General features: G+C 63.0%; 54 protein-coding genes (1 of these 54 cut by a window edge). 28 read left to right on the forward strand and 26 right to left on the reverse strand.

The annotated features are described in order from the left end of the window. From Y703_RS21810 to Y703_RS0116620, 6 genes are all read right to left on the reverse strand, one after another. The coding region (locus Y703_RS21810) for an MMPL family transporter (protein WP_035765716.1) at nt 1-1,426 on the reverse strand (1,426 nt) is incomplete at its 3' end. Nucleotides 1,427-1,495: 69 nt separating this feature from the next. Further along, entirely contained in the window at nt 1,496-2,161 is a 666-nt protein-coding gene (locus tag Y703_RS0116600; protein ID WP_155849580.1) for a TetR/AcrR family transcriptional regulator, read from the reverse strand. Between the two features lie 197 nt (nt 2,162-2,358). Continuing rightward, the gene (locus Y703_RS0116605; RefSeq protein ID WP_026553603.1) at nt 2,359-2,754 is read right to left on the reverse strand and encodes a DUF779 domain-containing protein; all 396 of its coding nucleotides are present in this window, start codon (nt 2,752-2,754) and stop codon (nt 2,359-2,361) included. An 8-nt stretch (nt 2,755-2,762) separates the two neighbouring features. Beyond that, nucleotides 2,763-4,286, reverse strand: a complete 1,524-nt coding sequence (locus Y703_RS0116610) for an acetaldehyde dehydrogenase ExaC (RefSeq protein ID WP_026553604.1) — start codon at nt 4,284-4,286, stop codon at nt 2,763-2,765. 108 nt (nt 4,287-4,394) lie between these two features. Beyond that, nucleotides 4,395-5,702: a GAF domain-containing protein gene (locus tag Y703_RS0116615; protein ID WP_026553605.1), complete on the reverse strand. Its 1,308-nt coding sequence runs from the start codon at nt 5,700-5,702 to the stop codon at nt 4,395-4,397. A 151-nt stretch (nt 5,703-5,853) separates the two neighbouring features. Continuing rightward, complete coding sequence (locus Y703_RS0116620) at nt 5,854-7,278, reverse strand: FAD-dependent oxidoreductase (protein ID WP_026553606.1); 1,425 nt, start codon at nt 7,276-7,278, stop codon at nt 5,854-5,856. 165 nt (nt 7,279-7,443) lie between these two features. Here Y703_RS0116620 and rarD point away from each other — a divergent pair, with 165 nt between their 5' ends. After that, on the forward strand, nt 7,444-8,418 hold the full coding sequence (gene rarD, locus Y703_RS0116625; protein ID WP_026553607.1) for an EamA family transporter RarD: 975 nt from the start codon (nt 7,444-7,446) through the stop codon (nt 8,416-8,418). Between the two features lie 52 nt (nt 8,419-8,470). Here rarD and Y703_RS0116630 read toward each other — a convergent pair whose 3' ends face one another. From Y703_RS0116630 to Y703_RS0116645, 4 genes are all read right to left on the reverse strand, one after another. Then, nucleotides 8,471-9,313: a universal stress protein gene (locus tag Y703_RS0116630; protein WP_026553608.1), complete on the reverse strand. Its 843-nt coding sequence runs from the start codon at nt 9,311-9,313 to the stop codon at nt 8,471-8,473. 122 nt (nt 9,314-9,435) lie between these two features. Beyond that, nucleotides 9,436-10,956: an APC family permease gene (locus tag Y703_RS0116635; protein ID WP_155849583.1), complete on the reverse strand. Its 1,521-nt coding sequence runs from the start codon at nt 10,954-10,956 to the stop codon at nt 9,436-9,438. Nucleotides 10,957-10,964: 8 nt separating this feature from the next. Then, nucleotides 10,965-11,924: a universal stress protein gene (locus tag Y703_RS0116640; protein WP_026553610.1), complete on the reverse strand. Its 960-nt coding sequence runs from the start codon at nt 11,922-11,924 to the stop codon at nt 10,965-10,967. A gap of 5 nt (nt 11,925-11,929) precedes the next feature. Next, nucleotides 11,930-13,330 carry a flavin monoamine oxidase family protein gene (locus Y703_RS0116645; RefSeq protein ID WP_026553611.1) on the reverse strand — a complete coding sequence of 467 codons (1,401 nt, stop codon included), beginning with the start codon at nt 13,328-13,330 and terminating at the stop codon, nt 11,930-11,932. A gap of 140 nt (nt 13,331-13,470) precedes the next feature. On the opposite strand from Y703_RS0116645, the gene Y703_RS0116650 reads away from it, so the two are divergent. Next, complete coding sequence (locus Y703_RS0116650) at nt 13,471-14,133, forward strand: TetR/AcrR family transcriptional regulator (protein WP_026553612.1); 663 nt, start codon at nt 13,471-13,473, stop codon at nt 14,131-14,133. A 652-nt stretch (nt 14,134-14,785) separates the two neighbouring features. Here the strand turns inward: Y703_RS0116650 and gabT are convergent. Both gabT and Y703_RS0116660 read right to left on the reverse strand, forming a co-directional pair. Beyond that, nucleotides 14,786-16,162 carry a 4-aminobutyrate--2-oxoglutarate transaminase gene (gene gabT, locus Y703_RS0116655; RefSeq protein WP_026553613.1) on the reverse strand — a complete coding sequence of 459 codons (1,377 nt, stop codon included), beginning with the start codon at nt 16,160-16,162 and terminating at the stop codon, nt 14,786-14,788. A gap of 15 nt (nt 16,163-16,177) precedes the next feature. Further along, nucleotides 16,178-17,617, reverse strand: coding sequence for a gamma-aminobutyraldehyde dehydrogenase (locus Y703_RS0116660; RefSeq protein WP_026553614.1), 1,440 nt, complete (start codon nt 17,615-17,617; stop codon nt 16,178-16,180). A gap of 162 nt (nt 17,618-17,779) precedes the next feature. Here Y703_RS0116660 and Y703_RS0116665 point away from each other — a divergent pair, with 162 nt between their 5' ends. The 4 genes from Y703_RS0116665 to Y703_RS21120 all read left to right on the forward strand — a co-directional run bounded on the left by Y703_RS0116665 (nt 17,780) and on the right by Y703_RS21120 (nt 21,690). After that, nucleotides 17,780-19,189: a PucR family transcriptional regulator gene (locus Y703_RS0116665; protein ID WP_026553615.1), complete on the forward strand. Its 1,410-nt coding sequence runs from the start codon at nt 17,780-17,782 to the stop codon at nt 19,187-19,189. A gap of 169 nt (nt 19,190-19,358) precedes the next feature. Continuing rightward, nucleotides 19,359-20,345, forward strand: coding sequence for a hypothetical protein (locus Y703_RS0116670; RefSeq protein WP_026553616.1), 987 nt, complete (start codon nt 19,359-19,361; stop codon nt 20,343-20,345). 2 nt (nt 20,346-20,347) lie between these two features. Beyond that, complete coding sequence (locus Y703_RS0116675; protein ID WP_253908094.1) at nt 20,348-20,998, forward strand: class F sortase; 651 nt, start codon at nt 20,348-20,350, stop codon at nt 20,996-20,998. 323 nt (nt 20,999-21,321) lie between these two features. Then, nucleotides 21,322-21,690 carry a 4'-phosphopantetheinyl transferase family protein gene (locus tag Y703_RS21120; RefSeq protein ID WP_026553618.1) on the forward strand — a complete coding sequence of 123 codons (369 nt, stop codon included), beginning with the start codon at nt 21,322-21,324 and terminating at the stop codon, nt 21,688-21,690. A gap of 4 nt (nt 21,691-21,694) precedes the next feature. Here Y703_RS21120 and Y703_RS0116685 read toward each other — a convergent pair whose 3' ends face one another. Continuing rightward, nucleotides 21,695-22,054 carry a TraR/DksA family transcriptional regulator gene (locus Y703_RS0116685; RefSeq protein ID WP_026553619.1) on the reverse strand — a complete coding sequence of 120 codons (360 nt, stop codon included), beginning with the start codon at nt 22,052-22,054 and terminating at the stop codon, nt 21,695-21,697. 152 nt (nt 22,055-22,206) lie between these two features. Here Y703_RS0116685 and Y703_RS0116690 point away from each other — a divergent pair, with 152 nt between their 5' ends. Both Y703_RS0116690 and Y703_RS0116695 read left to right on the forward strand, forming a co-directional pair. Continuing rightward, the gene (locus Y703_RS0116690; protein ID WP_026553620.1) at nt 22,207-22,896 is read left to right on the forward strand and encodes a GAF and ANTAR domain-containing protein; all 690 of its coding nucleotides are present in this window, start codon (nt 22,207-22,209) and stop codon (nt 22,894-22,896) included. Nucleotides 22,897-22,905: 9 nt separating this feature from the next. Beyond that, entirely contained in the window at nt 22,906-23,619 is a 714-nt protein-coding gene (locus tag Y703_RS0116695; protein ID WP_026553621.1) for a GAF and ANTAR domain-containing protein, read from the forward strand. 459 nt (nt 23,620-24,078) lie between these two features. Here Y703_RS0116695 and Y703_RS0116700 read toward each other — a convergent pair whose 3' ends face one another. After that, complete coding sequence (locus Y703_RS0116700; RefSeq protein ID WP_081743589.1) at nt 24,079-25,011, reverse strand: alpha/beta hydrolase; 933 nt, start codon at nt 25,009-25,011, stop codon at nt 24,079-24,081. A 53-nt stretch (nt 25,012-25,064) separates the two neighbouring features. Here Y703_RS0116700 and Y703_RS0116705 point away from each other — a divergent pair, with 53 nt between their 5' ends. The 14 genes from Y703_RS0116705 (at nt 25,065) to Y703_RS0116770 (ending at nt 38,142) form a co-directional block, all read left to right on the forward strand. Next, complete coding sequence (locus tag Y703_RS0116705; RefSeq protein WP_026553623.1) at nt 25,065-25,697, forward strand: putative glycolipid-binding domain-containing protein; 633 nt, start codon at nt 25,065-25,067, stop codon at nt 25,695-25,697. Between the two features lie 105 nt (nt 25,698-25,802). Continuing rightward, nucleotides 25,803-26,444, forward strand: a complete 642-nt coding sequence (locus tag Y703_RS0116710; RefSeq protein ID WP_026553624.1) for a trimeric intracellular cation channel family protein — start codon at nt 25,803-25,805, stop codon at nt 26,442-26,444. Between the two features lie 60 nt (nt 26,445-26,504). Then, nucleotides 26,505-26,933 carry a hypothetical protein gene (locus Y703_RS0116715; RefSeq protein WP_026553625.1) on the forward strand — a complete coding sequence of 143 codons (429 nt, stop codon included), beginning with the start codon at nt 26,505-26,507 and terminating at the stop codon, nt 26,931-26,933. Next, entirely contained in the window at nt 26,930-27,400 is a 471-nt protein-coding gene (locus Y703_RS0116720) for an HIT family protein (protein WP_026553626.1), read from the forward strand. The genes Y703_RS0116715 and Y703_RS0116720 overlap by 4 nt, the downstream gene beginning before the upstream one ends. A 262-nt stretch (nt 27,401-27,662) precedes the next feature. After that, nucleotides 27,663-28,706 carry an Ldh family oxidoreductase gene (locus Y703_RS0116725; RefSeq protein WP_026553627.1) on the forward strand — a complete coding sequence of 348 codons (1,044 nt, stop codon included), beginning with the start codon at nt 27,663-27,665 and terminating at the stop codon, nt 28,704-28,706. A 63-nt stretch (nt 28,707-28,769) separates the two neighbouring features. After that, nucleotides 28,770-29,807 (forward strand): sialic acid TRAP transporter substrate-binding protein SiaP, encoded by a 1,038-nt coding sequence (locus Y703_RS0116730; protein ID WP_026553628.1) that lies wholly within the window; start codon nt 28,770-28,772, stop codon nt 29,805-29,807. Next, entirely contained in the window at nt 29,804-30,415 is a 612-nt protein-coding gene (locus Y703_RS0116735) for a TRAP transporter small permease (protein WP_026553629.1), read from the forward strand. Before Y703_RS0116730 ends, Y703_RS0116735 begins: the two co-directional genes overlap by 4 nt. Before the next feature lie 8 nt (nt 30,416-30,423). Next, a complete protein-coding gene (locus Y703_RS0116740; RefSeq protein ID WP_026553630.1) occupies nt 30,424-31,704 on the forward strand; it encodes a TRAP transporter large permease in 1,281 nt (426 codons plus the stop codon). 33 nt (nt 31,705-31,737) lie between these two features. Continuing rightward, nucleotides 31,738-33,042: an enolase C-terminal domain-like protein gene (locus Y703_RS0116745; RefSeq protein WP_026553631.1), complete on the forward strand. Its 1,305-nt coding sequence runs from the start codon at nt 31,738-31,740 to the stop codon at nt 33,040-33,042. Between the two features lie 27 nt (nt 33,043-33,069). Next, nucleotides 33,070-34,569 (forward strand): aldehyde dehydrogenase (NADP(+)), encoded by a 1,500-nt coding sequence (locus Y703_RS0116750; protein WP_026553632.1) that lies wholly within the window; start codon nt 33,070-33,072, stop codon nt 34,567-34,569. After that, nucleotides 34,566-35,759, forward strand: coding sequence for a fumarylacetoacetate hydrolase family protein (locus Y703_RS20555; RefSeq protein ID WP_035765724.1), 1,194 nt, complete (start codon nt 34,566-34,568; stop codon nt 35,757-35,759). Before Y703_RS0116750 ends, Y703_RS20555 begins: the two co-directional genes overlap by 4 nt. After that, on the forward strand, nt 35,756-36,469 hold the full coding sequence (locus Y703_RS0116760; protein WP_026553633.1) for a GntR family transcriptional regulator: 714 nt from the start codon (nt 35,756-35,758) through the stop codon (nt 36,467-36,469). Before Y703_RS20555 ends, Y703_RS0116760 begins: the two co-directional genes overlap by 4 nt. Nucleotides 36,470-36,497: 28 nt before the next feature. Next, nucleotides 36,498-37,253: an SDR family NAD(P)-dependent oxidoreductase gene (locus tag Y703_RS0116765; protein ID WP_026553634.1), complete on the forward strand. Its 756-nt coding sequence runs from the start codon at nt 36,498-36,500 to the stop codon at nt 37,251-37,253. 37 nt (nt 37,254-37,290) lie between these two features. Beyond that, nucleotides 37,291-38,142, forward strand: a complete 852-nt coding sequence (locus Y703_RS0116770; protein WP_026553635.1) for a fumarylacetoacetate hydrolase family protein — start codon at nt 37,291-37,293, stop codon at nt 38,140-38,142. A gap of 106 nt (nt 38,143-38,248) precedes the next feature. On the opposite strand, the gene Y703_RS0116775 is transcribed toward Y703_RS0116770, so the two are convergent. From Y703_RS0116775 to Y703_RS0116790, 4 genes are all read right to left on the reverse strand, one after another. Then, nucleotides 38,249-39,073 (reverse strand): DUF559 domain-containing protein, encoded by an 825-nt coding sequence (locus tag Y703_RS0116775; RefSeq protein WP_026553636.1) that lies wholly within the window; start codon nt 39,071-39,073, stop codon nt 38,249-38,251. A gap of 265 nt (nt 39,074-39,338) precedes the next feature. Further along, nucleotides 39,339-40,358, reverse strand: a complete 1,020-nt coding sequence (locus tag Y703_RS0116780) for a polyprenyl synthetase family protein (RefSeq protein ID WP_253908098.1) — start codon at nt 40,356-40,358, stop codon at nt 39,339-39,341. Between the two features lie 93 nt (nt 40,359-40,451). After that, nucleotides 40,452-41,768, reverse strand: a complete 1,317-nt coding sequence (locus Y703_RS0116785) for a geranylgeranyl reductase family protein (protein ID WP_026553638.1) — start codon at nt 41,766-41,768, stop codon at nt 40,452-40,454. Further along, nucleotides 41,769-42,527 (reverse strand): demethylmenaquinone methyltransferase, encoded by a 759-nt coding sequence (locus tag Y703_RS0116790; protein ID WP_026553639.1) that lies wholly within the window; start codon nt 42,525-42,527, stop codon nt 41,769-41,771. 118 nt (nt 42,528-42,645) lie between these two features. Here Y703_RS0116790 and Y703_RS0116795 point away from each other — a divergent pair, with 118 nt between their 5' ends. From Y703_RS0116795 to Y703_RS0116815, 5 genes are all read left to right on the forward strand, one after another. Next, on the forward strand, nt 42,646-43,986 hold the full coding sequence (locus Y703_RS0116795) for an isochorismate synthase (protein WP_051427699.1): 1,341 nt from the start codon (nt 42,646-42,648) through the stop codon (nt 43,984-43,986). Nucleotides 43,987-44,118: 132 nt separating this feature from the next. Next, on the forward strand, nt 44,119-44,913 hold the full coding sequence (locus Y703_RS0116800; protein WP_026553641.1) for a transporter substrate-binding domain-containing protein: 795 nt from the start codon (nt 44,119-44,121) through the stop codon (nt 44,911-44,913). 68 nt (nt 44,914-44,981) lie between these two features. Next, nucleotides 44,982-45,767 (forward strand): amino acid ABC transporter permease, encoded by a 786-nt coding sequence (locus Y703_RS0116805; protein WP_026553642.1) that lies wholly within the window; start codon nt 44,982-44,984, stop codon nt 45,765-45,767. 5 nt (nt 45,768-45,772) lie between these two features. Then, nucleotides 45,773-46,528: an amino acid ABC transporter ATP-binding protein gene (locus tag Y703_RS0116810; protein WP_026553643.1), complete on the forward strand. Its 756-nt coding sequence runs from the start codon at nt 45,773-45,775 to the stop codon at nt 46,526-46,528. 61 nt (nt 46,529-46,589) lie between these two features. After that, nucleotides 46,590-48,002 carry a D-alanyl-D-alanine carboxypeptidase family protein gene (locus Y703_RS0116815; RefSeq protein ID WP_253908095.1) on the forward strand — a complete coding sequence of 471 codons (1,413 nt, stop codon included), beginning with the start codon at nt 46,590-46,592 and terminating at the stop codon, nt 48,000-48,002. A gap of 5 nt (nt 48,003-48,007) precedes the next feature. Here Y703_RS0116815 and menD read toward each other — a convergent pair whose 3' ends face one another. From menD to Y703_RS0116835, 4 genes are all read right to left on the reverse strand, one after another. Next, nucleotides 48,008-49,669 carry a 2-succinyl-5-enolpyruvyl-6-hydroxy-3-cyclohexene-1-carboxylic-acid synthase gene (menD, locus tag Y703_RS0116820; RefSeq protein ID WP_343212912.1) on the reverse strand — a complete coding sequence of 554 codons (1,662 nt, stop codon included), beginning with the start codon at nt 49,667-49,669 and terminating at the stop codon, nt 48,008-48,010. Between the two features lie 75 nt (nt 49,670-49,744). Next, on the reverse strand, nt 49,745-51,916 hold the full coding sequence (locus Y703_RS0116825; protein WP_026553646.1) for a PhoX family protein: 2,172 nt from the start codon (nt 51,914-51,916) through the stop codon (nt 49,745-49,747). 97 nt (nt 51,917-52,013) lie between these two features. Beyond that, nucleotides 52,014-53,006: an o-succinylbenzoate synthase gene (locus tag Y703_RS0116830; RefSeq protein ID WP_026553647.1), complete on the reverse strand. Its 993-nt coding sequence runs from the start codon at nt 53,004-53,006 to the stop codon at nt 52,014-52,016. Nucleotides 53,007-53,068: 62 nt separating this feature from the next. Next, nucleotides 53,069-53,758 (reverse strand): hypothetical protein, encoded by a 690-nt coding sequence (locus Y703_RS0116835; RefSeq protein ID WP_155849582.1) that lies wholly within the window; start codon nt 53,756-53,758, stop codon nt 53,069-53,071. 93 nt (nt 53,759-53,851) lie between these two features. Here Y703_RS0116835 and Y703_RS0116840 point away from each other — a divergent pair, with 93 nt between their 5' ends. Next, complete coding sequence (locus Y703_RS0116840) at nt 53,852-54,763, forward strand: phosphatase PAP2 family protein (RefSeq protein ID WP_026553649.1); 912 nt, start codon at nt 53,852-53,854, stop codon at nt 54,761-54,763. Here Y703_RS0116840 and Y703_RS0116845 read toward each other — a convergent pair. The 4 genes from Y703_RS0116845 to Y703_RS0116860 all read right to left on the reverse strand — a co-directional run. Then, on the reverse strand, nt 54,760-56,034 hold the full coding sequence (locus Y703_RS0116845) for an MFS transporter (protein ID WP_051427701.1): 1,275 nt from the start codon (nt 56,032-56,034) through the stop codon (nt 54,760-54,762). The genes Y703_RS0116840 and Y703_RS0116845 overlap by 4 nt on opposite strands. 46 nt (nt 56,035-56,080) lie before the next feature. After that, nucleotides 56,081-56,524 carry a hypothetical protein gene (locus tag Y703_RS0116850; protein ID WP_026553651.1) on the reverse strand — a complete coding sequence of 148 codons (444 nt, stop codon included), beginning with the start codon at nt 56,522-56,524 and terminating at the stop codon, nt 56,081-56,083. Continuing rightward, entirely contained in the window at nt 56,521-56,979 is a 459-nt protein-coding gene (locus Y703_RS0116855) for a cupredoxin domain-containing protein (protein ID WP_035765729.1), read from the reverse strand. Before Y703_RS0116855 ends, Y703_RS0116850 begins: the two co-directional genes overlap by 4 nt. A 123-nt stretch (nt 56,980-57,102) precedes the next feature. Then, on the reverse strand, nt 57,103-57,671 hold the 3' portion of the coding sequence (locus tag Y703_RS0116860) for an MBL fold metallo-hydrolase (protein ID WP_051427702.1). Its footprint extends 310 nt past the window's final position; 569 of the gene's 879 nt are visible here — the last part of the coding sequence; the start codon falls outside the window, past its right edge — the gene reads right to left on this strand; its stop codon occupies nt 57,103-57,105.

The raw sequence follows: 57,671 nt of genomic DNA on the forward strand, positions 1-57,671 counted from the left end.
CGAAGCCACCCCAGCCACGACCCCTCGCAGCCTTCTGATCGGACTCTTCCTGCAACTGCTCATGCGAGGCATCCAGATCCGACTCTGACTCGGCCTTGGCCCACCGGCGCCTGGAGATGATCCGGCGTCCGATGAATCCGAGCAGCGCCGGGGTCAGGGTGAGCGCCACGAGCACTGCTACGGCGACTGTGCCAGCGGCGGACATGCCGAGCAGGGTAAGGAAGGGCAGCCCGGGCACGGCAAGCGCAGCCAGCGCGATGATCACTGTGATACCGGCAAAGAGGACTGCGTTGCCCGCGGTTCCGGTGGCTCGTGCGATCGATTCCTGGAGGTCCATGCCGCGGAGCAATTGGGTCCGGTGCCGGTTGACGATGAACAGTGAATAGTCGATTCCGACGGCGAGCCCCAGCATCAGGGCGAGCACAGGCGTAATGGAGCTCATCGAGATGACACCGGTCAGCGCGAAGGTCACGCCCACACCAATCCCTACGCCGACAATGGCCATCAGGAGCGGTAAACCCGCTGCGACAAGGGTTCCGAGCATGACGATCAGAACAATTACTGCCACCACCAGGCCCACGACCTCGGCGATACCGAAGATCTCGGAGATGTCCTGGACGATCTCTTTGCTGTAATACACGTCGACTCCAGCATCGGTCACCACGTCAACAGCATCCTGAACTGCCTCACGGGTTTCAGGCGTCACCGCGTCTACCGCAGTGATGAACTGAACGCTCGCTACTGCCGCGGCGCCGTCGTCGGAAACGAACTGGACTCCCGACGACGCGTCGAGGGTACGTTCCGCAAGATCAATCTCCGCGCGGCCCGCCTCGAGCTGGCTCCGCCCGTCCTCGATCTCTGCACGTGAGGCGTCGAGCTGCGCCTGGCCTTCGTCAAGCTGCGCCTCGATGGGACCCACTTGCTCGGGTGGGAGAAGGTCACGGCTCTGTTCAAACTCGGCCCGGTCCGCGTCGAGCTGGGCCTGGCCTGCGTCGGCCTGCTGTGCACCCGCCTCGAGGTCGGCGGCACCCTGCTCAAGCTCCGTCCGGCCATCGTCAATCCCTGACCGGCCTTCGTCGAGCTGGCGGGAGACATCGAAGGGATTGATGACTGACTCGACGCCATCGACCTGCTCAAGGTCGCCCAGAGCATCCTCAACCGCCGCCTGCTGCTCGGTGGTCATCGATCCGTCGGGATTCTCGAAGACAATTGTCCCCATCCCGCCGATGGCCTCGGGCATGGTCTCCCTCAGCTGGTCGAGGACCCGCTGGGACTCAGTGCCGGGGATGGTGAAGTTGTTGCTGAGCGTGCCCGAGAACGCTGCAGCTGAACCTCCGACGGCCAGCAGGATGGCTAGCCAAGCGGAAACAATCCACCAGCGCTGTCGTGATGCAAACTTGCCTAAGCGGTACAGCAGGTGTGCCATGAATTGTTCCTCGGTTCGATCAGTTGATTGATTTAGTAAGTCAGGAAAGCTGTGGCAGTCGCCGGCGGGCTAGCGGGGGTTGTTGAATCCGTCGCGCAGCATCGACAGGGCGCCAACAATCTGGTCTTCCAGTTCGGCTGCTGAACCGTCCTGCGGGTTCTCGGCGGCCGCAGCCCAGACCTGCATTGCTGCCTTGACGCAGGAGAGTACAGCCCCCACGAGGGCCAGCAGGTAAAGCGGGTTGAGGTTGCCGCCCATGCGTTCGCTGACGGCCTGGCCGATCCGGGCTTCCGCCCGCTCCCAGGCGTGCAACTGGCTGCGCATCAGTTCAGGGCTTCCCTCGGCCATCCGGAAAAGCTCGCCGCAGACGCTGAGGTTGTCAGTCTTGGCGATCGCAGCCAGCGCTGCAATCATTGCGTCCAGGAGTGGCTCGTCGGCGGGCCTGGCCATGAATTCGGCGGCCGCCAACTCAAGCAGCGCATCGGTGGTGGTGGTGAGCGCCTCTTCGGCGCTATGGAAGTAGTTGAAGAAGGTTCGGCGGGACACCCCTGCCTCCGCGGCCACCTGGTCGGCTGTAAAGTTACCCAGCCCGTGGGCGCGCGCCAGGTCCAGGGCCGACGCCGCAATGGCCCGCCGCGTGTCGAGCTTGTTCTGTTCGCGGCGACCGGGCGCTACGACGGTGTCGGTCATCTCAGACGAGGTAGCTGTGCCCGTCACCACTGCGGAATTATTCACATTCTTACACTAAGTGCAAGTTTGCATTCTGTGCAACAAGCTGGGGTGTGTATCTCATCACGTAGGCTCTCGCATGGTTGTCGTTGCTGCAGCAACCGCCTGGCACGGCAGAAACCGGCGGACGCCCCCGATAGTTCGGATGCGTCCGCCGGTTTCTGCAGCGCCCGCCCGTTTCTGCAGCGGACGGCGAGGACATGCTAGAACATCAGTCTGGACCGGATCAGGAATCTCACCCCTTCAGGAGCTTCGACAGAGAACCCGCTCCCCCGCCCGGGCACCACATCGACCGTGAGATGGGTGTGCTTCCAGTAGTCAAACTGCTCACGGGACATCCAGAACTCAATCGGCTTGGCGGGCCCATCGGTTATGCCAGCTATATCCAGCACCCCGAGCAATACGTCAGCTTCTGCGGTGATGAACTCGCCCGCCGGATAGCACATCGGTGATGACCCGTCGCAGCAGCCGCCCGATTGATGGAACATCAGTGGGCCGTGAAGATCCCATAGTTTCCTGAGCAGTTCCACCGCAGGCTCCGTCAGCGCAACCCGCGAGAAGGTTTCGCCGGGGAGCACAATGGTGGCTTCGAGTGTCACAGCATCTCCTAGAAGAAGCCCAGCTTGTTTTCGCTGTAGCTGACAAGCAGGTTCTTCGTCTGCTGGTAGTGGTCGAGCATCATCGTGTGATTCTCGCGGCCGATCCCCGACGACTTGTACCCGCCGAACGCCGCCCCTGCCGGGTAGGCGTGATAGTTGTTTACCCATACCCGGCCCGCCTGGATGTCCCGGCCAGCACGGTAGGCAACGTTGCCGTTGCGGGACCAGACCCCGGCACCCAGTCCGTAGAGGGTGTCGTTGGCGATCTGCAAGGCTTCCGCGTAGTCACTGAAGCGGGTCACCGAGACAACCGGACCAAAGATCTCCTCCTGGAAGACCCGCATGGTGTTGTTGCCCTCGAAGATCGTCGGCTTCACATAGAAGCCCTCCGAGAGGTCCCCGTCCAGGGTGATTCGCTCACCGCCGGTGAGAATCTTTGCCCCCTCCTGCTGCCCGATATCGAAATAGGAAAGGATTTTCTCCAACTGGTCATTGGATGCCTGCGCGCCAACCTGCGTGTCAGTGTCCAGGGGATTTCCCTGCACCATCTTCTCGGTGCGCGCGATGGCGTCTGCCATGAACGAGTCATACATCGACTCCTGGACCAGTGCCCGGGACGGGCAGGTGCAGACCTCGCCCTGGTTAAAAGCAAAGAGGGCAAATCCCTCGAGGGCCTTGTCATAGAAGGCGTCATTCTTGTCGGCGACGTCGCCGAAGAAGATGTTGGGGCTCTTCCCGCCGAGTTCCAGAGTGACCGGGATGAGATTCTGGCTCGCGTACTGACTGATCAACCGGCCAGTGGTTGTTTCACCGGTGAACGCGATCTTACGGATCCGCTTGGATGACGCCAGCGGCTTGCCCGCCTCGACGCCGAACCCATTCACCACGTTGAGCACTCCCGGCGGCAGGATGTCGCTGAGCAACTCCATCAGCACCAGAATCGACGTCGGCGTCTGCTCGGCTGGCTTGAGGACAACTGCGTTGCCAGCGGCGAGCGCTGGGGCTAGCTTCCAGGTGGCCATCAGAATCGGGAAGTTCCAGGGGATGATCTGACCCACCACTCCGAGTGGCTCATGGAAATGGTAGGCAGTGGTGTCATCATCCAGCTGGGATAGCGTACCTTCCTGCGCCCGAACCGCACTGGCAAAGTAGCGGAAGTGATCGGAGGCAAGCGGCAGGTCAGCGGCGAGTACCTCACGGATAGGTTTGCCGTTGTCCCAGGTTTCGGCGACCGCCAGCATCTCGAGGTTCTCATCGATCCGGTCAGCAACCCGGTTGAGGATCGCTGCACGTTCTGCCGCCGGCATTTTACCCCAGCCAGGAGCAGCCTTGTGGGCGGCGTCGAGGGCCAGCTCGATGTCTTCGGCCGTGCCCCGCGCAACCTCACAGAAGGCTTTGCCTGTGACAGGTGAGATATTTTCAAAGTACTGGCCCTTGATCGGGGCAGACCATTCGCCGCCAATCCAGTTTTCGTAGCGCGGCTTGAAGGTGATCTTGGAGCCATCCTGGCCGGGTTGGGCGTAAACAGTCATTGTCTAACTCCTTGGGTTCCGAAAGGGACGTCGTCGTCCTGATTTCGAAGTGTAGGCAGCCACCAGTTGCACGAGGGTTGCACCGCCGCCGGCGCGGATTCCGGCCGGTCAGGGCAGCTCGAGCTCGACCACCAGCCGTTCAACATGAGCGACGACGGCGGCGCGGCGCGGCGACCGTGGCGGAAGCACTCTCAGTGCGGCTGTCCAGGCCTCGGCGTCGTCGGCGGCTTCAGGTAACTGCAGATACTGCAGCACAGCCTCGGTGGCCCCGTCATTGAGCACTGCTTCGCGGAGCAGTGAGCTCACCTGTGCTCGGAGCCGAACAATCGCGGGCGCCTCGGAACGGGGCAGGACTGGGCCGTGATACATGTTCAGCGCCATCCGGTGCGCTCCACGGTCCAGGAAGTCCAGGACCTGGGAGGCATCGACTACCAACTCACGGGGTAGACGGTAGGGCCGCGAGCGTGGCACCAGCGACGGAACCTGATCGGAGAGGACGCGTCGTAGCCGCAGCATTTCGGCCCTGACCGTGATCACCGAAACGTGGTCTGGGTAGGCCATGCTCGCGAGCTGTTCAGCACTGACACCCTCGGGGTGAAGAGCGAGCAGCGTGACGAGTTCGGTGTGTCTGGCACTGAGCTCGACCGAACGGCGCCCCAGCGCGATGATCCCGTGGTCTTGTCCCAGGATCTGGAGGCCTTCCCGGTACCCCGGGGTGGTTTTAGCCGAGGCCAAGTTGCGGGCAGGTTGCTCGACCTGCAGCCGTTGAAGGCTTAGGTGTGCCTCAGCCGCAGCAACAGTTGCCTCAACGAGTGAGAGCGTATGGACAGCCACGGCGTCGTCGGTGCCGGTGATGTCCACCACTCCCAGCACAGCTCCGGAGTCGGGGTCGTGGACAGGAACGGCTGTGCAGCTCCACGGATGAACCTGACGGCTGAAATGCTCCGCACCCGCAATCTGAACGCTCCGCCCGAGGGCCAGCGCGGTGCCGGGAGCGCTGGTGCCGACGGCCCGCTCCGACCAGTCTGACCCGGCAACAAACATCATCCCTTCGGCGCGACGGCGCAACTCCCGGTCTCCGTCGACCCAGAGCAGGCGTCCATTCGCGTCTCCCACCGCCACCAGCAGTCCACTGTCGACACTCGGCTGGACCAAGAGCTTCTGGATGATGGGTAGCACAGCCGCGAGCGGGTGGTCCCGGCGGTACGCGTCAAGCTCGTCCTCCGTGCAGAACAGTGGTGCGTTGACAGCGTCGGGGTTCGGTAAATGCTGGAGGGATCGCAGCCACGATTCTTTCACCAGTGAGCGCACGCCGGATGCCGGGCCGCTGCCAAGCCGTTCGTGCGCACGATGGGCGCACTGCTGCAGGGTTCTCGATGTGAGTCCCCCCAGAATCGGCAGTTGCTGCTGCGTCATCGACACTCCGCTTCATGGTCTCCCCGCCGGTGGGGTGGGATCAGTCTAGTGCCGTGGGCAACTTTCTGTCGCGGGTGTTTGAGGATTTTCTAGCTAAAGCTGTGGCGGGGACGCCGGACAGCCTCTCGGGCCGTCTGGGTGTCGCTGGGCCCTACTCGTCGCGCGAGATGGCAATCATCTCGTCCCGGGGAACCACCTTCACTCGTTCCCTGACCAACTCGGCGTTACTGCCGCCGTCGTTCACAAAATTGGCGCCGAGCTTCAGCTCATGAGCATCAAGCTTGAGCCAACCTTCCCAGGTTGTGAAGCGGACGCCCCGCTCGGCAAGTAGGTCAATGATGGCGCTCTCTGACGGGTCCTGGGCTGGCGGGAGGTTCAGTCGGTCTTCCAAGAGGAACCCGATAGTCTCCAGAGCGTCACCCTTGGTGTGGCCGATCAGGCCCACCGGGCCCCGCTTGATCCAGCCCGTGGCGTAGATACCCGGGACGGGCGCGCCGTCTTGATCGATGACGCGGCCGCCCTCGTTGGGGATTACCCCGCGCTGGCTGTCGAAACCCACCTCGGGCAGCTCGGAGCCGAAGTATCCGATCGCGCGGTAGACCGCCTGGACTGGGTAGTCGATGAATTCACCGGTGCCACGGACGGAACCCTCCCCGGTGAGCTCGGTGCGCTCGAACCTGACGTTTGCTACCTTGCCTGGGGTCTGTGGGGAGTCGGAGATTTCGACTGGTGAATGCAGGAAATGCAGGTGGAGCCGACGGGACGCGCCGGTCGGCTCGTCGTCGACCAGCCAGTTGGTGAGGGTCTTCACCATCGTCTTGGTCTGGTTGTTGCTGGCAATCTGCTGTTCAGAGGCTTCATCGAAATCGAAGTCCTCCGGATAGAGCACAATATCCACATCGCGGGAGTGGGAGAGCTCGCGGAGTTCCAACGGGGTGAACTTCACCTGCGCGGGGCCGCGGCGTCCGAACACGTGAACGTCGGTGACGGGCGAGGCTTTCAGCCCGGCGTACACGTTGTCGGGGATCTCGGTGGAGAGCAGGTCGTCGGCGTGCTTGGAAAGTACACGGGCGACGTCGAGGGCGACATTACCGTTGCCGATCACAGCGATTTCTGTCGCGTCCAGCGGCCAGTCCCGTGGCACATCGGGGTGTCCGTCATACCAGGAGACAAACTCAGCGCCGCCAAAGGATCCGTCGAGATCGATCCCCGGAACGAGCAGGTCTGCGTCCTTGACCGCACCGGTGGAGAAGATGACTGCGTCGTAGGATTTGCGGAAGTCCGACAGGGTGAGGTCACGCCCGTAGTTGACGTTCCCCAGGAAGCGGATGTCACCGCGGTCCAGCACCTTATGCAGCGCGTTGACTATGCCTTTGATCCGCGGGTGATCAGGTGCCACCCCGTAACGGATCAGCCCATAGGGCGCCGGGTGCTGATCGAAGAGGTCGATGCTGACCGCGAAGTCGCCGCCCTGGACCTCCTGGGACTTTGTCAGGATGTCGGCGGCGTACACGCCTGCCGGGCCGGCCCCGATGATCGCGACCCGCAGCGGGCGCCCCGCAGCTGAGGTGGACACTGATTGGCCTTCTTCCCTAGTGGACAAACCGAGACGCACATTAAGCGCATAGTTTCCTATTCTAAATGCCGCGCCGGGGTGCAGTCTAAACCTGTGATGGCCGTCTCGCCGCTTCGGCAGCCGGACGCGCGGAATAAAACGCCTGATATCACTGTTGGAGCCGAGGTGACCCCTACCGAAACTGCGAGCACGCGTCAGCCCCGAAGTGAGAACTCGACGGGCATCCTTTATGGAATCGGAGCGTATGGCCTATGGGGTCTACTCCCGCTCTATTTCATCATTCTCCTGCCAGCCACGGCTATCGAGATCGTCGCGAATCGCGTCCTCTGGTCACTGGTGTTCTGCGCCCTGCTCCTGACCGTCATGAGGTCCTGGCGCACGGTTCGCGCAGCCGCAGCGAACCCACGCATTGTTGCTACGCTGGCTGTCGCCGCAATGTTGATTGCCGTGAACTGGTTTGTCTACACGTATGGCGTCACGAATGGTCACGCAATAGAGGCGGCGCTGGGTTACTTCATTAACCCGATTGTTTCGGTTCTGCTCGGGGTTGTGGTGCTCCATGAGAAGCTGCGCAGGCTTCAGTGGGCGGCCGTCGGAATGGGGGTAGTGGCGGTGGTGGTGCTTGCTATTGGCTACGGCAACGTGCCATGGATCGCTCTGACGCTGGCCTTCTCCTTCGGCTTCTACGGATTCGTCAAGAAGCGGGTCGGATCCAAGGTCGATGCTGTGTCAAGCCTGAGCATCGAAACCGCTGTGCTGACGCCGATCGCCGCAGCAGTCATGATCTGGCTGAGCGTCACTGGTGCTGCGACTGTACTCACCGAAGGCCCCGGGCACTTCTGGATCATGGCAGCAGCCGGTGTTATTACGGCAGTGCCATTGATCTTCTTCGGCGCCGCCGCGCGGCGTTTGCCGCTGACCACCATCGGCCTGCTCCAGTATCTTGCCCCAGTGCTGCAGTTCCTGCTGGCACTCTTCGTGTTCCAGGAGGAAATGCCGCTGGAGCGCTGGGTCGGGTTCGGGTTGGTCTGGGTTGCCCTGGCGATGCTCACCATCGACATGCTGCGCACCGTCCGCAAGAACTCGCGCCCGCGCCGGCCCAGTGGGGCAACACCGGTCGGGGAATCCGCGGCCGTCTAGCCGCAGCCACCTCGGACGCGTCCAGTGCTCTATCCCCGCGCCTTGGGAGTCCTTAGGCGGCCGGGAGGTTCCAGTCCCGGGGTACCACAATCATGGGGATCGGCAGGGCGCGCAGCATCTTGTTGGCGGTTGACCCTAGAAACAGTTGGCTTCGCTTCGCGAGCCGGCTGGAGCCGACGAAAACTATCTCTCCCGGATCCCACTCGATGTCATCAATAGCCTGCTCAATGGTCCGACCGTGAGCCACAGTAATCGTGGTTTCGTGGCCTTCCGGAAGCTGATCCCCTGCCCGAGCCAGCACCGAGTTGGCGTGCTGATGCGCCAGGTTGATAGCTTCACCGGTATCTGAGGTCTCATTGACGTCCAACGCCACCAGAGAGATCAGCCGCAGCGGCATCCCTCTGCGTGCTGCTGAATCGACTGCCACATCCAGGACCGCCTCGGCGCCGGCACGAGTGCCCACGGCACAGGACAACCGGGTCATCCGATCGCGGTGCCGGTACCCGCGTGGTGCCAGCCCCACCGGTACTGGAGAGGAATGCAGGACCGCGTTCGCGACACTGCCAACGGTGAACCGCCTCAGCAAGCCGTTGCTGGCTGCGCCAATGACGATCAGGCCCGCCTCGAGATCTGCTGCGACCTCCAGCAGCCCTTCAGCGAAAGAGTCGGCGAGTTTCACATGCGGCTCAACCTCGACGCCGCCAGGAATCCCCTCGATGGCTTCCTGCAGAGCAGCCATGGCACGGTTGGTGCCGGTACCAACGCTCCCATCCTGGGGCCGGTCAAGCACCGTGACCAGGTCAATGCTGGCGCCCTGGGTTCGCGCCAGCGACGTCGCCAGTGCAAGCGCGTCACGTCCGCGGTCATTGTTCGTAAAGCCAACTACATAACGCATACGGCGTGCCTTCCGGTTCGGATTCTGACCGGCGCCTCGGGATTACCGCCGCAGATCTGCTCTGGCAACCTTATCTCGGTCGGCGGGCAGTTCGGTGCTAGGACGCTGCCCGCCGGGGTACGTCACAGCTCGGTGTGAGCCGGGGCGCTGCCCTTGCGGAGAGTTTCACCGCTGAAGAACGCCGGGTTGACCCGGTACATGATCAACATCAGCACCGCGCCCAGAAGGATCACTCCGGTGCCAAGGATGAACACCAGCCCTACACCCGCTATAGAGGAGCCTGACCCGTATTCCGGGTCCATCGAATCGGTGGCTGTCTTCACAAACATGACAAGCAAGATCACTCCGCCCAGAAGCGGCGCGAGGAACTTCAGCAGAAAACTCCGGGTGCTGCTGAAGGCGACCGTCCTGAAATACCAGACGCAGGCCATGGCAGTGATCCCGTAGTAGAAGCAGATCATCATGCCAAGCGCCGTGATCGTGTCATACAGCGCGTTTTCAGACACTACCCGTGTGACCACGTAGAACCCTGACGCTGCGACGGCGGCAGCGATGGTGGCGTAGCTTGGGGATTTGTAGGTGGGGCTGATTTTGCCGTAGCTCGCTGGCAGAGCGCGGTAGTGACCCATTGACAGCAGGGTTCGGGCCGGCGACACGAAGGTCGACTGCAGGGATGCCGCTGAGCTGCTCAGCACCGTTAGGGACATCAGGATGGCAAACGGTCCCATCACCGGTCCGGCAAGCACAGCGAAGATACTTCCCTGGTTATCAACATTTCCTGCACCGAATTCCCCATCGCCGACGCCCGCGAAGGAGAGGGTGGCCAGCGCCACCGTCACGTAGATCACGACAATGACCAGGACGGTAAGCGTCGCTGCCCGGCCGGGTGTCCGCTCGGGATCCTTGGTTTCCTCGTTCATGGTCAGGGTGACATCCCAGCCCCAGTAGACAAAGATCGAGAGCGACACTCCGGCGGCGAAGGCCGAGAAGGATTCGACAGCAAACGGGTTGAACCAGTCTGGACTAATGGCAGTGGCATCGAAGGCCGTGCCGTTTGCCACGTGCACAAACGCTGCAATGGCAAACCAGCCCAGGACTATCAGCTGGAAGCCCACCAGCACGTACTGCACTGCCTTTGTCGTTTCCATCCCGCGATAGGAAACCCAACAGGCCAGGGCCACGAAGATCAGAGTGGTGACGATGTTCAGCGGCAGGTTCAGGGTCAGGTCGGCCAGTGACTCGTTCCCGGTCAGCTGGGCGAGCATCAGGTAGAAGAAGTCGACAGCAACCGCCGCCAGGTTCGAGAGAACAATGACAGTTGCGGCAATGAGCCCCCACCCGCCCATCCAGCCAACCCACGGGCCGAAAGCCCTGGTGGCCCAAGTGAAGGAGGTACCGGCGTCGGGCATTGAGTTGTTCAGTTCGCGGTAGCCGAGGGCTACCAGCAGCATCGGGATAAACCCGACCAGGAAGATGGCGGGTAGTTGCACTCCCACCTCCGCCACAGTTGGGCCGAGCGCCGCGGTCAGCGTATAGGCAGGAGCGATACAGGACACGCCGATCACCACAGCGCCCAGCAGACCGACCGATCCGGAGCTCAAACCCTTCTGGCTCAGTCCGGTGGGGGAATTCTTTGTCGGCATGGTGCTCACTACTTCACCTCAGTGGGTTGTGCGTCCGTGCCTTCTCCGGCCTCGGAGCGCGTGGCGGTAGACCGCTCCTGATGGCTCGGCTGATCCTCGAAAAATGTGTAGCTGCGCGGCACCACAACCATGGGCACTGTCAAAGCGCGCAGTATTTTGTTGGCGGTGGCTCCCAGGAACAATCGGCTGTGCTGGGCCAGACGGCTTGACCCGACCAGGAGGATCTCTCCCTCATCCCAGGCCAGGGCCCCGATCGCTTCCTCAACTGTGGCACCCTCCACCACTTCGACGCTGACCTGTCCACCCGCGGCGAGTGATGCTGCCGCTTCAGCCAACCGCGTGTTGGCGTGTTCATGGGCTGCCTCGACAGCCGCCGCGTCGGCTCCGCCATCAGTCCCGGTTGCCGGGTCAAGCGCTACCAGGGAGACCAGCCGCAGCGGGAGTCCGCGTCGGGCGGCCGAATCAACTGCTACGGCAATGACCGCGTCAGCACCGGCCCGGGTTCCCACCGCGCAGGTCAGCCGGGTGATCGGGTCAAGGCGCCTGTACCCCTGCGGTGCAAGGGCAACCGGCACGGGTGACGCATGCAGGAGCGTCCCGGCGACACTACCGACGTTGAACCGTTTGCGCAGCCCTCTGGAGCTGGCACCAATAACAATCAGTGAGGCGCCTGAATCGGCTGCTGCATCAATGAGGCCGCCGGCCTGCGAATCGGCACTGATGACGTGCGCCCTGGCCGTGACGTCGTCGGGAATCAGACCGAGTCCCTCGGCGAGCCACTCCTGGAGTTGGGCTGACAGGATGCTCTCGAACCCCCGCTCAGGAGGGTAGACGGCGTTGAAGGGCGAGTGCTCCGGCATCACCATCACCAGGTTCAGAGTGGCGCCCTGGCGGCGGGCGAGAGCAACAGCGAGGCTGACGGCGTCGCGCCCGCGATCATCAGCGGTGTACCCGACGATGTAGTCCACGCGCTTCATGCTCCCTCGGCTGCAGCGTTGCTCAGGGTATCGCTGGTCAGTGTGCTGCTGGTCAGGATGGTTGTGGCGGTGCGTTGCCCCATGCGGATAGCTCCCTCAACATGCTGATACCCCTCCGCTGCGAGATCGGAGCAGGACCAGTAAATCGGACCGACGGGGGTCAGCTGGTCGGGGCCGTAACGGTGGAGACCGCCGAGATCGTAGCTGGTGGCGTAGGCGCCCCTGGTCCATTCCTCGGAGCCCCAGTCCGACTCGTAGTAGACCTCAGGGGTGAGGGCATCAGGCCCGAGGAAGCCGGCGATGGACTCGAGGATTGCCTGCTTGCGTGCGGCCGGGTCCAACCTGAACATCGCGTCGGCCTTTTCGTCTGACACGAAGCCGACGAGGGTGCCGCGGGAGTCTGCATGGTTAGTGTTGTCGTACACCTCCTGAACGATTGAGGAGGCGCTGAATCCGGTGCCCGACAGGCCGTCGGCCCGCCAGAAAGGTGTTGGGTACACGGCATGGACCTTGATGACCAGGCCCAGGGACTGGTGCTGGTGCATTTGGTGCTGGCGACGCGGCAGCGGCGGCTCGTAGGACACCCGCGAGTACAGGTTCGGCGGAACTGCCATCACCGCGTAGCGCGCCCTGACCGTGACAGTGTCCGATACGACTGTGACGCCGTCATCGTCGGACCACCGGATGGTCCGGACCGGGCTGCCCAGGACGACGTCGTCGCCCAGACGATCCGCGAGACGTTCCGACACCAGCTGCATGCCGCCGATCACGCGCTTATCGAGGATGAAATTTTCATCGACAAGGTTCGAAAAGGATCCGGCCGAGGCTGCCATCAGCACCGCCTGCAGAGCGGAGAAGGCATGCGCTGGCTTGGTGAGCATTCCGCCCGCAATGAAGAGCCCAATGTTGTTGCAGGCTTCCTCGTCGCTGGATTGCTGCCTGAGCCAGTGGTGGAATGAGATGGTGTCGAGCGACCGAGCCTCGGGGTGTTCCCACGGCGTTTCGGGGCCAGCCTCAACCGCCAGACGGTCCAGGATTTCGATCAGACGGTTCATTTCCCCCTCGGTCGCCGCTGACACCGGGAACATGTCACCGGTGTAGCGGGTGCGGGTGCCGTCGGCGCCGATGTAGACGGAGTCGCCGGTGCGATACCTGTCGTAGGTGTCCAGCCCAAGCTCGTCAAGCATTCCCTTGAGGGCTGTCTGGTCCGGAGACACCCACTGTCCTCCGATCTCCAGCATGGCGCCGTCAATGGTGTCGGTCCAGGTGCGTCCACCGACACGATCCCGCGCCTCAAGGACTGCGACACTCAGCCCCGCCCGGCTCAACTCCCATGCAGCGGTGAGGCCCGAGGGCCCTGCTCCAACGATTACGACGTCGCGATCCAAATGCTCCACAGTTACCTCTCAGGGACGGTATGGCCCAGGCCACAAAATGAACGTTATTCATTTATTAGAGATACTGTAGCGACACCGATCAGTTTTGGAAAGGGCACAGTAGAATGGACCCGCAGCAAAGAGACGGTAAAGGGGCGGTCATGGGAACTCTGGGGGTGCCGGCGAGCCGTCGTCGGGCGGGGCGTCCGCCGCGCGGGCTCCTGTCCCGGAATCTGATCACCGACGCGGCGCTCGGGTTGATTGCCACCCACGGATACGAGGGCCTGACGATGTCTGCCCTGGCGCAGCGGCTCCGCGTCGCTCCGTCAGCACTCTACAACCATGCGGAATCCAAGCAGGAAGTGCTGCGCTGGGTCGAGGACCAGGTGATGGCGCAGGTGGATTTCAGTGCTTTCGCCTCAGCCTCCTGGGATGAGGCGGTACGCGCCTGGGCATGGTCCTACCGGGGTGTGTTCGCCACCCACGCCCCACTCATTTCCGTGATCGCAGTTCTACCCGTCACCGGGGCTCCGGAAACCCTGGCAATGTACGAGGCAGTGACAACTGGGTTCCTCAACGCCGGATGGCAGGAGGATCGCATCATCCCCGCAATTGTGGCGCTTGAGTCATTTATCTTCGGCTCGGCATTCGACACAGCCGCACCCGAGGACATTTTTGAGTCAGGCAGCCTTGGCCCCAACTACCCACTGTTCACGGCTGCCGTCCGCCGTCGGGGAGGATCGCAGGCCGATTCGGCGGACGCCGCGTTCACCATCGGCCTCGAAGCGCTCATCACCGGGCTGAAGGCGCAGTTGGTAGACTGAGCTTCCGGCTCGTCTCGCACCGCCTCCGTTCCGGGTAGGCGCCGGCGTCGTTCCCCGCCTGCCGCCGCGGTAGTTATCCGCGAAACGCACCGAAACCGACCAACGCAGCAGATATATCTGGTGCGCGTGCTGATTTCTGCTGCGCTGGCCGGGATCGAAGGCGCCTGCTTGCCATGGGCCTGCAATGTCCCCTCCATCATTCCTCGACTTGTGCAGTTGTGGCGGGTGGCAGCAGACAACTGTCCAGCAGTGGCGGGTGCGGTCGCGTCCAACCCACCATAAGTGCGCACCCATCGTCGACGGCGGTCCTCCCCGCGGTGTCAACCCGCCAGAGCTGCGCGCAACTTCCCGACGGCCGAGCGCCCGAGGCGACAACCCACCACAGCTGCGCGAGAGTTCGGTCCTGGCGCGCATGCTGATTTCTGCTGCGCTGGCCGAACCCGACGGCGTCTGGCGGCGTGGACTACCCGCAGACTACCCACGGCCTCCCAAAGCCCAATAAACCTCACCGGACCCGCCACGCAGCCCAGCAGCCCAGCAACGACAACACCCCTCCGTCGAAGCGTTAGATCCGGTGGGTTCGGCGCCAGCCGCCCCACCAGAGCTAACTATTCGGCGAAGGGGTTTGTTGGGTTTTGAAGGGAGCGTGGCGCTACTTCGCGGAGCGGATCGCCGCCTCGAGGACGTCCAGCCCATCGTTGAGGAGGTCGTCGCCAATCACCAGCGGCGGGAGCAGCCGGACCACATTGCCGTACGTGCCACAGGTCAGGATGATGACGCCCTCCTGCAGACACGCCCCAGCGATAGCCTTGGTGGCCTCCGGGTTGGGAGTCTTGGTCCCGGGCACCACGAATTCAAGAGCCAGCATCGCTCCGCGGCCGCGGATTTCGCCAATGATTGACTGCTCCCCCAGATCCTCCTGCAGGGCCCGCAGCCGCGAGGTTGCCAGCTCCTCAATCGCCAGCGCACGTGCAGCAAGGTCCTGCTCCTGCATCGTTTCGATCGCTGCGAGCGCCGCAGCACATGCCACCGGGTTGCCACCAAAGGTACCGCCCAGGCCGCCGGGATGTACGGCGTCGAGCAGGTCTGCCCGACCAGTGATTGCCGAGAGTGGCATGCCGCCAGCGATCCCCTTGGCCATGGTGATGATGTCGGGCACTACACCCTCGTGGTCGACGGCGAACCAGGCACCGGTCCGGCAGAAGCCTGACTGGACCTCGTCAGCGATGAGCACCACCCCGTTGGCTTTGGCCCACGCGGCCAACGCCGGCAGGAATCCGTCGGCGGGCACAATGAAGCCACCCTCCCCCTGGATCGGTTCAATGATGATCGCGGCCAGTGAACTAACGCCAATCTGCTTTTCCATCATGGTGATGGCGCGCTGAGCTGCCTCGGCTCCGGTGATTGAGGGGTTTTCCTCGCGGAACGGGTAGCTCATCGGCAGCCGGTAGATCTCAGAGGCGAACGGGCCGAAGTCGCCAGCCGGACCACCCTTGTAGGGCAACGACTTGGCAGTCAGTGCCATCGTGAGGTTGGTCCTGCCGTGGTAGGCGTGATCGAAGGCAGCGACAGCTGTGCGCCCGGTCGCCAGACGCGCCACCTTGATCGCGTTCTCGACAGCCTCAGCGCCCGAGTTGAACAGCACTGAGCGCTTCTCGAAGTCGCCAGGAGTCAGCTCGGCGAGCTTCTCGGCCACTGCAATATAGCCCTCGTAAGGGGTGACCATGAAGCAGGTGTGGGTGAAGTGCTCAACCTGCTCCTTGACGGCGCCGACAACGGCGGGGTCGGACGCACCCACGCTGGTCACGGCAATGCCTGAGCCGAGATCGATGAACGAGTTGCCGTCGACGTCGTGAATGATGCCGCCGTCGGCGTCGGCCACATACACCGGCACCCCGGAGGCAACCCCCTTGGCCACTACTGCCGCACGGCGGGCGGCAAGCTCGGTGGACTTCGGGCCGGGGAAGTCCGCGATGATCTTGCGCTTTTGCTCGAGCCGGAACTGCGGCTGGGTTACCTGGGTGGTCATAGTGAAACTGCCTTTCTAAACATCCAGCGCGCTCATGACGTGCTTGATCCGGGTGTAGTCCTCAACGCCGTACATCGAGAGATCCTTGCCGTAGCCGGAACTTTTGAATCCTCCATGTGGCATCTCGGCGGTGAGAAGAATGTGGGTATTGATCCAGACGGCCCCGAAGTCGAGGTCGCGGGAGACCCGCATGGCCGTGCCATGATCGGTGGTCCAGATACTTGAGGCCAGCGCGTACTCGACGTCGTTGGCCAGTTCCACCGCCTCAGCCTCGGTGGTGAACTTCTGCACAGTTATGACCGGGCCGAAGGTTTCCTTCTGGACAATGTCATCGCTCTGACGAGCGCCGGTGACAATAGTGGCTTCGTAGAAGTACCCCTTGTCGCCGGAGCGCTTGCCGCCGATCTCCACCGTGCAATGCTCCGGAAGCGCGTCCATCACCGCGTTGACTGAGTTGAAGTGGTTGATGTTGTTCAGCGGACCGAAGTAATTTTGGGAATCATCGGCGTTGCCCGTCGTCAACGTTTCGGTGTGGGCCACCATGGCGGCCACCAGATCGTCGTGGACGGAGTCCTGCACCAGCACTCGGGTGATCGCCGTGCAGTCCTGGCCCGCGTTGAAGAAGGAGAACTCGGCGATTGCTGCGGCGGTCTTCTTGATGTCCGCGTCAGCGAAAACGACAGCTGGCGCCTTACCGCCCAGTTCGAGGTGAGCGCGCTTGAGTGTCTTGGCGGCTCCGGTGGCGACGGCGATGCCGGCGCGCACCGATCCCGTGATCGAAACCAGCCCGGGGACCGGGTGGTCCACCATGGCCGCGCCAGTCTCGCCGGTCCCGAGCACCACGTTCAGCACACCGGGAGGCAGGATCCCCTGGGTGAGCTTCGCCAGCACCAGGGTGGATTCGGGGGTGGTGTCACTAGGCTTGAGGACAACGGTGTTGCCGGCTGCCAGCGCGGGACCGATCTTCCAGATGGCCATCAGCAACGGATAGTTCCACGGCGCGACCTGGGCAACCACGCCGATCGGCTCGCGGCGGATATAGGAGGTGTGCCCTTCGACGTACTCGCCAGCTGACTTGCCTTCCAGCAGTCGGGCGGCGCCGGCAAAGAAGCGAAGCTGGTCGGCACCTACTGCGACTTCCTCGGCCGCGATCAGGTCGCGTACCTGACCGGTATTTCGGTGCTGCGCTTCCACCAGCTCGTCGCTGGCCGCCTCAAGCGCGTCGGCCAGCTTCAGCAGCATGAGCTGGCGCTGACTCGGCGTGACGTGCTTGAACCTGGTGAAAGCCTCGGCGGCCGCCGTCATGGCGACGTCCACATCCGACGTCAGCGAAACGGGCGCCTTCGCCACAACCTCACCGTTGGTCGGATTGACGATGTCCAGCAGTTCGGTGCCAGCCGGCGTCACGAACTCGCCGTTGATAAAATTCTGGAGGGTGGTTACCACGGTATTCATCCCTTTTCTGGTGATGGGTCAACGGATCACTGCGGATCCGTCGCAGCGTAAATCCACTGCCGACCCTACGCCCCCTGACATTCCTCGGCCTAGGGTGATCCGCACAACGGTACGAGCCACCTGTGATGCACCCGCACAGTGTCGCCGTCATATAGTTGAGGGATGGCCATCACGCTCCCCGCTCTCCTTTCGGCCGCTGGCCTCGGCCTCCACCCCGTCGGGTCGACCCACGCCCTGGACACCCCCATCCAATGGGTAGCCGTCACCGAACTCGAGGACCCGCTGCCCTTCCTCAGCGGCGGAGAAGTGGTCCTGACAACTGGGGTGAGGCAAAAGACGACAGCTGCCCAGCGTGCCTTTGTGCGCCGTGTGCACGAATCCGGGGCGCTGGGTATCGGATTCGGCACCGGCCTCGGGCATCAACAGGTCCCGCCAGCCCTGATCGGAGAGGCTGACGCCCTGGGGCTTCCTGTGTTCCATGTCCCCTACGAAACGCCGTTCATTGCGATCGGAAAGATCGTTGCTGATTCACTTTCGGCTGACCACTATTCACGGCTCGAGAGCCTGCTGAAGGGTCACCAGATTCTTGCGTCAGCGCTCCTCGGAGAGGGCGGCCTGCCCCAGTTACTCAAGGAACTTGCAGCCATGCTGGGTACCGGCGTCGTCCTCTCGCAGTACGGGGCGGAGCTGTTCGCTACCGCAGCACGATCGGGCGGTCATTGGCACCGGCTGCCGGTGGCAACTGGTTTGAAGGACCGCTGCACACTGGCCATCGCTGAACCCTATGACCCCAACGCCATCGTGGCGTATGCGCAGAGCCTCATTAGCGTTGAGTTGAGCAACCAGGCGCGACGACGGGCGAGCGAACGCGCTGTTGCCGGGCAACTCTTCCAGGACGTGGTGCGGGGGACGCTCGCTGGTCCGGACGCCGTCGCACGCCTCGGCGGGGCAGGAATCGACACCGGGCTGAGGCAGGTGGTACTGATCGTTGAGGTGGCTTCCGGCCAGCGCCGCGCGCTCCGTACCCTGCCAACACCGGCGGGTTTCGACTCGGGAGTTGAAGCCCTCGTTGACGAGAGGCTGGTGATCGCCGTGCCCGACGGCGACGGGCCAACCCTTGGCCAGCGGATGAGCGGGTACCTGCACGGGGCCGGGTTGACCGCCAAGGTCGGTTTTGGGGGCGCCTATGCACAGGCGAGCGGCTTCCGTTGGAGCTACTTCGAGGCGCGCGAATCGCTTACGCGCGGGCTCCCCGTCAACAGCCCGGACCGGCTCAGTCTGACGTCGCTGCTGATGGCCAGCGAGGATGTGCCCCTCGCGGACCTCGCTGCCGAAGCGCTGGACCCCGTAGCCGCGTTCGACCAGCGGCACCACGCCGAATTGCTGCTCACGCTTGAGCGGTACCTGTCGCTGAACGGTTCGGTGGCTGCAGTGGCCGAGGTCCTGCAGCTCCACCGGAATACCGTCCGGTACCGGCTGCAGCAGATCCAGGACCTCAGCGGTTATGATCCCGGGGTCACAGCTGATCGAGTCCATTTGTATCTGGCCTTGAACGTAAGGGGGCTGCGGTAGCCGGCCTACGGATTCCGGCGGCGGCACCGCAATTTTAGAATAAGCTGGTATTCCATGATTCGGCGTGGTCAAATTACCTCAGCCAGACAGCAACCGCTCCCCGCGACGCGCATCCGGCGGATGCCGCTCAAGGGGGACTTGAGGGCGCTTCTCACGGAAAGACGCTCTCATGACACACCGTAATCGCCTGTTGGCTTTTGGCGCCTGCGCCGCACTCGTTGCCGGCTCCACCTTCCTCGCAGCCCCGGCAGTGGCAGCTCCCAACTCTGCAGCATGCATTTCGGCGCAGACGGCACTCGGGTTCTCGCTGGACTCCGCGTCAGTTGATATCGGCCTCGCCTACGACCTGAAGGCAGCTATTGCCGCCGTCGAAGCCGCCGGTGTTGCGCTGGAAGAGGCATACCTGAATGCCGACGTGGCAGAGACCGAGGTGTACGCCGCATACGAGTCAGCATTCGAGGCCTTCGAGGCGGCAATTGTCGCCGTTGACCTAACCCAGGCTGCCCTTGACGCGGCGCAGACCGCCAAGATTTTCGCTGATGATCGGGTGGAGGCCGCTGAGCTGGCTCTCGCCGCGGTGGGGGCTGACGACGCCGCAGGCCGTCTTGCCGCCGAAGCCGAACTGACAGCAGCCCGAGCCGTGCAGACGGAGGCGACCAGTGAGTTGGCGACGAGGCAGGTGGAGCGGGACGCCGCACCTGCCTCACTCGTGGCCGCTGAAGCTGTCCTGATGGAGGCGCAAACCGCACTGGATAACGCGCTCTATACCGACGACCTAATCGCCGCCGAAGATGCCTACTATGCCGCAGTCGATGTAATCGAGGGGATCCTGTCCGATCTGGACGGTCCGGGCACCAGTCCTGAAGAGGTACAGGCGCTGGTGAACGCGGCCCTCGCAGCCTGCGCCGCGACTGGGAATGGGACAGGCCAGGGCATCGAGGTTCCCGTCATCGCGATAACTCCCGGCCCCCCGTCCAACCCAGGCGTCGTCGCGGCCGGAACCAGTACCGGAACCGGGAGAGGGCTGAATGTGCAAACCGCTGCCAGCGATTCAGGCGAGCGCGGCAGCGTGCTTGAGCTCACCGGAGCGGCGGGAGCGGCGCTGCTCCTTCTTTCAGGTGTTGCTCTCTGGTTCCGCCGATCCACCAGGGCCTGACGATGCCGAGCCGGCGGCATCCTGCCGCCCGCTGGATGGGTCTGGCACTGTCGGCTGCCCTGATCGTTGCGGCCTCTCCGATGGCTGGGGCGGCACCGACTGCGTCTGAGCCGCCCGGACGCCAGATGCAAGCTGCCGCGTATGTGCCGGAACCTCCAACGCAGGAACCCGTAGCACCTCGCGCGGCACCCTCCGCGGTCGCTGAACCGGCAGCATCCCCGCCGGGCTGGCTGACGGTGGAGGCAGCCGGTATCGACCAGTCGATCCTGCCCCTCACCCCGTCGACCGAAGAGACCGCTACCCAGTCGATCGTGCCCCCGCTGACTCTTGAGGCCTACTGGTTGACTTCCTTCGGGACGCCTGGTCGCGCCTCGGAGGACACCACCTATATCACCGGCCACAGCTGGGAGGACCGGGACGCACCCTTTAACCGGCTCAGCACCGATGCCGAGGTTGGCGATGAAATAGTGCTGACCACCGAAACCGGTGTCCTCGACTACGTCATCGATTCGGTCACCACCCATGACAAGAACACCCTGAAAGACAGCGAAATCTGGGATATTGTGCCTAACCGCCTGGTACTGATCAGCTGCTACACCGAGGACATCTGGGGCAAGAATGTAGTGATCACTGCTACTCCCAGCAGCAGCTGATCAACTCAGTGATTGTCCAATACGTAGTGGCTTCCGCATCAGAGGTCGCCTCAGCCCTGGCACCGCTGGGAGGGCTTGACCAGTTCATACCAGAGCCGGTCCGCAGTGCTGCTGGCCGGCATCAACACGCGCAGGACAGATTATCGTACAGTGCCGCCCATGCTGTTTTCCGCTTGGCGGCGGCGCATCGCATCGGGAGTGCCCCGTCCGCGAGCGCATCACTGAACGTGACCCGCTCGTGCCGAACTTGCGGCTCCAGCCTGCATGGGAAACCAGCTGTCGCGGGAGTTGAGCTCAGCCTGTCCCGTTCTGCAGGAATGGTCATGGTTGCCTCGGCTCCGGCGGGGCAGCCCATCGGAGCCGATATCGAGCATATTCCCCCAGCCGTCTTCGATGGATTCGACAGCTACGCCCTGTCACCAGCCGAGCGGGCCACCCTGCAGGCCGACGACGCCGGTTCCCGCCTTCGGTTGTGGGTCGCCAAGGAAGCAGTCCTGAAGGCAGCCGGTCACGGGCTCAGCATCGAACCCCACACCCTGTCCATCAGTGATAGCCGCTGCGCCGGGCTGCCCGATGCAGAAGGAATGGAGCTCTTCTGGCTGGACGGAATGGCCGGGTTCGCTAGTGCATTGGCCGTACCAGCTGGTGCAGAGATAATCAGGCGTGAGCTGGCCGAGCTACTCACAAGTTAGCCACTTAGCCGCCGGTCGAGTGGCCAATGCAATACGGCGTCCACGGTCTAGCTTCCAGCCTGCCTTGGGCAATCGCCTGGCCGCACACGGCGCACACCCCGTACGTTCCGGCGTCGAGCCTCGCCAGAGCAGCATAAATCTCGTCAACTCTGGACCGCGCATCTGCGGCCAGTGCCGACATCTGCGAGAGTTCAGAGGCGATAGTGGTTCCCTCCGGGTCATGTTCGTCGTCGACGTTTGAGTTATCTCTCGCAGCACTGACCGAGCGGCCATCAGCGACCAACGCGGCAAGACTCGCCTGAGTGCGGGCGAGCTCCGAGGTCAGGAGCTGGCGATAGGTCTCGGACCCAGGATCTGCTGCCATTAAGCAATCGTACGGGCAGGTTCGACGTCCGGGAGGGGACGGCAGTCAAGGCAGTGGACTATCCTAAAAAGCAGGTGTCCCACCCACCGGGTCGCTGCTGGGCTTAGGAACCGCTTTGCCATCCGGCCGGGCGGCAAAAACGTCAGGAAATTATGGTTGAGCGGGCTCCGTCAAGCACAGATAGCAACCACTGGGACCTCTGCTACCCGTTCCTGGAGGAGCTACCTGTCACCGGCGCAGCAATCTCGATTGTTGGCGGATCAATCCAGGAAACTGTCGCCTATAGTGATGAGGTGGCCCGCACTCTTGACGAACTGCAGTTTGAGCTCGGGGAGGGCCCCCGGTGGGAAGCAATCGCTAGCCGGCTCCCGGTATTGATTCCAGATACGGGTGACGACTGGGATTCACGGTGTCCCATATTTGGCGCCGCGGTCCGTCGCACACCGGCAAAGGCTATGTTCGTCTTTCCGCTGACCCTGGGCGCCCTCGATATCGGCGTCGTCGAGCTGTACCGTACAAGTCCGGGAAAACTCAGCGGCACCGCCCAGTCCGTGGCGTCCGCCCTGACTGAGCGGACCTCCTGGACACTGCTCCGACGGATCCTGGCTCAGGACCCCGATCATGAACACTCGCTAGGGGGCGTCGAAGGCCCCTCCCTGTCAAGGCGGGAGATTCACCAGGCCACTGGCATGGTGCTGGCCCAGGCGAATGTCACTGCCACCAACGCATTGCTTCTGCTGCGGGGGCACTCCTTTTCTGAGAGCCGCTCCCTCAGGGAGGTGGCGATAGACGTAATTGAACGTCGAGTGAATTTTGCGCCACTTCCGCCACGTGCGGAGTAAACTTTCTTCATGGTGACTTCGACCCGGGCAGAGCGTGTCAGCGGCGCTTTCGTAAAGATCGCTGGAGCGTTAGTCGATGACTACGATGTCCTCGATCTTCTGCATGTCCTCGTTGAGGAGTCGATCGGGATACTCAACGCCTCGGCGGCCGGACTCCTGCTGGTGGACCACCATGGCGAATTACAGGTACTGGCGTCCAGCAGCGAGGAAAGCCAGTTGGTGGAAGTGCTGCAGCTGGAAGCTGGGGCTGGCCCATGTGTTGAGTGCTTCCGAACGGGGGCGGTTGTCACAGTTGACGATATCTCAGAGCTCGGTGACCGCTGGCCGGCGTTCAAGCAAGCTGCACTGTCTCAGGGGTTCGTCTCGGTGCACGCCATACCGCTGCGCATCAGGGGCAGGGTCATCGGCTCGCTCAATCTTTTTGGTGAAGTTGCCGGCGCACTCCCCCTGGAGGACGCGGCGATCGGCCAGGCGTTAGCCGATGTCGCCACAATCAGCATTCTCCAGGAGCGAGCTATTCGTGAGGCCGGTGTAGTTAACGATCAGCTTCAGCGCGCCCTAACCAGCCGCATTTTGATTGAGCAAGCCAAGGGTGTGGTAGCGCAATTGAGTAACGTGGATATGCAGGAGTCGTTTACCCGGATTCGAAACCATGCCCGCCGGAACCATCTCAGCCTGCGTGATACGGCTGCCAAAATCGTCGACCGGTCGCTGTCGCTCTGAGTCGACCGGTCGCTGTCGCGCTGAAAGCGTGGCCAGTCGGCCCGGTGGCTGGGGGGAATACCGGTCCGACTGGCAACGCACGTTGTCAGGTTGCGTTCAGCCAGCCGATGTACCTAATCGACTAACTGACAGCGGTTCAACTGTCATATGATTCTCCATCTAAGTGTCGTTTGACTGTCTCAGAACTCATTCCTCATATACCTCCCCGAATACCGACGAATTTCAGGATTGGCTGGTCTGCCCCAGTTTGTGAGCTGGAACCGCCCGGGTACAAAACTTTCCGAAAGGAAGGAAGTATCGATGGAGCGAGAGCTATCGCAATGATTACCCCGTCCGAGTACTACCGCGGAATGTTTTCAACTCAACACGGTGCCGGGGTCTGGGGCAGTACATCAATCGTAGCCGATGGTTCTGACACCGTCTATGGTTTGTGTGATCCATCTCACCAGGCGTTGAAACTTACGCTACCCGGCGAACATTCTTGAATACCGCGCGGGATTCGGGCAGCCACGGTAGCCCAACGAAGACGTGGAAGGCTCCCGGGTATTGGTGGAACTCGACGCCGTGTCCGACGTCGAGCAGCAACTTCTCGAACGCGATTGCATCCGCCATACAGATATCCGCGCTCCCCTGGTAGATGGAGACCGGTGGAAGCTTTGCCAAGGCTGCCGGGGTTGCAAAGACTGGGCTCAGGAGCTGGTGTTGAGGATCCTCTCGGCCGGCCCACCATTTCCCTGCCTCGACAGCACCCGGGACCGCCAGCATCGGATCGGCACGATCGTACTGTGGGATGTTGGGGTTGGTGCCGGTGATGTCCAGCCAGGGGGAGAACAGGATCAGCCGTCCTGGCCGCGGCAGGCCAAGCCCAGCGAGGTGCAGCGCCTGCCCCACCGCCAACCCGCCACCCGCCGAATCGCCGGCCAGCACGACGTCGTCGGCCCTGGTGGTGCGGAGTACCAGCTGATACACCGAAGCAAGATAGTCGTAGGCCTCCCGGAACGTGTGCTCGGGTGCCAGCCGATAGAGCGGCACGGTCACCGTGGCACCAGTTGCTTTGATGAGTGCGGCAATGATCCACCAGTGCGGTGAAACCAACTCATTGATGTAGGTGCCCCCATGGGTGTAGATGATGTGGCGGGTGGAAGCGCCTGACCGTGGACGCAAGGTCAGGGTGCGGACGCCGTCGACCTCGTAATCCTCAACAGTGCAGCGTCGCCGGAGCACACGGGTCAGAGCCGCCGGGGTGGGGTAGACGCGCTGTAGATACTGGCTCCGCATCCACTCAAGCGAGGTGTAGTGCCGTTTGGTTGGCGTCAGGCGCAGGGCGGCGCTGACGAATCGCATGGGAATACTTGCTCGGCGTTCGGCGGCGGGGCGGAGAGTCGCAGTCATGGGATTAACAGTAGGGTCTGGCGGAGGCCTACTGTGCTCCCTAGGGTGAGAGGATGGCAAACCCTCCTCACACCAGCCTCCAGCACAGCTGGCAGGGTGACGACGACCCCGATCGGCTCGACACCGCAACCATCAACCTTGAAACCGGCCGCCTCACCGCCCACGGCACCTCGAGGACCGCCGACTATGCGGTTAGTTGGGCTCTCGCGACGAAGCCGGGCTGGGTGACCCAACGGCTCACCGTAACGGTCCACGGGCAAGGGTGGAGCCGTCATCTGGAGCTGGTGAGATCGGACGACGGCACCTGGTCCAGTGCTACGCATAGCTCAGGTGACACTCGTCTTCCCGCTCCGGGAATCACCGATCCCGACGGGCTTGCGGGTGCGCTGGACTGCGACCTGGGGCTGTGCCCGGTCACCAACACCATGCCTATTCTCCGGCTGAATCTGGTCTCCGGTGCCGCGGCTCCCGTGGATGAGACGGCACTGACCATGGCCTGGGTTGAGGTACCGAGCCTCCGGGTAGTCCCCATCACGCAGGTCTATAGCCATGTGCGCGCCGCCCGCGGGGATAGTCCCGCCATGGTGCTGTACAGCTCGGGGAACGGCGGGTTCACTGCCGAACTCACAGTTGACGACGATGGAGTGGTGATTGACTATCCCGGGCTGGCGAAACGCATCCGATAGGCTCTGGCTACCTGGCCCACCCCCGGCAGGCGGTACTGGGTAAACTCGTTCTGGCCGGAAATGCATCTGGCGCAGACCACTCAGCACCCAGGACGCGAGGAGCCAATGAACAACGAGTTCGACGTTGCCCTGATGATCGATCTGCTCGGGGTCTTCTTCTTCGCAGTCTCAGGATCGTTGCTGGCTGCACGCAAGGGTTTTGACCTGGTGGGTTCGCTGCTGCTGGCATCGCTGGCTGGGCTGGGCGGGGGTGTGGCGCGGGACCTGATCATCGACACAGTTCCGGCAGCGTTCTCCAATCCTGGCTACCTGATCCCGCCGGTCCTCGCCACTGGCCTGGTCTATTTCCTGTTCTCCGGTGTGGAGCGGGTCAGTAAACTACTAGTGGTCTTCGACGCCGGAGGCCTGGGCCTGTTCTGCATCACGGGAACGGTGAAGGCGTTGGAATTCGGGCTTCACCCGGTGGCGGGCATCCTCCTGGGGGTAACCACGGCGGTAGGCGGCGGGCTCCTGCGCGATGTGGTGGCCAACGAGGTGCCCCAACTGTTCGATCCCCGGGACATCTATGCCCTTCCCGCGATGCTCGGGGCGGTGCTGACCACCCTCCTCGTCACTAACGGCTGGTTCAATGTGGTCACCGGAGCCGTCATCGCCACCCTCGTCTTTACCCTGCGTGTTCTCGCCTGGCGGTACAGCTGGCGTGCGCCCTTGGCGGTCCTGGGATGGAAGCGCTCGGGCACTGCATAGTCCACCCCACGGTGGGGGCTAGGATGGAAGTATTCCCCAACCCCACCCCTGGAGTTCCAAGTGACTGAGCTATTCCTGGACAAATTCCGTGCCCTGGTTCCGGCCTACTTCGATGACCAGTGGTCGGCGGAGGATGGCCTGTCTAAAGAAGAACTCCAGGACCTCATGGAGGGCCAGAACTTTGACCTTCCACTTGCCCTGCGCGATTTCTATCTCGCTGTCGGAGCCGTCGAAGACATCATGGAGGCCTACCATTTCTTTTGGGACCCCGACGAGCTGACCATCGAGGATGGACACCTCCTCTTCCTCGAAGACGAAGAGGAAAAGTACACCTGGGGAATCCGCATGGATCAGCTGGATGTCCCGGATCCCATCATCTGGCGTCGCAACAATGCCCGAGGCACCTGGAAAAGCGAAGAGGGCACGTTCAGCGAATACGTTCTCGACATGTTCGAGTGGGTGTTCGAGGAAGACGCGGACGAGGAGTGACCGAGTGGGTGCGGCACGCGCCTGACGATTACCGGTGCCCCTTCTGCGACCTCGCCGCCGGGGAGTTCCTGGATCCAAAAAATCTGTGCGAGCCCGGCGATTTGATTTACTCAGACGACTTGGTGTTGGCGTTTATCGCCTCTCACGGCTTCGACCCGCACCCCGGCCACGTGTTAGTGACCCCCCGGGCCCACTTCGAGTTGCTCTACGAGCTGCCCGACGACGTCGCCGCCCGGATCATGACCGTCACCCGCGATATGGCGGTCGCCATCAAGCGGGCCTGGTCTCCTGACGGCATCTCCACCCGCCAGCACAATGAGCCTGCTGGCAGCCAACATGTCTGGCACTACCACCAGCATGTCCTCCCCCGCTGGCACGACGACGGCTTCTACTTCACCCCGAAGCGGCCCGTCGTTGATCCTGCGGTGCGGGCCAGAAAGGCAGCCGAGCTGCGTGCCTACCTGTAGCGTGCACATCCTGTCCTTGCAGCGTGTAGGTTTCCCCGGGTTGTGGGGCCAGTTCAGCGCGTTTAGCCCCGACACGCCAATCAATCGCCTGTTCCGGGACCAGAATCTGGGGAAACCTGCACGCCCGCCAGCGGACTGACGTGCCGGATTGCGTCGCTCCCCGGCAGTCATCATCCAAAGACAAGGTTTTGAAAACCCATTGTGATTTGACACAATCGTGATATAGGATTTCATCAATTCCTATATTGAAGGGTATTCAACGTTGCAGACCCGTCCGACCTTCTCTGTTCCAGATCTTCGCCAGCTTGCGGCCGTAGCTCTCGAGTGCTGTAACGTCCCACGGACCGACGCCAAACTGACTGCTCGCTCGTTGGTCCAGGCGGACCAGCGCGGCATTCACTCCCACGGTTTACTCCGCCTCCCCCTTTATGTCGAGGCCCTTCGGCTCGGCGGGATCAACCCGCGGCCAAACCTGTCGTACTCATCCAAGGCGGATTCAGTGGCCATCCTCGACGCTGACGCTGCGCTCGGCCAGGTTGCTATGCAGTCGGCAGTTGACAAAGTCATCGAGATCGGTCAAATCCATGGGATCTCTGCGGTCGCCGTTCAGAACAGCAGTCATTACGGAGCTGGAGCGTTCTGGAGCGATCAGCTAGCGGCGGCCGGGTTCCTTTCCTTCATCACGTCCTCCACCGGACCGGTGGTCGCGCCTCATGGAGGAACGACGAAGGTTTTGGGAACGAATCCGCTGACGCTTGGGGCACCTGGCTCGTCGGGCTGGCCACTCACGGCTGACCTCGCTACCAGCAATGGGGCTTACGGCAAGGTGATCGCAGCGCGAAATGAAGGTCAACAACTTCCCGAAGGCTGGGCTGTCGACACCGACGGCAACCCCACCACTGATCCAGAAGCAGCCGCAGCAGGCTCCATGATCCCGTTCGGCGACCACAAAGGTTCGGCTGTCTCGGTCCTTCTGGAGGCATTCGCCTCGTCTCTGACCGATGCTACCTACGCATACGAAACCATCGATATCTGGTCCAACCCAGCATCCCTAATGAACAACGGCCACCTCGTCATCGGGATAAACACCGACGCATTCGCCGGACGTTCCCACACCGAAGCCCGGGTTGCTGATCTGCAAAAGCGGGTCCGAGACTCCGGTCCGGCCGAGCGCACAGTGCAGGCCCCCGGCGACCCCGAACATGCACTGGAAATGGGTGCCACCTCGTCCGTGCACCTGCCCAACTCCACGGCAGACCAGCTGCGTCAGCTCGCACATGAACTTTCTATCCCAACCAATTTGTGAACATTCACCCTTCGACAGCACCTATCCCTAACAACTGAAACACTCCCGGAAGGAACTCCAGCAATGAAGCTCGAAAACTCCACCACGTCCAGCCGTCGTCGTTCCACCACCGCGATCGGTCTCGCCGCCAGCGCAGCTCTCCTGTTGTCAGGCTGCAACGTCGGCACACCCGTGGACCGCGATGAGGTGGGCCAGGCCGACACCGATGCCAAAACCCTGCGTCTCGCCCATGTCTACGAGGCCGGGCATCCAGTAGAAGAGTGTGGCGTCGCAACCCTCAAGGAGGAACTCGAGGGTAGCGGACTTCAGATCGAAAGCTTCCCAGCCGCGCAGCTCGGCAACGAATCCGAGTCCCTCGAGCAGGTGGCCTCAGGCGCACTGGATATGGCAATCGCCGGCCCATCGTTCCTAGGCGTGTGGGAAGAGGACGCGGCCGTACTTGACGGGGCCTACCTGTTTGAGGACGTCGACCACTTCGAGGAAACCGTTGAGGGGGAGGCCATGGCGACCGTCTTCGACGGCCTCTACGAAAGCTCCGATATTCGTGTCCTCTCAAGCTGGTACTACGGCACACGCCACGTCACCGCCAACAAGAAGATCAGCACGTCTGCCGACTTCGATGGTCTGAAGATCCGCACTCCTAACGCGCCGCTCTACCTCGAGAACGTCGCAGCTATGGGCGGTACCGCCACGCCAATGGCCCTGGATGAGGTTTACCTTGCCCTGCAACAGGGGGTTATCGACGCCCAGGAAAACCCAATTCCCACCATCTCTACAGCCAAGTTCAACGAGGTTCAGGACTACATCAACCTCACCGGACACATGGTTCAGGGAGTCATGATTACAACCGGCCGCACCGTTTATGAGGGATTGACCGATGAGGAGCGTGAAGCGCTCGACAGCGCGATGGCTGTCGCCGCAGATGACACCCGGGTGTGCATCGAGGAGCAGGAAGAAGGCATTCTCGACGAGTGGCGTGCGGGCGACGGCATCCAGGTGAACGACGACGTCGACCGGCAGTCTTTTGCTGCCGCTGCCGAGGAAGCAATGCTGCAACAGCCTTGGGGTGAGCTGTACCGGGAAATCAAGGGTGCCCGGTGAGTTCAGACTCATCGAGGGCCGACGCCAGCAACGAAAACAACATTGCCACGGGCGCCCACGTTCCACACGAACCGGATCTACCGGACTTCGCTGAACAACGCAGCCGACTCTACCGGGGGCTCGTCAATGTTGAAAGGATCGCATGTTGCACGCTTCTTGTGTCATTGCTCGGGTTGATCATGCTGCAGGTGGTCAGCCGTTATGTCTTCAATACACCGTTCAGCTGGACTGAAGAACTGGCTCGGTTCATGCTGCTCTGGTTCACGTTCGTTTCCGCCGGTTTTGTCATGGCACGGCGTATTCATATCGCCGTCGACCTCCTGGCTAGCAAGCTGGGTCGGAAAGCGACCATCGTGTTGGATACGTTCGCCCTCATAGTGGTCCTTGCCACCGCGGGAGTACTGGCCGTAGCGGGAGCCGAGTTTGCTGCTGGCGCCAATCGGCTTCTCGCTCCCGCAACGGGTCTGCCGATGAGTGTGGTCTACTTTGCCGCCGTCACCGGATTTGCGCTCATCTTCATGCACGCTGCCCTGCACATCTTCCTCAACATCCGCTACCCAGAGGTTGTCCCTGATGCAATGGAAAATCTCGAACGGGAAGCGGTCTAGGACACAATATGACCCTTCTCATCATGATCATCGCGTTGCTGGCGCTACTCGCTCTCCGCGTGCCAGTCTCCTTTGCCTTGCTCATCCCCTCAGTCGCCTACGTCATCATGGACCCGACTGCGCGGATCGGCACGGCGGTCCAGCAGACCGTTTCCGGGGTCGACAGCTTTGCCATCCTCGCCGTTCCCATGTTCATCCTGCTAGGAAACCTCGCCAACGTATCCGGAGTGACTGACAAGCTCTATGACGCCGCCGTGGCCGGTATCGGTCACCTCCGCGGCAGCCTCGGCTACGTCAACGTGGCCACCAGCTTCGGCTTCTCCTGGATGAGTGGTGCCGCTATAGCCGATGCCGCTGCCATGGGGCGGGTACAAGTCCCGGCAATGGTCCAGCGAGGCTACTCCCGTGAATTTGCCTTGGGCGTGACCGGCGCCTCGAGCCTCATAGCGCCCATGATCCCGCCCAGTATCCCGGCTGTCATCTACGCAGTCACCGCCGGAGTTTCAGTAGGTGCCCTATTTATGGCTGGGATCCTGCCCGCATTGGTGCTGGTGACGGCCCTATGCCTCACGGTCTGGATTCTCATGAGGAAGCAGAACCATCTGCGGTTCCCGAAATCGACCTGGAAAGTGCGGGGCCGCACCACCCTGGCGGCGCTTCCCGCGATGGGGTCAGCGGTTGTCATCCTGGGTGGAATCCTCAGCGGTGTCTTCACGCCCACAGAGGCGAGCGGGATTGGCGTCGTCTATATCCTTATCCTTGCCATCGTGTACCGCGCACTAACCTGGCGGAAAATGTACCGCACCCTGTTGACGACTGTTGAAACCTCCGGCTCAGTGCTATTGATCGTAGCTGCCGCTGCACTGTTCGGGTGGGTTCTTGCCCGTGAACAGGCGCCGCAGGTTGCAGCAAACCTGATTCTGCAGATCACCGACCAGCCAATCGTGTTCCTGATTCTGGTCAACATCCTGCTCCTGATTGTGGGCTGCGTCCTGGAACCCACAGCGGCGATCCTGATCCTCGTGCCAGTGTTGCTGCCAGTCGCCGAGACCTTCGGTATCGACCCAGTTCATCTCGGCATCATGGTGATCTTCAACCTTCTCATCGGATTGATCACACCCCCTGTTGGGCTCGTGCTCTTCGTTCTATCGAGCGTGACCCGAACGCCCGTGCCATCGGTCATCAAAGGCATCCTCCCGTTCTTCGTCCCGATGGTCGCCACCCTGTTGGTCATCACCTTCGTACCGGCCCTCACAGTCGGCTTACCCACACTATTGGGCTTCCTCTAGCCCCCTCCCCCACCTGAATTTCTAGGAGTTCCAATGTCCCGCATCACCTCAGTGCGCACTTCCGATGTGCGTTTCCCAACTTCCTTGGATCTGTCCGGGTCCGATGCCGTCAACGTCGATCCTGATTATTCGGCCGCCTATGTAGAAATCGCCACTGATGACGGTGAGCGCGGCTACGGTCTGGTCTTCACCTGTGGGCGGGGAAACGAGATCATTACCGCCGCCATGGACAGCTATGGGGCCCTGCTCATCGGGCAGAACACCGACGACTTGGTCAATAATCTCGGCGACGCTTCAAGACGTCTAATCCATGACTCGCAGATGCGCTGGCTTGGACCCGAAAAGGGCGTATCCCATATGGCGTGCGGCGGTCTGATCAACGCACTATGGGACATCCGGGCTCGACGGGAAAATAAGCCCCTGTGGCTCCTTCTGAGCGAGATGCCGGTCGATGAACTGGTCAGCGCAGTCGATTTCACCCATATTTCCAACGCCCTCACCCCGCAGGATGCCACCGACATCCTGCGGGGTGGGCAGGCCGGCAAAAAGGACCGGATTGCTGAGTTGAAGCAGAACGGATACCCCGCTTACACGACCACTCCAGGATGGTTGGGTTACAGCGACGAGAAGCTTGTACGGTTGTCGAAGGAAGCAGTGGCCGATGGTTTCGGCATGATCAAGCTCAAGGTCGCCGGGAGTATTGCCGATGACCGGCGCCGTCTGTCGCTGGCGCGCGAGGCTGTCGGGCCCAACATTCGGATTGCCATCGATGCCAACCAGCGCTGGGAAGAGCAAGACGCCATCGACTGGGTCAACCAACTGCAGGACTTCAACCCCTACTGGATCGAAGAACCGACCAGCACCGACGACATCCTGGCTCACGCTGCGATCCGCAAAGCGGTTCATCCGGTCAAGGTTGCCACCGGTGAAGCGGTCCAGAGCCGGATCATTTTCAAGCAGCTTCTGCAGGCCGGTTCAATCGACATCATGCAGATTGACTCGACCCGTGTGGCAGGTGTCAACGAGAACATCGCCAATCTCCTCCTCGCCGCAAAATTCGATACCCCCGTGTGTCCGCACGCGGGCGGCGTCGGCCTTTGCGAACTGGTGCAGCACTTCTCCTTCTTTGACTACGCGGCGATCACCGGTTCGATGGAGGACAGGGTCATCGAATTCGTTGATCATCTCCACGAGCATTTTGCTGAGCCGGTCATTGTCACCGGTGGACGCTACCAGGCACCCAAACGCCCAGGAGTCGGAGCCGAGATGCTTGAAACCTCGACTGCACGGTGGAACTTCCCGGGGGGCGCCGGCTGGCAGGACCTTAACGCCAGCTGATCCGCCGTCCAACCAGAAAGGATTAACATGACCCCCAGTACATTTACCCTCGCCACCACAGCCGAGGAAGTAGCTGTAGCAGCGCAAACCGCACACCGTGCTTTCCTAGAGATTGCTGCCGAACCTCCTGCGGTGCGATCGAGCAGGCTGAACGTCATCGCGGCAGCCCTGCGCGCTCACGCACCCGAACTCATCGCGCTTGGGCATGCAGACACTCATCTGGCCGAGGCACGTCTGCAGGGCGAGCTCAACCGGACAGCGTTCCAGCTCGACCTTTTCGCGAACGAGGTCCTCGCAGGAATTCCTCTGGACGCCACCGTTGATCACGCCGATCCTAGCTGGGGCATGGGGCCGCGACCCGACATCAGGCGGGTCAACATTCCGCTGGGGGTCGTAGGCGTCTTCGGTGCTTCCAATTTCCCTTTCGCGTTCAGCGTGATGGGCGGGGACTCCGCCGCGGCACTCGCAGCAGGGTGCGCCGTCCTTCACAAGATTCACAGCGGTCACCGCAAGCTTGCCCTGCGTACGGCAGAGATTGTCGCTGAAGCCCTTGGCGAGGCCGGTAGCCCCGATGGCTTATTTGCAGTCGTTGACGGCCGGGCTGCTGCTGAAGCCCTGGTGGACCATCCGTTCGTGAAGGCAATTGGCTTCACCGGATCAACTGCCGGTGGACGGGCACTGTTCAACCGCGCCAGTGCCCGACCCGAACCAATACCGTTCTACGGTGAGCTCGGAAGCATCAACCCGGTCTTCGTGCTCCCCAGCGCGTGGGAAAGCCGCTCGGAATCAATTCTCTCCGGATACGCTGCATCGTTTACTGCTGGCATGGGCCAATTCTGCACCAAGCCCGGTGTCCTCTTTGTGCCGGATTCCCTTGTGGGTGATCAAATTCGCGGGGTGCTTGAACCGATTCTGGAGCAAGCTTCACTGGCTGAGCTACTGACCCCCGGTCTCCGAGAATCCTTCGGCACCGCCCGGGACGATGTAGCCGCTATGGAGGGCGTCGACGCTCTGGTCTCCGGGTCCGACGATCAGGTGCCCGCTCCAACGGTGCTGATCACCGATGCCGCAGCGGTCACACGGAATCCCGAAGTCCTCCGCCACGAAATGTTCGGACCGGCCTCGCTGGTGGTCCGATACCGCAGGGCTGAAGACCTCCCCGGCCTTGCGTCACTGATGGAAGGCCAACTGACCGCTTCTATCCACGCAGACGAGGCAGACGACGCTTCACTTCTCCTCGACACCTTGACAGGCATCGCTGGCAGGGTGCTGTGGAACGGCTGGCCGACAGGAGTTACCGTCTCCTACGCGCAGCAGCACGGTGGTCCCTACCCTGCCACAACCTCGAATACCACCTCGGTGGGGACTGCGGCGATCGGGCGCTTCACCCGCCCGGTGGCATACCAGGATGTTCCTGACCCGCAGCTTCCGGCGTCCCTTCAGGACGCGAACCCCTATCGCATCAGTCGCCGCGTCGACGGGGTCTTCGAGGCTGCGGAATTCGGTACGAGAGAGGTCATAGGATGAGCCATCTGCTCCCGGAGGACGCTGTTGGTGCGGTGTTGGTCGGACGGATCTGGGACCCCGCGACAGCGGGGCCTCGACCCGTCCTGGTCGACGGCGATACGTTGATTGACTTGTTCGACCAGTTTGCCACTATGTCGGAGCTGCTCAACACCGAAAACCACGTTGTGCTGCTCGACCAGCTCCGCGCCACAACTGCCCGCCGATGGGACCTCGATGAAATTGCCGGTGGCACCTTCAGGGTCGATGACGCTCCCGCCATCGACCGCGATGCTCCGCATCTGCTCCCGCCGGTGGACCTGCAGGCGTTGAAAGCGTGCGGTGTCACCTTCGTTGACAGCCTGATCGAGCGGGTCATTGAGGAACGCTGTGCCGGCGACTTCACCCTCGCCGAGCAGACCCGTTCCCAGGTGCTTGACGCTCTTGGCGGCAGCCTTACCGGGGTCCGTCCCGGTTCCGACGAAGCTGCCCGCGTCAAAGAGGTACTTGTGCGTGAAGGTTTCTGGTCACAATACCTTGAGGTCGGAATTGGACCGGATCCGGAGGTCTTCACCAAAGGGCCGGTCCTATCCGCAGTCGGCACAGGTTCACGCATCGGCATTCCGCCGTTCTCATCATGGAATAATCCGGAGCCGGAGCTGGTGCTGGTGGTGGACAATCGAGGCCGCATCAAGGGCTGCACGCTGGGCAACGATGTCAATCTTCGTGATGTCGAAGGCCGCAGCGCGCTGCTCCTGGGGATGGCTAAGGACAACAACGGGTCAACTGCACTTGGACCCTTCATCAGGTTATTCAACGATTCCTACACGATTGATCATGCTCGCCAGGAGACAATTCGTCTCACCGTCCGGGGGGCTGATGGGTTCGTGTTGAATGGCACTAACAGCGTCCAGCGGTTAAGCCGTTCCTTTGAAGAACTTGTTGGAGCTGCGTACGGTCGTCACCACCAATACCCGGATGGTTTCATCCTTTTCACGGGAACGCTTTTCGCCCCGAACCAGGACCGCGACGCGCCGGGCATGGGATTCACCCACAAGACCGGGGATGTAGTGGAGATCGGTAGTGCTCGGCTGGGTACACTGACCAACATGGTGGTACCTACAGAAGATCTTGAACCCTGGGAGTTCGGCATTGGCGCCCATATGCGCTACCTCCTTGACCAGCGGCAGCCTGTGCTGGACGGTCGACAATGACTGAAACGTTAGCGCGCGACTTCGAGCACCGGGGCAGGTCCGGCGCTGAGGTCTATTGGACACTGCGTGCAAAGATTCTTGATTTGCAGCTGCCCCCGGACGCGAAAGTCAATATCGATGCTTTGGTTCGTGAACTTGGCGTTTCGCAGACACCAATCCGCGAGGCGCTAAGCCAGCTCGAAGGGGACCGGCTAATTGTCAAGACTCCAGGCAAGGGGTACCGGACCACGGCGCTTCTGGGCACGACTGAACTGCGTGAGCTATTCGAATTCCGTCTTCTCATCGAACCGTGGGCAGCGCGGGCGGCAGCAGTGAACCGACTCAGTAATCCTTCCCGGTTTCTCACTGCTTCGCTTGATGACTTCGAGTCGGGCACAGCCGAGCACACTGCCGTCCGACATCAGCTAGTAGCCCACGACACTGTTTTTCATGACCGGATCCTATCGGCCAGCAGCAACGAGTTTGCTCTGCACGCGTACCGGGCAACGCACTGCCACCTTCACCTTTTCCGGCTGCATCCCGCCGATTATCAGGGGACCAGCACCGTCGAGGAGCACCGTCGGATTGTCGACGCTATCGCCGCGTGTGACCCAGATGCTGCTGAGGAAGCGATGCATCGACATCTCATTGACGCCTACCACCGCTTTGCCGAGGCATTCACCCAGGAGGAATCGGGATTGCGGCTGCCGCACCCAGCCAATCTCTGCTGAAGCTCTCCGCTAACGAACAAGGACTAAAATGACAGATTCTTTTGAGGGCATCCGCGCCCTGGTCACCGGCGGCGCTTCTGGGATTGGCGCTGCAGTGACTGCTGCGTTGACCGCGCGCGGAGCACACGTGGCGGTGCTTGATATCCGGCCCGATGGTCTACCGCCTGGTGTTGTCGGCTACACCTGTGACATCGGCAATAGTCAGTCTGTTGATGAAGCAGTCGCTGCTGCAGCGCTGGAATTGGGGGGGATCGACGTCGTTATCAACAATGCAGGAGTTGGAGCGGCCGGGAGCGTGGCAGATAACGACGACGACGAATGGCTCAGGGTGCTCAACATCAACGTGGTCGGAATTGCAAGGGTGTCGAGGGCAGCTCTGCCCCACCTGCGAGAATCCCGTTGCCCAGCGATCGTGAACACCTCGTCTGTCGCAGCCACCCATGGTCTTCCACAGCGTGCCCTGTACTCGGCAAGCAAGGGTGCTGTGTCAGCGCTGACCCGCGCCATGGCAGCCGACCATATGCGGGAGCGCATACGCGTGAACTGCGTCAATCCCGGTACGGCTGACACGCCGTGGGTCGCCAGGCTCCTCGACGCCGCAGATGATCCGTCGGCCGAGCGCCAGGCGCTGGAGGCTCGCCAACCCCACGGTCGGCTGGTATCTGCTGGCGAAGTAGCCCAATCGGTTTTGTTCCTGGCGGATCCCGCCAATGGATCGACCACTGGCACCTCTCTGGCAGTTGATGGCGGTATGCATAGCCTGCTGCTGCGGCCTGACGCTTAAAAATTCGTTGACGACTAAAACTAGAAGGAGTCCCAAGATGGAACTGATGCGACTAGGCGAGCCCGGACGGGAAATCCCGGCGGTGCGCCAGGACGGGGAAACCTATGACCTCCGCGGACTTACCGCCGACATTACCGGCGTGTTCCTCGGGAAGGAGGGCATCGGCCAGGTGCGTAGCGCATTGGCTGCCGGCACTCTTCCCACACTGGAGCGTGCCGCAACCATGCGGGTCGGAGCTCCGCTGACGGATATCGGTGCCGTCGTCTGCGTGGGCCAGAACTATGCGGCGCACGCTGCCGAGACCGGCGACCAGCCGCCCAAGGCCCCAATCATCTTCTTCAAACATCCCAATACGGTCGTCGGGCCGAACGACGACGTCGTCATCCCGCCGGGCGCGCAGAAGGTTGATTGGGAGGTGGAGCTTGCCGTGGTCATCGGCAAGCGGGCGTCCTATCTTTCGGGCGTCGACGAGGCCCTCGACTGCATCGCCGGGTTCACGATCAGCAATGATGTCTCGGAACGCGACTACCAGATCGGGCATTCGGGCGGTCAGTGGTCCAAGGGCAAGTGCGCGCCGACCTTCAACCCGATCGGACCAGCCTTGGTGCCGGCCTCTGACGTGTCAGATCCGCAGACACTCCGGCTCTATTCAACGGTCAACGGCGACTCCAGACAGGATTCCACGACAGCTGACATGGTGTTCAGCGTCGCCGAGATCATTCACAACCTCTCCCAGTACATGGCTCTCGATCCCGGAGACGTGGTGAACACCGGCACTCCCGAGGGTGTTGCCCTGTCCGGCCGTTTCCCCTATCTGGCTTCCGGAGACATCATGACGATCGGCATTGAGGGTCTGGGGGAGCAGCGCCAACGCGTCGTCGGGTCCTGACCGGAGCAGGTTTCCCCAGGTTCTGGGACTCATTTGGCGTGTTAGGGCCCAACACGCCGTTAATCTGACCGATTCTGGCTCAGTACCTGGGGAAACCTGCACGCCGTCAGCGGATCGCCCGGCCGGAGAGGACCTGACGGACCTCCCGGAGGACCTCGGCCGGGTGGAACATGATGTCCTCGTAGCTGTAGCGCAGGACCAGATATCCGCCCGCGATGGTCGAGTTGTTCCGTCGGAGGTCCCGCCGGAGTGCTCGCCGGTCTGAATGGTAGGCAGCGCCGTCCACCTCAATGACCAGGAAGCCCTCCAGGAGAAAATCCACCCTGCCGACGCCGGCCAGCTGGACCTGAGTTTCGACGTGAAATCCGGCGCCCCGGAACAAGACCCGTGCCACGACTTCGAGGGGAGACTCGGCGGAACATGTCACTAGGCCCAGCGCCGCGCGGGCCGGGGCGTTGCGGTCGCCGGGTAGTCGATCCAGGAGAAAGCTGCGGATCGTGTCGCCCCGACGAAGTGAACTTTCGACCATGACTGCTGCCTCCAGCGGCGGAAGGCAGCGCAGGGCATGAATCAGGACATCCACCACGCCCACCAGCGGCGCCCGCGGATGGACCGGGACGGTGCGCTCACGGTGATTGGTGAAACCCGTACCGTGCCCATGGTTGCAGCTCAGGTGTAGTCTGCTCGCTGGGTAGAGAGACCACAGGCCGTAGACCTTCGCGGCCGATAGGCAAGTGAGAAGTCCGTTGTTGAGGATCGCGGCAACGTAGTCCGGCGGCGCGTCAGGCAGTGCAACAACTCCCGTGCGGAGTCTGACCATCTCGCCCAGCGCTAGATGGCGGTTGAGCTGTCGTCGACTTACCCCGCACTGCAGTACCTCCCGGGTGCGCGCTACCGATCCCAGCCCCCGCAGGGTGTTGACTGCATCCATGAAGCCAGTGCAACTGATCCAGGCTGCAGGTGAGCGCCGGTACTACCGGTTTGTGGGCAACCGCAGCGGTCGATGGCCTGTGGAGGGAAGGGGGGAGGGTGCATTCACAGCCGAGGGTGTGCAGGTTTCCCCAGGTTCTAGCCGACCCGGCGCGTGTCGGTGGGCAACACGCCGTCGAACTGGGCCTTTGGGGCGGAGAACCTGGGGAGACTTGCACGCCGAACTGAACCGAACAGGGCTGAACAGGGCTGAAGCGGGGAAGGGCCTAGACGTCCCGGGTGACCACGGCCTGAGCAAAGGCCGCCAGCGCCTGCTTGACCGTGCTGTCCGGCAGCGGCTCGAGGGCGGCGACGGCGTCGTCAGCCCACTGCTGAGCCACTTCCCAGGCCGCCTGGGTCGATGAGTGAGCACTCACTGCTGCGACTGCTGTAGCCAGCGCCTCGTCAGAGGTGAGATCCCCGTCCACCAGGTCCAGGACGGCGACTGCTGAGTCATCCCCTGCTGCTGCGGCCTGCCGGACCAGGAGTATCGGCAGGGTAGGGACACCTTCACGGAGGTCGGTCCCCGGCGACTTCCCGGAGATGACCTTGACGCCTGTGACGTCGATGACGTCGTCGGCAAGCTGGAATGCCACTCCAACCCTTTCCCCATACGAGAGCATCACATCGATAACTGACTGCGGGGCCTGGCCGAACAGCGCGCCGAGCTGGCCGGAAGCCGCGACCAGCGACCCTGTCTTGTCGGCGATGACCGACAGGTAGTGCTCCACCGGATCTTCGTCCTCGCGGGGCCCGACCGTCTCATGGAGCTGTCCCAGGCAAAGCCGTTCAAAGGTCCGCGCCTGGATGCCCAGGGCCTGCCCACCGAGCTCGGACACCAGAATTGACGCCCGGGCGAAGATCAGGTCCCCGGTCAGGATGGCTACCGAGTTACCCCACACCTCGTGCGCCGTCGGGGCGCCGCGGCGGTAGGGCGCCGAGTCCATGACGTCGTCGTGATAGAGCGTGGCGAGGTGTGTCAGTTCGACGACGACGGCGGCCTGCACCACCTCGGGCCGGCTGGAATCGCCGAGGTGCGACGCAAGAATGGTCAGCAGCGGGCGGATCCTCTTCCCGCCGGCTTCAACTAGGTGACGACTGGTGGCGTCGGCAAGTGGATCGGAGCTGGCGATGGCTTCACGCAGCTGCTTCTCCACCTTCGCGAGGCAGGTTGAGACGGCCGGCCCCAGCACAGGATCGTCTGCTATCAGAGCGAACCCCGGCGGCAGCCGAAGCCCGGTGGCGATTGCACCGGTGGCAGTGTCGACATCGACGCCGTCGGAGCGCGGGTGCCCAGCGCTGGTCCAGCCGGGGGTAGCAGATTCTCTCACTGTCTAAGACTAACCAGTAGAGCGCGCGGAGCTGACATGCGTCCGCGTGCCTGGCTGGGACTGGTTGCTGACGGCTGGCACCAATTGCTCCAGCAGGTGGATGACGCGGTCCTCGAAACCTTTGCCATTCGTGTCGGTCAGGTTCGCGAGCATCCGCACCACAAAGCGCATCAGCACCGGGATGGGCATGCCGGTCCTCAGCGCCAGTCGCAGGATCGCCGGTTTACCGATGAGCTGCGCAAAAATGGTTCCGAGGGTGAAGTGACTACCCCAGAGTCCTCGGATATGGGGTGCGTACCCCGCCAGCACCTGGTCGCGGCCGAGCACTGAGCTGACCTGTTCGGCATTGATGATGAATTCGGCGGCATAGCGGGCTGACTCCATGGCATACGAGATGCCTTCCCCGTTGAACGGTGAGACCATTCCACCGGCGTCACCGAGCAGCAACACTCCCGGGCTGTAGTGGGGGGTCCTGTTAAAGCCCATGGGGAGGGCCGCACCGCGAATCTCACCCACCTGCTGCTCGGGGACAAAACCCCATTCAGCGGGCATCCCGGCCGTCCAATCCCGCAGGACCTGCTTGTAGTCAAGCTTGCCGAACTCGGCCGACGAATTCAGGATGCCCAGACCGACGTTGGAGGTGCCATCGCCTACTCCAAAGACCCAGCCGTACCCTGGCAGTGGGCGCCCTGATGCGTCGGGAAGCTCAAGCCACCCCTCCATCCACGGATCCTCATGGCGCGGGCTGGTGAAGTAGGTACGCACTGCCACACCCAGGGGGCGATCATCCCGTTTGGCTAACCCGAGGCTGACGGCGGTGCGGGTTGAGTTGCCGTCCGCCGCAAGGACCGTGTCGGCATGAAACTGCCTGGTCTCCCCCGTTTTGCGCCCCGATGGATCAAGGATATTGACGACGACGCCGGTCACGCGCCCGGCGTCGTTGCGAATGGCTGAGGTGACCGAGTGACCTTCAAGAATGACGGCACCCGCTGCACGGGCGTGCTCGGCGAGTTCCGCATCGAATCCCAGGCGGGTGCGGACCAGCCCGTAGTCGGGGAAGTCGGTCAGCTCTGGCCAAGGCACCTCGACAGTGCGTCCGCCGGCTTTCAGCCGCAGACCCACGTTGCGTCGCCAGCCGGCCGACTCTTCGTGAGGTAACCCGAGCAGCTGGATCTCGCGGACAGCGCGTGGGGTGAATCCGTCGCCGCAGACCTTTTCCCGCGGGAAGACCGACTTTTCGACGACAGTGACTTCCACGCCAGCACGAGCGAGGTAGTAGGCAGCAGTTGATCCGGCGGGGCCAGCCCCGACTATCAGCACCGACATTTAGTTTGCGGACCGCGTGCTGCGGCGGCGTAGACGCGCCTGAGCGGGCGCTGGTGCGGTTGGGCCCAGTGGTTTGGTGGCGCGGTGGACCGCGACAATTCCCCCGTTGAGATTGCGGTAGGCGACATTTTCCCAGCCAGCCTCCGTGAGCCAGCTGGCCAGTGAGTCCTGGTCCGGCCACGCCCTGATGGACTCGGCCAGGTAGACGTAGGCGGTCGGGTTGGAGCTGACCTTCGTGGCGATGGCCGGAAGCGCCCGCATCAGGTACTCCGTGTACATGGTGCGCCACAGCTGAACTGTAGGCTGCGAGAACTCGGCGATCACCAGTTTGCCGCCGGGCTTTGTCACCCGAAGCATTTCCGCGAGTGCCAGTTGCGGACGGTGGACGTTGCGCAAACCAAAGGAAATGGTCGTCGCGTCGAACGAATCGTCGGCGAACGGCAGATCGGTGGCGTCCCCGGCAATGAAATCGATGTCCGGCCGACGGCGCTTCCCAACCCGCAGCATGCCAAGGGAGAAATCGCAGGCGACTACGTACACGCCGTTGTCAGCGTAGGGCTCGCTGGACGTGCCGGTGCCAGCGGCCAGGTCGAGGACCTTCTGACCTTTCACGGCACCCACTGCATCGACCACAATGCGGCGCCAGCGGTGGGTCTGTCCGAGGGACAGGACGTCGTTGACCACGTCGTATTTGGGAGCCACGTCATCAAACATGGCTGCTACTTCTTCGGGACGCTTTTCCAGTGATGCACGGTTCACCCTTATATTGTCTCAAACAATTGCCAGGTCCCTAATCGGTGTCCGATCCGAGGACTGTTTACGCGACGCCGTCCCCTCCCGTCGGACCCGCTCCCGGGCAAGAGTAGGCTTGGAAATCATGAGCATCCCGTCCCCCACCGCGGTCGCGCCCCCGCTGACACCCGTGCGTGGCCTCCGCAGCATCACCATCCCCCGGGGACAGCTCGACGACAGCACCGGCCTGCTCGACTATGTGGCACGAAACGACATTCATACCTGGGTCCGGCGCGGGGATGGCCTAGTCGCCTTCGGCGAAAGCGCCCGCTTCACCGCTTCTGGCCCCAACCGGTTCGCCGCCGCACAGGAATGGTGGCGTACCCAGCTCAACGACGCAGACACCGTCAATCCGCTGGCAGTTCCGGGCTCCGGACCGGTGGCCTTCGGCTCGTTTGCGTTCTCCAAGACCTCCCAGCATCTCTCCCGCCTGATTGTGCCGCGCATTGTGGTCGGCTGCCGCGACGGCCATAGTTGGCTCACCTTCATTACCGCTGATGCCGACGCCGAGGTAAGCGCCGACGCCGCCGAGGCAGCGCTCGCTGAGTACCTCGACGAGACCGCCGTCGAGCGCGGACCCGACCCTGCTGATCGGCTCACTGAGGGAATCCTGTCTGAGGAGCAGTGGATGACAGCCGTGGAGCAGGGGGTTGAGCACATTCGGGCCGGAGAACTGAGCAAACTGGTTCTTGCCCGCGATGTGGTTGCCGAGCTCGGTTCCCCGGTGGCGACCGCCCAGGTGCTGCGCGAGCTGGCGGTCAGATACTCGGACTGCTGGACCTACTCGGTAGACGGGCTGATTGGTTCGACACCGGAAATGCTTATCAAGGTGGAAAACTCGACGGCTCAGGCCAGGGTTCTCGCTGGCACACTGGACCGTAACAACGCTCCAGCCGATGACCCCTCCTATGCGCAGCGGGTACTCGCCGGCTCCGTCAAACAACTGCACGAGCACCAGATCGCCATCGACTCGCTGACACAGCAATTGGAACCGTTCACCAGCACGATGACTTCCCACAGCGAACCGTTCGTCCTCGAGTTGCCCAACGTCTGGCATTTAGCCTCGGACGTCACCGCGCAGCTGGAAACCGGTGCCGACGGAAGCGTGCCGACGTCGTTGGCGCTGGTTGGCGCGCTGCATCCGACCGCGGCTGTCTGCGGCACACCTACCACAGTCGCCGGCGCCCTGATCCGGGAACTCGAGCATCTGGAGCGAGGGCCCTATGCGGGTCCGGTCGGCTGGATGGACGCCCGCGGCAACGGCGAGTGGGGCATCGCGCTGCGCGGTGCGGTGATTGAAAGCCCCACCCGGGTGCGGATGTACGCGGGGTGCGGGATCGTCGCCGCATCGAATGCTTCCGCCGAGCTGGCGGAATCGTGGAGCAAGTTCAGGCCGATGATCGAAGCCCTGGGCATCCGCCGCTAGCATCCTGTTTGTCAGTGCTGGTGATTGAAACCCGATGGTTACCAGTACGCAATGCCTGTAGCCTGTGACGCACATCTCGATGCGACTAGGATGTGAAACGAAGTTTTCCCCGTCCACAAATGAGGTATTCGTATGTTTGCCAAGCGCTCGACAGTTCCCAAGACCCTCGCCATCGCGGCCATCGGTGCACTCGCACTCAGCGCCTGCGGCGGTTCCGACGAGCCAGCCGCAGAAGAATCGGGCCTTGGCCTGATTGCCGAAGGCGCCCTGACAGTGTGCTCAGACATCCCGTTCGAACCCTTCGAATATGAAGAAGACGGCGAATACGTTGGCTTCGACATGGACCTCATGCGCGCCATCGCGACAGGCATGGACCTTGAGCTTGAGGTTGTCGACGTCGGCTTTGACGGCCTCGCCAGCGGAGCGGTCCTTGCCGCGGGCCAGTGCGATGTCGGCGCCAGCGCCATGACTATCACCGAGGAGCGCGCAGAAAACCTCGCGTTCTCCGAGCCGTATTACGACTCACTCCAGTCGCTGCTAGTCCCGGTCGACTCTGATGTTGCCTCAATTGACGATCTCGCCGGCATGTCAGTAGGTGTCCAGGCCGGAACCACCGGTGAAACGTACACCCGCGAGAACGTGCCTGCCGATACCGAAGTTGTCGCCTTCCCGAGTGACGCCGAACTGTACTCGGCGCTTCAGGCGGGCAACGTCGCGGGCATCCTGCAGGACCTGCCGGTAAACCTTAGCCACACCGAGGACGGCACGTACACGATCGCTGCAGAGTTCGAGACCGATGAGCAGTACGGCTTCGCAATGACCAAGGAAGGCAGCGAGGACCTCCTGTCCGCCGTCAACGAGCAGCTCGCCGAGCTGCGGGACAACGGCGAGTACGACGAGATCTACAACACCTACTTCTCGGAGTAGCGGCTACTGGCCCGGAACCCGCTTGGGTTCCGGGCCTTCTGTCTCCCCGGAAAAGATTGGCTCCCCCTTTGAAACGCTCAACCCGTAGGCGCCTGACCCGCGGCGCCCTGTACGTACTCTTCATCCTCGCCGTAGCCGTAGTCGTTTGGCTCGCTGACTGGGAGGCGATCCGGAGCAACTTCTTTGATCTGGACGTTGCAGTCGAGGCATTCCCCGAAATCCTGACCGTGGCGGCGAAGAACACTGTCCTGTACACAGCTATCGCGTTCGTCGGCGGGCTGCTCCTGGGCCTGATTCTTGCTCTGATGAAGCTCTCCCCGATCCTGCCATATCGCTGGGCGGCAACCGCTTACATCGAGCTGTTTCGCGGCCTCCCGGCCCTGCTGGTGATCTTCGGCTTTGCGTTCGCCGTGCCGATTGCATTTGGCTGGCGTCCACCGGGGGGAAGCGCAGGTGCGGGCCTGATCGCTCTGATCATCGTGTCCTCCGCCTATATTGCCGAAACCATCCGTGCCGGGATTGAAGCGGTTCCACCGGGCCAGGTGGAGGCCGCCAGATCTTTGGGGATGCGACCATCCTGGACCATGATCTCTGTAGTCCTTCCGCAGGCGTTCAGGATCGTCACCCCGCCGCTGACCAACGAGCTGGTCATCCTGATCAAGGACACGTCACTGCTGTTTATTGCCGGGATGGCTTTGGGAGACCGTGAATTGACCACCTTTGCCCGCGACATGGTGTCCTCATCCGCCAACGCGACTCCGTTGGTACTCGCTGCACTGTTGTATCTGATCATCACCCTGCCGCTGACCCAGCTGGTGGCCAAGCTTGAGAAACACAACAAGAGAGGACGGTGAGCGCGATGAGTGAAGCAGCGCCCCGCACTGATGTGCCGGCCATCGAGGTCCGCAACCTGCACAAGAGCTTTGGTGACAATGAAGTCCTCAAAGGCATCGATTTTCATGTGGACCAGGGTGAAGTGGTGTGCGTGATCGGTCCGTCCGGTTCCGGTAAATCCACCCTCCTGCGCTGCGTCAACCGCCTGGAGGAGCCCACCAGCGGCACCATCATGGTGGAGGGCGTCGACATTACCGATGACGAGATGGACCTCGATAAGGTGCGTACCAGGATCGGGATGGTGTTCCAACAGTTCAACCTGTTCCCGCACCTCAACGTGACCCGCAACCTCACCCTGGCCCAGATCCGGGCGAAGAAGCGCAAGAAGGCCGACGCCGAGGAGATCGCCGCCCGCAACCTCGCCAAGGTGGGTCTAGAAGACAAGGCGACGGCGTTTCCCACGCAGCTCTCCGGCGGGCAGCAGCAGCGTGTGGCGATTGCCCGCGCGCTATCGATGGACCCTGACATGATGCTGTTCGACGAGCCCACCAGCGCGCTCGACCCCGAACTGGTCGGGGATGTGCTGGATGTCATGAAACAACTGGCCAAGGACGGGATGACCATGATGGTGGTCACCCACGAGATGGGCTTCGCCCGTGAAGTCGGAGACCGGGTGGTGTTCATGGACGGCGGAGTGGTGGTCGAGCAGGGCAAACCGGAGGATGTCCTCGGCAACCCGCAGCATGAACGCACCAAAGAGTTCCTCTCCAAGGTGCTCTAGCCGCCGTCCAGACCACATGGGACGATAAGTCCACCAGAACGACCTACCCGCGGGAATCCTCATGCCAACACCCCTCCGGCCCGCACGGCTTCGCGCAAGACTGATCAGCGTCGTCGTGCTCTGCTGCGCGCTCCTGGGTGGGTTGCTGACCGCCCAGCCCGCGGCAGCGGCCATTCCGGTGGGCAACCCGGACAGCTATCACGTGCTGGTCACCAAGTCCCGGCCGCTGAATCCGCTGAACTACATAGCGCCGGATCTGGTCTACTTCCCGGGTACCAACTATGTGCTGCGTCGAGCCGTCTCAGCGAACCTGCAGAACCTCTTTGGTGGTGCCCGTAGCGCTGGTGCCCCGCTCAGTGTGGTGAGCGCCTACCGCTCCTATAGTGAGCAGGCGTCCCTCTACAACAACTACGTGGCGATGTACGGGCAGGCAACTGCTGACACCCTTTCGGCTCGGCCGGGGCACAGCGAGCATCAGACGGGGCTCGCCGTCGACGTCGGCAACGCCAACGGCTCGTGTGGTCTGGGTTCCTGCTTCGGCAACACCCCGGGAGGCAAGTGGGTGGCGGCCAACGCATGGCGGTACGGCTTCATTGTTCGTTACCCGGACGGCTATCAATCCACCACCGGGTACACCTACGAGCCGTGGCACCTGAGGTACGTAGGGAAGCCCCTTGCCACCGAAATGAAAACCCGCGGCATCCCCACCCTCGAGCACTACTTCAATGGATCCAACCCGACCATCAAAAGCGCAACAGACCTCACGGCTGTCGACTCTTCGGGCGTGCTGTGGAACTACCCTCCCACATTCTCCGGCGGCCTCCTCCAGCGCACCCGCGTGGGCGGCGGGTGGGGTGGGCTGAAGGCCGGGTTCGCCACCGACTGGAACGCCGACGGTGTGCAGGACATCCTCGCCCAGTGGCAGGACGGCAGGCTGACTCTCTACCGAGGACTCCGCGGCGGCGGCTTCCAGTCCCCTATCCGCGTGGGGGGCGGGTGGGGCGTCCACGAGATCACCGTTGGCACCTGGTGGCGCGGGAGCCGTTACCCGTCGGTGGTGGCCAGAGATGGCGCCGGGCGACTGTGGCACTACGCCAATAACACCGGAGGCGCGCTGTCCTCGCAGGCTCGGGCGCAGTTCGGATCAGGGTGGAAAACCTCGCGGATCACGCTGGCGGACTTCGACCGGGATGGTAACCAGGATGTTTTGGCAACCCGCACCACCGGTGAAATGGTGCTCTACCGATCCAATGGCAAGGCCCGTTTCGTTGACGAAGGCCGGAGGACTATCGGCTCCGGCTGGCAGTCGATTGACAGTGCCCACGCCGTCTCCGGCTTCCAGGGCCCTGCCTCCTATGGGCTGACCGTGCGGACCGGTTCAGGCGCCCTCAGGCATTACCCGATCACTAAGGGCGGTTGGGGCGGCGCCTTCACCATCGGCGACGGATGGCAGAACTCGCTGATCTTCCGGTAGGGGGCTTAGACCACGCGCCCGATACTCGCCCTGATCGATGCGTGCAGCCCGCGAAGCCCTGACCGATCAGCCTGGACTTCGATGACTGAGCGGCCCTGGATGGGCGGCGCCAGTTCTGCATCGAGGTCAGCCGCCGAGGCGACGAGTGAATGCCTGACGCCGTAGCCCAGCGCCAGCGCCCCAAGATCCGCCGTGTGCGGGGTGCCGAACAATCGTTCAACTGCTTTGCGGTGCCGCTCCAGGTTTCCGTCCTCCCCATGTTCCAGCAGGCCGAAGATACCTCCCCCTGCGTCGTTGAGCACCACCACCTGCAGATCGGCTTCGTCTTCGCCTGGCCCCAGAAGCAGTCCACCGGCGTCGTGCAGGAAGGTCAGATCGCCAACCAGCAGACGGGTGGGAATGCCGGTCGCCAGAGCCACCCCGGTGGCTGTGGAGATGGTGCCGTCGATTCCCGCCAGCCCCCGGTTGGCGTAGACCTCCAGCGGGTGCCACCCCGGAGACGCGATCAGATCGGCGTCGCGAATCGGATTGGAGGACCCCAGCATCAGGTTGCCGTCGGTGTTCTCCCAGACGGCGTCGGCTACGTGGAGTCCATTCAGTGCAGTGCTCTCGGCGAGCACTGACCGCAAGGCCGCGTCGGAGCGCGATCCGGCCTCCTGCCACCGCTCCAGCCACCCTGGCTCGCCCTGCCCCGCGAACTGCAACAGCTCATCGAGGCTGGTGATGATCAGTTCCTGCCGCCGGCCCTCCTCGAACCATGCCACCGGCCCCGGGACATAGAGGGCCCGCTGTATGTCTGAGCGGGACAACAGTGCGGCCACCGGGCGTGAGAGCGTGGGCCGCCCAAAGACGACCACCCGCTCGACGTCGGCCCCCAAATGCTCCAGCAGCAGCCGGTATTGCGCAACGGCATTCGGGCCGAAGCGGGAGTTGGACGAGGGTTCGGCGAGCAGCGGAAGCATCAGGTGCTGAGCGAAGACTGCTGCCAGCTCGCCGGCCCCGTGGCCCGCAACGACCACTGTCCGGGCGGTCGAGGCTGGCCGGGCTCCAGTGCTTCGGCGTCGGGGGGTTAGCGCCGGCACCGGGTCGCTGGGCGGAGAGGCAACCGGCTCGAACACTGTGGCGGCGTCGTCGGGAATCAGCGGGTCGCGGAACGCAAGGTTCAGCTGCACCGGGCCGCGGGCGCCTGAGGCGCCCAGCGCTTCAGCGAGCGCCTTGGCCACGAACGCTGTGGGATCGGCACCAGCTGGAACGTCGATCCCACACCTGACGTGGGAGCCGTAGAGGTCCACCTGGTCGGTGGTCTGGTTGGCGCCGCTCCCCCGCCGCTCCTCTGGCCGGTCGGCGGACAACACCACCAACGGCACCGCGGCGTGATTGGCCTCCATCACCGCGGGCATCAGTTCGCCGACGGCGGTGCCCGACGTCGTCAGGATCGCAGCGGGTCCCTGGACTCCCTGCGCCAGGCCGAGCGCGGTGAACCCGCCGACCCGCTCGTCGATGCGCACATGCAACCGAACCGCGCCAACGGCCTCAGCTTCGGCGAGGGCGTACGCCATGGGGGCGCTGCGGGACCCCGGGGCGACGACTATATGGTGCACCCCTGCTGCGGTCAGCGCGGCGACGGCCCGCCGGGCGGCGTCGATGGAGTTCAGCTGCTCGTTCACGCCTCCATCCTCACACATCCCGGCCGGGCCCCCACGCGCCCGATCCGAGCCCGGCCAGGCATCGGGTTCCGCCCTCTACGAGCGGCCCTGCGCCTTCGCGTCCTTGCCACCCCGGGTGTCGTCGTGCGGTGGCTTGCCCTTACCCGGGCCTCGGCCTCGACGTTTGTCGTTGCCCGGGAACACCTGAACTACTGACGGCCGAGGCACTGCCGCATCGCCTCGGCGTGGGTGGTCACCGTCTGCCACATAGTCCGGGAAGCGGGAGGTCTGGTTCCCCCAGACGCCGTTCTCGCCTGGGTGCTGGACCGCAACGAAGACGTGGCGGTCCTGGTCCCTGATGATCGGACCACACGTCTCGCTGTCCCGCGGGACCGCCAGGAACTGCTCCACGTTGCCGCGTTCCTCACCTTCAAGCGTGACCTGGAACAGCCCGTCGCAGTACCCGATGGTGCCGGGCTGCCCATCGGTGGAGATCCACAGGTTGCCCACCGAGTCGAACGCAAGGTTATCCGGGCAGGAGATCGGCGAAACCTTCTCGGCCGGGAAGCCGCTGAAGTACACGGTGGGGTCGTTGGCCGGGTCTCCGCAGACCATCAGGAGGTTCCAGGTAAACCGGGCTGACGTCTGGTCCCCGCCGTTCTCGGTAATCTCCACCACGTGGCCGGACCGGTTGGCGGTGCGCGGGTTCGCCTCGTCGGCGGGTGAGTTGGCGCCGACGCCGCGGTTGGTGTTGTTGGTGCAGGCCACGTAGACCTTGCCGGTGCGAGGGTTTGGTTCCACGTCCTCGCACCTGTCCATCTTGGTGGGCCCCACCCTGTCAGCTGCCAGCCGGGTGTAGACAGCCACCTCGGCAACGCTCATCCCAGATACAACCGACTCGTTGTTGACGATTAGTGGCAGCCACTCTCCGACGCCGTCAAACGACCCGTCAGCTGGCACACCTCCGGACCCATCAATCTCGGGGGCCGAGTTGCCCTGGAACCGGGCCACGTAGAGCGACCCTTCGGACAGCAGCATCATGTTCTTCCGCCGGGCCGCGGGGGTACCAGCGGTATCCATCCGGTTCTTGGAAACGAACTTGTAGAGGTAGTCGAACCGCTCATCGTCGCCGGAATAGGCCACCACCCTGCCGTCGCCGGCCACGATCACATTGGCGCCCTCATGCTTGAAGCGGCCCAGCATCGAGTGCTTCTTCGGCGTCGAGGTCCTGTCGAAGGGGTCCACCTCGACGATGTACCCGAAACGGTTCGTTTCGTTCTGGTAACCCTTGTTCCGGGTATCCAGCCGGGGTTCGTCGTTTTCCCAGCCACGGGCCGTCGGAGCCGCCGTCAGTCCGTAACGACGGTCCGAGGCACTCGTTCCCGGGCTGACGAAGTAGCCGTTGAAGTTCTCCTCCCCGGACAAGATCGTTCCCCACGGGGTGGTGCCGCCAGCGCAGTTGCCGAGGGTTCCGAGAATAGTTCGGCCACCGGGATCGTCAATGGTCTTGACCAGGTCGGATCCGGCGGCGGGACCCGTCAGCTCATAGGGGGTGTCCAGCAGGAAGCGACGGTTCAACGGGGCGCCTTGGACGTACTTCCAGGGCTTCGAAGCATTCTGACGCTCCAACTCGACTACCGTCAGGCCGTGCGCGGCGCGGCCGATGCCCCGGATCTCCGCAGCGGGCATGGCGGGTGGCACCATGATCGGCTCATTGGTGTACTCGTGGTTGACGAACATGATTGCGCGTTTGCCCTTGCTGCCGGGCAGGTCAAGGATGTCGGTGTAGTCGCAGTTGTAGCCGAACTGCAGTTCCTGCGCGGCCTCAGACTGGTTGAAGACGTCGAATACCGGTGAGTTACGGAAAAGCGGGTCACCCCAGCGGATAATCGGCTGCCAGGTGAAACCTTTGGGCACAGTGAAGTCATCGACCAGCGCGTCCACCGGACGGATCGGTGTGAACTTGAGGTTACTGCGGGGCCCACGTTTCTGGAGTGCGACGGCGGGAGCCAGCTGCGGGCCGGCGGGCTGCAGCTGGGTGCCAGCCTGCCCACCAACAATCATTGCGAGTGCACCAACAGCGCCGACGCCCAGTACGTTCCGTCGGGAAAACTCGGCTGAGACGACGTCCCGGAAATAGCCGTTATCGGTGGTGTTGCAGACTGCCGAAGCGCACGCGTTGTCGCATTTCAACGCGCAAGTTACGGCGCTGCGCTTCCCGTTGGTGTGGCCAAGCATTGGCAGGAAACGTTTCTTCGTGTCACTCATGTGGGTGCCTTCCAGCAGTGGGCAGGGTGCGCAGGCTCCACACTGGCAAGCCCGGGCTAACTCAGCGGGCTTTCAAGGTAACGAGAGGGTGAATTCGCTACGCTGCGCCGAGCCGGGTGCTTACCCGTTCCAGACGCTCCAGCCACCAGGTGGTGCGGTGGGGGTCAGCAGCGTAGGCCTTCAGGAGGTCATCGGACACCTGTACCGGCCCTGTAGTCAACCAGCCGCCGTCGGGCACCAGTGGATGCTCGGTGACGTCGCCCTGCATCAGGGATACCGTCCCCAACCCGCAGGCGTAGGGCAACTCGGGGAGAGCCGCCGCGAGCGCCACACCAGCGCTGATTCCCACTGACGTATCGAGTGCTGAACTGACGACTGCGGGGAGTCCTGCCTGCGCCACAATCTCGAGCGCCCGGCGGACGCCGCCCAGGGGCGCGGCTTTGATGACCAGGAGGTCGGCTGCGTCTTCCCTTGCGACGCGTAGCGGGTCGGTTTCCTTACGGACCGATTCATCGGCGGCGATGAGCAAGTCGATTCCCCTGCGGCGTAGTTCAAGCCGGACGGCACGCAGCCCATCAATGGCCATCACTGGCTGCTCAGCATACTCGAGGGTGTGCTCTGCGAACGCGGTGAGCGCTGTGATGGCCTCGGCGACCGTCCAACCGCCGTTTGCATCGACCCGTAGTCCGGCCGCCGGCAGGAGTCTTCGGACTTCGGCCACGCGGGCCAGGTCGTCGGCGGTGGTTTGGCCCAGCTCCGCAACCTTGACCTTGACGGCGACGACGGGCCCGAACCGGGCGAGAATTGGCTCGACCTCGGCAGCGGGAACAGCCGGGACAGTTGCGTTGACTGCGACCCGTTTCCGCACTGCGGGAGGAAAGCCCTGCCAGCCGGCTTCGATGGCGCTGCGGAGCCAGGGCTCAGCCTCGGCGTCGTCGTACTCGGGGAAGGGACAGAACTCGCCCCAACCGGCGGGGCCCTCAACCAGGAGAGCCTCGCGATGCAGAATGCCACGAAACTTGATCCGCATGGGAATCGACACCACGCGGGCAGCTGATAGGAGCTCGGCAGTTGAGGGGAGAGTGCTCACGCGTTCAGGCTACGCGACTGGCGGGCCGGAACCCCTCTGGCCTGATTGACTCACTTGTCGGGTCAGCTCACGGGCCGCAACGCCGACTGGACGGCCACCAGCGTCGGTCCGAACTCTTCGTCATAGCGTTCCTGAACGGTTCCGTCGTCGTACACAACTGTGACAAAGAGGTACCCATTGGTCACCGTGGAACTCAGCACCAGCGGATCCGGCGTCTCAAACAGCTCCAGCTGGAGCTGCTCGAGGTCAGCCTGATCGCCTGATCCGGGATTCGCCGGGTCGAGGCGGGGATCCACGTCGGCTATCGGATCGTAGAGTGAGAGTGGGATTGGCTCGCCCGTCCGCGTGAATGCGGTGCCGTCCCAGGTTCCCTGCACCGCGTAGGTGCCCCAGGTCACTCCGGAGGCGGTTTCGGACTGCTCCACCCCGTCCCAGTTCCAATTGAGCAGGTCGGGCCCTGAACACTGCGGCGGATAGGACTCGGCAACCCCGCCAAGGCACAGCTGCGGCAGCGACTCGCCCTGCTGTAGGACTGTCCCCTGGGCGATGAGTGCCCCGGGGGCGGCGGGGGCCGCTGAGGGGAGAAGGGAAGGCGATGAAACGGGTGGCGATGCAGGCGCCGATGATGACCCCACCGGCGCGTCGTCCCCTGCCGCGGAACCACCCCCCGGTGTCACGACGGCGCCGCAGCCGGCAACGGCAAGCATGGCGACCCCCAGGATCGTCGATTGGAGAACACGGTGCCGTCTCATGACCCCATTGTCCCGGGCCGTCGTCACCCTCAGACCGGTGAAAGATCACGATTGGATTACATATCTATGCCAGCGGTGTGGAAGTCTTGCAAGGTGACCTCACAGAAATCAGCGAACTCAACGGGGCGGCGACTTCCTGCAGCACGCAACCCATCCTTGTTCCTGATGGGTGCGGTGGTGTGTGCCCTGGCGCTGTGGGTCACCTACTGGGTTTTCGTGCGGACGAGCACTGGACAGTTCGCTGACGAATCGGCGTGGCGTGAAGCCGGATTCGCCGCACCCGACACCCAGCGGCCCTTCCTGCAGTTTCTGGATAACCTGCCCTATATCTCGGTTCTGATCGCGTCGGCGGTGATCCTGTTCGTGACGCTACGCAGACAACGCTGGTCAGCAGCGGTGATCGCGCTGGGAACGATCGCCGGGGCGAATCTGACTACCCAGATCCTCAAAAACCTGCTGTTTGACCGCCCCGACCGGGGCGTCCCGACGCTCGATTTCAACTCGCTCCCGTCCGGCCACACCACCCTCGCAGCGTCGGCTGCGGCGGCGATCTTCCTGGTAGTCACGCCCCGGTGGCGGCCCCTGGCGGCCGCAGCCGGTGGCGCCTATTCGGTAGCGGCAGGCGCCGCCACTTTCCTCAACCTGTGGCATCGCCCAGCCGACGTCATTGCCGCCTTCCTGGTGGTGGGTGCCTGGACCTTGCTGGGCGGATTGCTGATCATGCGTTTCGGTAGCGCCTGGAATGTGTGGAACGGGTATGGCGAGCACTGGGCCGCCTCAAGGCTGTGGCTGACCTTCTGCTGGGCGGCGGGCATCGGGGGACTCGCCTTGGGAACCATCCTTTACCTGTATGTCCAACTCATCGGGCCAGCACCGGTGCCGGGAACCGCTCAGATTCCCCTGTTCTTCTGGTCCGGACTGTCAATGATTGTCGGGGTGGGATTCACACTCAGTGCCCTCGCGGGGTGCTTGTTCGGGCACCAGGCACGACGCCGCGAGGCCTAGGTCCGAGCGATCGACGTCGCCCTGTGCGGCGGAATCCAGAACCAGAGGACCGCTGCCGCCACCAGGCCAAGCCCACCGGTGGCCCATATTCCCGCCGATAGCGTGGCGATCGCGGTGACCGCTGCGAGTAGGCCAGGACCGGTCATGGTGCCGATATCACTGAGCAGCCGCCAGATGCCCAGAAACTGGGGCCGGCCGGGTGACGGAGAGAAATCGGCGCCAAGGGTCATCACGATCCCCGACCCAATGCCGTTGCCAAAGCCGATCAGCAACGCGACTAACAACAACCCCACGGCGTCGGCGGTGAACGGCAGCACAATCAGTGCAACACCCATGATCAGCATGCAGGGCACTGCAATCCACCGCCGCCCCCAAAAGTCCATCAATCTTCCGGCAGGGTAAAAGATCAGCATGTCGATAGCACCGGACAGGCCGTAAATCAGGGCGGTGGTGGTAACATCAAGGCCAATATCCTGGGCCCAGAGCGGCAACACTGCCTGTCTGGAGGACCGGATTGCGGCAATCAGCAGCACTCCGACCCCCACTGTGGCGAAGACCCGTCGGTGGGACCGCAGGATCGACCGGACGGTGGGAGCTGGCGGTGGCGGGGCCATCGCCCCGTCGATCCCCAGGGGACCGGTCATGGCCAGTCGCCTGGAGGCGCCGAGTTCGGGAACCCTGCTGCTCAACGCAGCGGCGGCGAGGGATGCTCCAGCACCCACCCAATACGCACCCGCCAACCCGGCGACGCTCATGGCGAGGGCTGCGGCAAAGGGACCCAGGAACACCCCGATCCGGGTCACACCGCCAAGTGTAGAGAGGGCACGGGCCCGGAAGTGGACAGGAACCGCCTCGGTGAGGTAACTCTGACGGGCCAAACCGAAGACGGCACCTGCCATACCGACCATGAATATGGCAGCAGCAAAGACCGTGAGATTCGGCGCTATCAACCCCAACACCATGGCGGTTGAACACCACAGGGACGCTCCCACCAGGGCCCGGCGTTCACCGAACCTGGTGGCAATGAGCGTTGCGGGTACATTGGCGATCAACGAGCCGAACCCGGTCAGGGTAATGACGAGGGCTGCCGTCGCGAGGTCTGCTCCGAGGCTGCGGGCCGAGAGCGCTATGACCGGAAGGATTGCTCCAGTCGCAATCCCATAGAGCAGCGACGGACCATATGCGCCGACAGCGATTGACTTGAGGTTGAACGATTCGCCCGGCACGCTTCTACTGTAGTCACCGCCCGATCGCGCAGCAGGGCCAGCCATGGCGGCCGGCCCTGCTGGGGCTGTGGCTGTGGCTGTGGAAGGACCGTCAGCTTTCCCGAGTGCGGCGTCCCAGCAGGATCAGTCCAGCGATCGCGAGGACACCGGCCAGACCTTCAGCAACCGCGCTGAGCGTTTTCTCGAAGAACCAGATTGGCTCATACATGGCTGGGATCGGTCCTATCGCAGGAAGCTGGACGTACACAGACAGCACTACTGCGGCAAATGCTGAGAGCGCCACCACAGCAGCGATGAGGTAGGAGAGCCGGCTGCCACGGACCAGCACGTGCAGGGCGGCCAGGATCGCTACCACGGCCTGGATGCGGAACAGGTTACCGCCACCGATGCCGCCGGGAAAGGCCAGCTGATAGTTGGCAGCGAGCTGGAAATGTACGAACGCGTCGATGGCCAGCCCGATGGCGATGGCAACCCTGAGGCCGATCATCACCGGCCCGTTGCGGGCGCGGACGATTGCTGGGGCGGGGCTACTCATCCCTCGACGACCAGCGTGCCGACCATCGCGGGGTGGTAGGTGCAGATGAACGAATAATCGCCGGGCTCTTCAGGAGCGGTGAAGGTCACCGTCTCATTGGGTCCGAAGACCGAGTCGAACATTCCCTCTTCGTCCGAGGTCACTGTGTGAGCGGCCGAGTCGTTGTTGATGACTGTCACCTCAGCGCCGGGGGCGACTGGACCGGAAATTTCGTACTCGAAGTCAGTCACAGTGATTGTGACCTCCTCCACGGCCTCGTCGGGATCCTCGGAGGCGCTTTCCTCCTCGGTCGCTTCGGCAGGGGCCTCTGTGGTTTCCTCTGCTTCCTCTACTGGGCTGGTGGTGGTCTCAGCCTCGGCCGCCGGGGTACCGGAATCCTCCGACGCACCACATCCGGCCACGCCCACCAGTGCTCCGGCCAGAAGTATTCCTAAAATGCTCTTGCGGATTTCCATGACTACCTTTCCAACAGGATCCCGATCGGAGCGATTCTCGGAAGGCTCCGGGCACTGACAGCGCCATGGATCCTCTTTCATTTGATCTTCGTCACCGAGGGGTTCATGGATTGCCCGGAGCCGTCAGACGGCACCGGACTGATGCCACTTCCAGCGTGCCAGGGTCCGCAACCGGATCAGCAAAGCACGCGACTGTTCCGGGCCGTACGGGAGGATCGGGATGGCCTTGGTCATGTCAACCGACGCTTCGTCCATCGCCACCTTGGTGACCCGCACCGCCGTCCGCATCTTATACAGCTGGGCTGTGACAAACTCGACCCCGACGGGATTTCCGTGACCAGGGACAAACACGTCGTACAGGTCATCCAGGGCCGCAATCTTGCCCAGGGTGCGAATCCAGTCCGCCGGGTAGGAGTCCTCGAATCCGGGGTCGCCGCCCTCTTCGACCAGATCCCCAGTGAAGAGCACATTGCCAGCTCCGATCAGTAGGTCGTTGTCAGTATGACCTCGCCCCAGGTGGAACAGGGTCACCGAGATTTCCCCCAGATCCAGATCGACTGGGCTGTCTTCCACCACGCGGTTTGCTGGGTGGATGGACGTGTTGGGTCCGGCGTCGTCGGCCATGCCCGGTTCGAGTTCCGCCACGAGGGTGCGTTGCTGCTCACCGGTCTGTGCGAGGTCCTCGGCGCAGC

Origin of the sequence: Arthrobacter sp. H20, assembly GCF_000520515.1 — a bacterium.
Taxonomy (GTDB): Bacteria; Actinomycetota; Actinomycetes; order Actinomycetales; family Micrococcaceae; genus Arthrobacter_D.

What these genes read in the sequence shown, in the direction of transcription:
- Y703_RS0116610 (WP_026553604.1), bottom strand. Translation starts at nt 4,286, where the DNA reads ATGACTGTTTACGCCCAACCCGGCCAGGATGGCTCCAAGATCACCTTC.
- Y703_RS0116615 (WP_026553605.1), bottom strand. Translation starts at nt 5,702, where the DNA reads ATGACGCAGCAGCAACTGCCGATTCTGGGGGGACTCACATCGAGAACC.
- Y703_RS0116630 (WP_026553608.1), bottom strand. Translation starts at nt 9,313, where the DNA reads ATGCGTTATGTAGTTGGCTTTACGAACAATGACCGCGGACGTGACGCG.
- Y703_RS0116635 (WP_155849583.1), bottom strand. Translation starts at nt 10,956, where the DNA reads ATGCCGACAAAGAATTCCCCCACCGGACTGAGCCAGAAGGGTTTGAGC.
- Y703_RS0116650 (WP_026553612.1), top strand. Translation starts at nt 13,471, where the DNA reads ATGGGAACTCTGGGGGTGCCGGCGAGCCGTCGTCGGGCGGGGCGTCCG.
- gabT (WP_026553613.1), bottom strand. Translation starts at nt 16,162, where the DNA reads ATGACCACCCAGGTAACCCAGCCGCAGTTCCGGCTCGAGCAAAAGCGC.
- Y703_RS0116660 (WP_026553614.1), bottom strand. Translation starts at nt 17,617, where the DNA reads ATGAATACCGTGGTAACCACCCTCCAGAATTTTATCAACGGCGAGTTC.
- Y703_RS0116665 (WP_026553615.1), top strand. Translation starts at nt 17,780, where the DNA reads ATGGCCATCACGCTCCCCGCTCTCCTTTCGGCCGCTGGCCTCGGCCTC.
- Y703_RS0116670 (WP_026553616.1), top strand. Translation starts at nt 19,359, where the DNA reads ATGACACACCGTAATCGCCTGTTGGCTTTTGGCGCCTGCGCCGCACTC.
- Y703_RS0116675 (WP_253908094.1), top strand. Translation starts at nt 20,348, where the DNA reads ATGCCGAGCCGGCGGCATCCTGCCGCCCGCTGGATGGGTCTGGCACTG.
- Y703_RS21120 (WP_026553618.1), top strand. Translation starts at nt 21,322, where the DNA reads ATGGTTGCCTCGGCTCCGGCGGGGCAGCCCATCGGAGCCGATATCGAG.
- Y703_RS0116685 (WP_026553619.1), bottom strand. Translation starts at nt 22,054, where the DNA reads ATGGCAGCAGATCCTGGGTCCGAGACCTATCGCCAGCTCCTGACCTCG.
- Y703_RS0116690 (WP_026553620.1), top strand. Translation starts at nt 22,207, where the DNA reads ATGGTTGAGCGGGCTCCGTCAAGCACAGATAGCAACCACTGGGACCTC.
- Y703_RS0116695 (WP_026553621.1), top strand. Translation starts at nt 22,906, where the DNA reads ATGGTGACTTCGACCCGGGCAGAGCGTGTCAGCGGCGCTTTCGTAAAG.
- Y703_RS0116700 (WP_081743589.1), bottom strand. Translation starts at nt 25,011, where the DNA reads ATGACTGCGACTCTCCGCCCCGCCGCCGAACGCCGAGCAAGTATTCCC.
- Y703_RS0116705 (WP_026553623.1), top strand. Translation starts at nt 25,065, where the DNA reads ATGGCAAACCCTCCTCACACCAGCCTCCAGCACAGCTGGCAGGGTGAC.
- Y703_RS0116710 (WP_026553624.1), top strand. Translation starts at nt 25,803, where the DNA reads ATGAACAACGAGTTCGACGTTGCCCTGATGATCGATCTGCTCGGGGTC.
- Y703_RS0116730 (WP_026553628.1), top strand. Translation starts at nt 28,770, where the DNA reads ATGAAGCTCGAAAACTCCACCACGTCCAGCCGTCGTCGTTCCACCACC.
- Y703_RS0116740 (WP_026553630.1), top strand. Translation starts at nt 30,424, where the DNA reads ATGACCCTTCTCATCATGATCATCGCGTTGCTGGCGCTACTCGCTCTC.
- Y703_RS0116745 (WP_026553631.1), top strand. Translation starts at nt 31,738, where the DNA reads ATGTCCCGCATCACCTCAGTGCGCACTTCCGATGTGCGTTTCCCAACT.
- Y703_RS0116750 (WP_026553632.1), top strand. Translation starts at nt 33,070, where the DNA reads ATGACCCCCAGTACATTTACCCTCGCCACCACAGCCGAGGAAGTAGCT.
- Y703_RS20555 (WP_035765724.1), top strand. Translation starts at nt 34,566, where the DNA reads ATGAGCCATCTGCTCCCGGAGGACGCTGTTGGTGCGGTGTTGGTCGGA.
- Y703_RS0116760 (WP_026553633.1), top strand. Translation starts at nt 35,756, where the DNA reads ATGACTGAAACGTTAGCGCGCGACTTCGAGCACCGGGGCAGGTCCGGC.
- Y703_RS0116765 (WP_026553634.1), top strand. Translation starts at nt 36,498, where the DNA reads ATGACAGATTCTTTTGAGGGCATCCGCGCCCTGGTCACCGGCGGCGCT.
- Y703_RS0116770 (WP_026553635.1), top strand. Translation starts at nt 37,291, where the DNA reads ATGGAACTGATGCGACTAGGCGAGCCCGGACGGGAAATCCCGGCGGTG.
- Y703_RS0116775 (WP_026553636.1), bottom strand. Translation starts at nt 39,073, where the DNA reads ATGGATGCAGTCAACACCCTGCGGGGGCTGGGATCGGTAGCGCGCACC.
- Y703_RS0116785 (WP_026553638.1), bottom strand. Translation starts at nt 41,768, where the DNA reads ATGTCGGTGCTGATAGTCGGGGCTGGCCCCGCCGGATCAACTGCTGCC.
- Y703_RS0116795 (WP_051427699.1), top strand. Translation starts at nt 42,646, where the DNA reads ATGAGCATCCCGTCCCCCACCGCGGTCGCGCCCCCGCTGACACCCGTG.
- Y703_RS0116800 (WP_026553641.1), top strand. Translation starts at nt 44,119, where the DNA reads ATGTTTGCCAAGCGCTCGACAGTTCCCAAGACCCTCGCCATCGCGGCC.
- Y703_RS0116810 (WP_026553643.1), top strand. Translation starts at nt 45,773, where the DNA reads ATGAGTGAAGCAGCGCCCCGCACTGATGTGCCGGCCATCGAGGTCCGC.
- Y703_RS0116815 (WP_253908095.1), top strand. Translation starts at nt 46,590, where the DNA reads ATGCCAACACCCCTCCGGCCCGCACGGCTTCGCGCAAGACTGATCAGC.
- Y703_RS0116825 (WP_026553646.1), bottom strand. Translation starts at nt 51,916, where the DNA reads ATGAGTGACACGAAGAAACGTTTCCTGCCAATGCTTGGCCACACCAAC.
- Y703_RS0116835 (WP_155849582.1), bottom strand. Translation starts at nt 53,758, where the DNA reads ATGAGACGGCACCGTGTTCTCCAATCGACGATCCTGGGGGTCGCCATG.
- Y703_RS0116845 (WP_051427701.1), bottom strand. Translation starts at nt 56,034, where the DNA reads ATGGCTGGCCCTGCTGCGCGATCGGGCGGTGACTACAGTAGAAGCGTG.
- Y703_RS0116850 (WP_026553651.1), bottom strand. Translation starts at nt 56,524, where the DNA reads ATGAGTAGCCCCGCCCCAGCAATCGTCCGCGCCCGCAACGGGCCGGTG.
- Y703_RS0116855 (WP_035765729.1), bottom strand. Translation starts at nt 56,979, where the DNA reads ATGGAAATCCGCAAGAGCATTTTAGGAATACTTCTGGCCGGAGCACTG.